The sequence below is a fragment of the Elusimicrobiaceae bacterium genome (assembly GCA_028700325.1).
Classification (GTDB): Bacteria; Elusimicrobiota; Elusimicrobia; order Elusimicrobiales; family Elusimicrobiaceae; genus JAQVSV01.
On sequence record JAQVSV010000010.1, the window covers coordinates 1 to 48,746 of the forward strand.

The following is a 48,746-nucleotide window of genomic DNA, read 5'->3' on the forward strand; positions in this document are numbered from 1 at the left end:
CCGCATCAGCGCGGCGACCCCGCCCGCGCCTGCGGCGAAAACAATAGCGAACACCGGATACAGGTACCGGGCGCGCACGGTGATAAGAGTGTACCCGGCGCAGTAAATGAACACGGCGAGCGCCAGATACAGATGCACCGGTTCGCTCCGCATTTGCCACTCCCTAATGCCCCGCGCCGCCAGCCAGCCGAGCGCGAGCAGCGAAAACAGCGACACCACTTCCAGAATCCAGACAGCGGACAGACTGTTATCCGCCACAAGTCTGAGCTGATGGGCCAGCCCTCCCGGCGAAAAAACCGACCAGCGGCGCACCGGGATGCGCGACGGATCTTCCCATACGCTTAACGCCTTCACGTCCTTCGGCGCGAACAGGCCCTCGTAATTCACCGGATGGCCCCGGTACCGCGGCCCCACAATCGCCGCGTTATACCCGCCCGTAGTGGAAAAGGTTACCGGCCCGTACTTGTAGCTTACCGCTATTATCCACGGCGCGGCCACAAAAAAGAACGTGAACAGGCCCGTCAGCCAGCGATTGAGCACCGTCGTCCGCATTTGCGGCAGCCGATAGTAACGGAGCGCGTTCACCACGGTGAAATGCGCCATAAAAAACGGCAGCGCATAGCTTTTTGAAAAAAACGCCAGCGCGCCGGCCAGTCCGCAGTAAACCGCGTAGCAGGGCCTGGCGATGTAATTGCGGTTCAGCGCCCACGCCAGATACCAGACCGTAAACACCGCCACCGCCAGATCGGGCGAAATAATATTGCAGAAATATGAATAAACAACTGGCATGAACGCATACAGGAACGTGGCGCGCGGCTTGCCGCCGCAGCCGGTCAGACCCAGCAGTCGGTGCAGCCCGGCCAGCAGCGCGCCGCCGCTTAACAGGCCGAACAGCTTGGCGGCGAGCAGCGGCTTTATGCCAGCCGCCATAAACGCCGCCAGCGCCCACGACAGCAGCGGCCCCCAGTACCCGTTCAGCGCGCCGCCGAAATCACCCTCCAGATAACGGCGGGCGATGCTGATATAAGAGATGCCGTCCGCGTCCACCTGCCACACGAACCACGGCAGCAGCGCCGCGCCCGCGGCGAAGTAAATGAACAGGATCCCCCGCAGCCGCCAGAACAGGCCCCGCCGTAACGCCGCCGCGCGCGCGGCGGGACCGGTTAAAATACCGGCTGTCAATTTTTTTTCTCCTCGTGGTATTCCTGTTCGGTGTTGACCGCCCAGATGTTTGACTTTCCGGCCACGCCCGCCATCATGTTTTCCGCGGCGGTCATGGCGGAAAGCATCGAGTGGTCCATATTATTGTAGCGGTGCATTCCGTTTCTGCCGATCAGGAAAAGATTGGCGATCCCGTCCGTGAACTCGCGGATCTCGCTGAACCGTTCGTAAGTGCCGTAGTATACCGGATAGGTTTTGCGCGACCGCACAATCGTGGAATCCAGAATATCGGCCCGGTCAGCCACGCCGATTTTTTCCAGTTCCCCGGCCGCGATCGCGCTTATTTCCCGGTCGGACAGCCGCCAGAAATCATCGCCCTCGTTGGCGAAAAACTCCGTGCCGAGCCACACATTGCCCGGCTCCGCCACGAGATAGGGGCTCCAGTTGTTGAAAATCTGGATGCGGCCCATAAGCACGTCGCGCTCCTGCACATAGATCCAGGTGTCGGGCAGAATGTCGTTCACCGTTTTTTCCGGCGACGTGTTTTTCATTTTCAGCCGCCTGAGCAGAAAACCCGCGGTCAGAAAATCCCGGTACTCAAGGCCGGCCGCCACTTCGCGCACGTTTTGCGGAACTCCGCTTTCGGGCATAGCCGCTATCAGCTCGCGCACCGGCATGGTTGAAACCACAAAATCGCCGCGCACTTCCGATTCCGTATTGGTTTCCAGATCCAGCACTTTAAGCCCCTCCGCCCGGCCGTTTTTCAGCAAAACTCCGGTAACGCGGCGGCGGTAGTGAAGCTCGCCGCCCTTTTCCAGCACCAGTTCGGCGGTGCGCTCCCACAGCTGGCCGGGCCCGTATTTGGGGTACAGATAGCGTTCGATAAGCGTGGTTTCCGTGTCTTTCTGGCGGATATCGCCGCCCGCCGCGCCGGCTGAAAATATTTTTTTCACCGCGTGCAGAAGCACCCCCATTATCGAAAGCCCTTTAACGCGCTGCGCGCCCCATTCGGGCTTTAGCTGGGAACAGGGCCGGCCCCATACTTTCCGGGTATAATCCTCGAAAAACGTGGCGTACAACTCGCGCCCGAACCGGTTGATGAAAAAATCCTCCAGCGAGTTCTCCGGCCTGATCGGGGCGGCCTTCGCGGCCATATAGCTGAGCCCGATTTTCACCATGCGGACCAGCCCCAGATTCCGCACCGTCTCCGCGCTCAGGGAAACCGGGTAGGTGTAAAATTTCCGCCCGAACAGTATATGCGAAACCCGGCGGCGGGCCAGCATGACGCCGTCGGTTTTTTCCGGATCCGCCGAACCGGCGGTTTTGCCCGCTGCGAACGATGTGAAAATATCACGCCCGAGCGCGAGGTCGTCGCACGCCGGAGCCGACTGCAACGGCAGGGTGTCGAGCCAGCGGTCCATCACCCGGTCGGACTTTGAAAAGAAACGATGCCCGCCTATATCTATGCGGTTGCCCTTGTAATTGACGGTTTTCGAGATCCCGCCGGGCTGGACGTCCGCTTCGAAAATCACGGGTTTTATATCGCTTCCGGCAAGCAGATCCAGCGCGCAGGTAAGCCCCGCGGGCCCCGCTCCGATGATAAGCGCAGTTTTTTTATTCATAAAACTCCTTTTTAAATCCCTCCGCAAAAGTATGCCGCGCCGCAATGAGCAGGCCGGCAAGCATGCCCGCCACCGCAACCGCGCGCAGCACGCGGATATAATCCAAAGCCCAGTCATACACTCCGCCGGAGAGGAAAACCGGTATATAAACCGGCGACAGCAACGCCAGTTCCGGCCGATGAAACCCGTAAGCCGGATTCAAAAACCAGTAATACGAAGTCGGCGCGAACAAAAGCGCGCCGCCCGCGCAGAAAACCGCCGGGCCGTACACCCCGAAAGCCGCGCGCCCGCGCCGGGAATAACCCAGGCCGAGCATAGCCGCCAGAACCGGCATAAGCGTGACGAAATGATATTCATATACCACGGCATAACTGGTGTAAAAACCCAGCAGCCCCAGCGCGCAGACTGTTATGACGCAGGCAAGCCGTTTTTCCGCGTTTTTAATAAAGTAACACCCGCCCGACAGAACCAGCATAAGATAAACCGGCAGCATATACACCCGCTGCGAAAGCGGCCGCCCGGCAAGATGCGCCAAAAACGCGGAGAGCGAAAAAAATTCCATATGTTCCGGTTCGAAAAAACCCGACCGCGACTTCATGTTCAGCCAGTGAATGGCGTTATCGCGCACGAACTCCATTTTGTAGGTATAGAAAACGATATCGCCGCTTTTTTCCGGCCGGAACAGGGTTTTGGGATCCAGCAGCGCGCTCACCAGCCCGTCAAACCCTATGCCCTGCGGATTCAGCCGCGGCAGCAGCACAAACAAAACCGACACCAGCGCATAAACCGCTCCTCCCCCAAGCAGCGTCGCGCGATAGCCGGGCACGGCAAACAGCGCGGGCAGGATCAGCAGCAGCACGGGCTTTGAAAACAGCGAAAGCAGTAACCCTGCCAGCAGAACTGGCCGCAGTTCATACCGCCCGATCCGCCAGTTCCAGCGCGCGGTTTTGACCAGCAGCAGATCCAGCAGGTCCGCCATGATCAGCGCGGCGGAAACGACGGTAAACACATGCATCTGCCCGCACCACAGCATCAGATAGGCCGCCGGAGAACACATCAGTATGAAATACCCGGCTTGCCGGGCGGCCGGATTATCCGTAAACCGCCCCAGCAGGCGGGCGCAGAAATAAAGCAGTGTCCCCGACAGCGCGACAAACGCCGCATAGCCTGTCCACGGCTTAAAAAGCGAAAGCGGCCCGCCCAGCCACACCGCTAGCGCCGGATGGTACGGATACCACGAGGCGTACGGCCCGTACTGCCCGTCCGGCGTGGCGAAAACACTGACGCCCCGGCAGAGATTGACGAACGCGCGCGGCACGGAAAAATAATCAAACGCCAGCCGCCCGTGCCATGTCGTAACAAAGAACCGGTCCAGAAACCCGAATTGCAGCGACAACAGCATCACGGCGAAACAAGCCGCCGTGACAAACGGCAGAACACGCGCCAGCCGGGCTTCAAAACGGTCAGGAGCCGGCATCAGCCCTCCGCGCAAGTCCGCGAAAAACACAGTCTGCGGCGCAGACCGCCGCCGCTCCGAACATCACGCACGCCGGCAGCACCCGGAACGCGCGGATCCAGCCCAAAGCCCAGCCATAAATATTTTCCGACAGGCCTATGCTGATAAACGGATCCTTAAACGCCGCCGCCGCGGCCGTATGATGCACCAGCCCCGTATGCCTGAACAGAAAATACGGGGTAGGCGCGTACAAAAGCGCGCCCGCGCAGCAAAACAACACAAGCGCACCGCGCTCCGCTCCACCGGCGGAGCGGTGTTTCAGCCACGCCGCCGCTATCAGCGGCAGCGCCACCGCGTAATGATATTCGTAAACCGCTTCATAAGACAGAAAGAACGCCAGCACAAACATCGCCGTACACCAAAACGCGCAGCGGGCCGCGTCGGCCCGGCCTTTGACAAAATAAACCGGCCCCGCCAGCGCCGCCGCCAGCAGCACCGGCGTTTTCGCCAGCCAGCCTTTGACTCCAACCCCCAGCGCGCCGATAAAAGCCGGCAGGGAAAAAACCTCGAAATTATACCGTTCGCTCACGCCTGACCGCATTTTCATGTTCAGCCAGTGGATGGCGTTGTCGTTGACAAATTCCGGTTTGTAGGAGGAGATAGTGATTCCCCTGTATAATTCGGTTCTGAATATATGGTCCGGGTTGAGCAGGACATCCACCAGCCGGTCCAGCCCCGCGCTTTGAGGATTGAGCCACGGCACCGCCAGAAACAGCGCCGAAACAAACGCATAGAGCCCGACGGCAAGTACAATTGTGCGGCGGCATTGCCGGACCGCAAAAAACGCCAGCAGCGCGGGCAAAAGCACCGGCTTGGAAAACAGGGAAATCAAAATCCCGGCCAGCAGTTTGCCGCGAAACCTGCGCTCCGCGGCGGGCGGACCGGCCTCGATTTCCGCCAGATCAGCCAGCGTAAGCGTGACTGCCAATACCGCCAGCACCTGCAGCTGCCCTGCCCACAGCATGAGATATACAGCCGGCGAACACAGCACTAGAACATAACACGCCGCCCGCCGGACAGGACTGCCCTCCCGCCGGCCCAGCAAATACCCGCAATAAACCAGCAGCCCGGCCGACAGCGCCACAAAAACCGCATAAGCAACCCACGGCGAAAACAGCGACAGCCAGCTCCCGGCCAGAAGCGATACCGCCGGATGGTACGGAAACCAGGAAGCATACGGCCCGTAATCACCCGCGCGGGTAAAGTAAATGCTTGCGCCGTGCGCGAGGTTTATAAACGAACGCGGGATTGAAAAAAAATCGAACCCCAGCCGGCCATGCCAGGTACCCGGCAGAAAAACATCGAGGAACCGCAATTTAAGCGACAACAGCATCACGACGGTATAAACCGCCGTGATCAGGCCGAGAAGATTTACTTTGGTAATATTTTTCATTGCGCGATAATGTTTATATTATAGTTATTTGACGCTTTCGCCGCTATCCGGGGATGCAGGGCCATTTGCACAAGGCAGCTCCGCTCTGCATATCCGGCGCTTTCGCCGCCGTCAAGAACGCGGAGCGGATCCGGCCGCCCGTCCCCTGCGGCAGAAATACTCCGCAGCGTGATGGACCGCTCCCCGCATAAGCCGGCCCCGCCGCCTCACGCCGCCGTTTACCCCGCCAGGCAAAGCTATGCTGTTCAAGCTCATGTGCCGCGCCGCCGGCCCGCCGGCAATACTTGCGGTTCTCCGGCCCGGAGCCTGTATGCTGACTGCGCAAACGACGTGCCCGCCGCAGACGGCGCGCATCGTGCGCGACCGGATTATGCTGATTGCAAAAAACGCCGGTTCTGCATCATGCAGAACCGGCGTTTGAAATTAAACTGCCCGGCTGGCCTCTGACCTGCCAGCAGTGATTACGGTTTGCCGGCGCACGGGACTGGATGTATAAAATCCGGCGGGCTAGAAGTTGATCCGCTCCTTGACCACCACCAGAGGACGGCGCAGCACCTGCGTGTGTATCTCGCCTATATACTCGCCGATTATGCCTATAAAAATCAGCTGCACCGACGAGAAAAAGAAAATGCCTATAATCATCGGCGCCATGCCTACGCTGAACGAATACCAGAACACCAGTTTATACAGCAGATAGACCGCCGCCATGAAAAGGCTCAGCCCCGCCGTGATAAACCCCACGAAAACCGCCAGCCGCAGCGGAATGCGGGAGTAATTGGTAATGCCCAGCATCGCCATGTCATAAAGCGTATAGAAATTATTTTTTGTGAGCCCGAACTTGCGCGCCGGCTGGCCGTATTCGATCAGCGCGGGCGGAAACCCGATCTCGGCTATCAGGCCCCGGAAATACGGGTAAGGGTCGTTAATATCGCGCAGGATTTTTATTACAGACCGGTCATACAGCCCGAACCCGGTGAAATTCTCGATCTGCGGCACATGCGACAGCGCGTTGATGATTTTGTAGTACATCCGCCGGACTAAAAACATCAGCCCGTTTTCCTCGCTGGATTTCTTCACGCCGCATACGATTTTGAAACCCTCTTCCCATTTCTTCAAAAACTCCACGATCAGTTCCGGCGGATCCTGCAGATCAGCCACCAGCGAAACAACCGCGTCGCCCTGAGCGTTTATGATCGCGTAGCTGGGCGAGCGGATATGCCCGAAGTTGCGCGCGTTGACGATTACCTTTACCCGCCTGTCGCCCGCGGCGAGTTCGCGCAGAACGGCCACCGTATTGTCTTCCGATGCGTTGTCTATGAAGATATGCTCGTACTCATATTGCGGCAGGCCGGCAAAAACCCGTTTCACCCGGCGGTACACCTCTCGCACGTTCTCTTCTTCGTTATATGTTGCGCAGACAATGCTTACAGTTTTCATAAACAAAAGTATACAAAATTGCAGGCCGCAGGACAGAACGGCCATCCTGATTACGCGGGATTGCATGCTCCATCCACCTGCTTGAGCTATGCCAGGCCGGCAAGCATCATGCCGTGCCGACCGGGCGCCGGACTTTTGTGCCCGGAATGTATAAAAAAAAGCCCCCTTTCTCAGGGGGCTTTTTATCAGGCCGGAACGGATTCAACCGGTTCGGCTTCAACTCTTGTATCTGCAGGTCAGTCCTATCTTGGCGCGCACTTCGGCGGAAAGCATTTTACAGGTCGTATTGAGTTTGCCGTTTAATCCGGTCGCCACCGATGTTTCGGCCTCGATTTTCTTGTTAAAAGCGCCGGACTCGATGCGCCGACCTTCCCTCACAAGCCCTTTCATAAACAGCAGCGTGGGCTCCTTGGTTTTATCCTGAATCTGCGTCAGCATCGTGGGATAATCGGCTTTCATCGGCAGAATATTGACCAGCCCGCCCTTGCCGAAAAGCACATTGTTGGCGGCCTGCTCGGTGCCATCCACATAATTGACGCAGCCGATAAGCGAGCTGCATTCCTTGGACGCAACATCCTCGGCCGTGAGAATATTAAACGCCGCTTCCATGGTTTCCGCGGTGGGATTGGCCTGCAGTTCGGTCAGCTTGGCTGAAACGTCGGCAAGCTTGGCGGAGAATTCCTCGTTACGCTGCTCTAGTTTCGTTTTCGAAGTGGTCACGTTATCAATCAGCAGCTGCTGCTCGTTGAGGATCCTGGCCTCCAGATCCTGCTGGGCCGCCGTCTTCGCCAGCTGGATCTGCCGGTTGATAGCGCCTACCTCGCCGGATAAGAAAGTATAGGCGTTGACCACATTATTGCCGCTGGTGGAAATGGAAATGGTTTCCAGGTAATCCTTGTTCCGATCAAGCGTGCCGGCGAAAGAATCGCCGTTGGCGTTAACTTTCTCGTATTTGGCGATCAGCTTGGTTTCCGACTCGGTCATCTTGGGAATAGCCGTATCCTGCCAGCCCTTTATGCCGGTCCCGACTTCTTCGATCTCTTTGGTAAGGCCCTTGCTGGCATTGGTGTATTTGTTCACAACCGACTTGGACTGCGACACAAACGGCCGCACCGCCGCAACTTTCTGTGACGGATCCGTCGCAGCCTGCATCCCCGTCAGCGCCGTCTGCTTGCTGGCCGACAAAGTGGTTCTGTCGCCCGGAGCATTTTCCCGCAGCTGTTTCACTATCTCCTGCGCCGCGCCGGTGTAGGTGCCGGTATCGGGCGTGATATCGTCATCGTCATTGTCATTATCATCATTGCCGCCCGGCGAAGGTTTGGGGTTAAGTTCGGACTCAGGAACAACCGAACCGCGGCGTTCCTTGCACGACTTCTTAAACTCGCCGATTTTTTTATCGTCGCTCATTTTGCGGATAGCGTCATCTATTGTTATAAGGTTGCCGTCCGGCCCTTTGCAGACCAGCCATTTCGGTTTATCATTGGCGTCTTCAGGATTGAGAATATCTTTGACAAAATCAGTGATTTTCTCCGCAACGGGGGTCGCCGCCGCGGTGATCATCATCTGTGGCAACTGGACAGACAGGAACTGTTCCATGGCGAGTTTGTTCTGCACTTTGGCCTGCTTGGCCATAAACTCCAGTTCCAGTTCCTTTTCAGCGCGTTTCTCGGCCATTTTCTGGGCCGTGGACTGCTGCCGGCTTACCGTGGTTTTGCTGCCGGAACCGCTTGCGCTGCCCGCCTTCTTTGCGGATTTGCCGCCGCCGCCCAGCGAACTGCCGGACAAACCGCCGGTGTAACTTGACGCCTTGGAAGCCTTGTCGGCCGCGGCCGTGGCAGATCCGGCGTTCATTATATCGGCGACGTCGTTTGACTGGGCTTTCAGCGCCTCATACGCGTCGGCGCTGCTTTTGTTGCTGCGGGAAGAAGTGCCGGAAAACCCTTTCATCGCGATCGGGTTGACCATATCCGACGACGCGATCTTCGACGGCGCGCTGCCGGCCGTGCCGGTTATTTTTCCGTTGTTGATCTGGCCGGTGATTCCACCGCTGCCGCCGGCGCTCACCGCGCCCAGCCCGCGCACCGCACCGTTAAGGCGCGGAATATTCGGCGCGGATATCACTTCCGAAACCGCCTGCGCCGCCATGGGGGCCGCCGCGGTTATGGTATCGCGGAAATCGCGAGTGTCCTGCGGAGGAGGCGTATACTCGGGCGCGCTCGCTTCGGGTTCCGGTTTCTTTTCCTCCTGTCCGAGAATCAGCGAAAGCGGATCCCGCACGCTTAACGGAGTGATCGTTTCGCCTCCGATTCCGGTGCCGCCCGGCGCAAATCCGTTCAAGCCCGGCTCAAACAGTTCCCCGCCTGCCTTTGACGCGTAAAACCCCGGCTTGCCCGCGCCGCCGCTGTCTTCCGCGCTGCCGGACGACATGTAATGCGCACTTATCGGCAAGACCGCCACCGTGGCCAGCCCCGCCAGCAGAAGACTCAGGTCTTTGGTTGAAAGTTTTTTAACCCGGCCCAGCATGCCCGCCAGATTGAACTTCCCCCCGAACTTGCTGCCGGTTGACGAAGACGTGCTTTTCAGTTTCGGTATCTTCGCAAGAATGGATTCCGTCCTGCGCGTTGATTTTTTCGCCTCGCTCTTCTTGCGGACATTGAGCATGCTGCCCTCTGTGTTTCCCACAAGGCTTATCGGCGGCAAACTTTGATCGGTGCTTTTTATCTTGCGCTTTAACATAACCCCTCCCGCGCCCTATCGCGTGCCCTTTCGCATCCGAACCACACTGCCACGCGTTTTCGATTAATTTATGCGCCGGCAAGACGGAAATATTTTTCCCTGACATTCCTGCCGGACGCGAAACCCTGACGCAACACGCTAAACCTATATATGACAGTCCTGCCCGCGAGCAGACCTCATATAACTGCAATAGTCATTCCCGTCACACTCTGTATTGCGCCCTACAGTGGAGTCTACAACTAATGGGGAAGGGCGGCAAGGGACAGTGGGCCTATGCCCTCATAGGCCCTAAGGCCTATATTCATCCGCGCAAATACCAGCAATCCCTGCCGTGCCTGCATCCGGCGCCGGCGGAGCTTCACGCGCTTTTGCCGGCGCACATGATGCGGACAGCCAGCACCCCGGCCAATAGCAAAGCGACACGGACAATTCCCGCCACGACTTTTTGTGCGGATGATGACTCTGCCCGGCTGCGATTCTCCCTCTTCATTATTCCAACGCACCGGCTGAAATCCGATCCGGCAAGCGCAGCAAGGCCAATACGCAATGCCGCTTTCATCACACCGACAAGCGCAACCAAACCACCGCGTTCCGCAAAAACAACGTGCAAAAACCCGGAACGGCATGCAGCAAGGCAGGATTGAAATTGCAGGTCAGGGTTCGGGGTCCGCGGTATAACCCCGTTCCGGTTGGGGAGAAGAGGCGAACCCCGACAGGATATCAGAAGACGCCGCGGGAGCCGGAAGCAGCGCAGTCCTGAGGCTTTCTTCCGCGATTGATTTAAGCGCTTCTATATAAGCCGGTTCCACTATCAGCTGCGGTTGCCGGACCAGCGCGACCGTGCCGCCGCTCAGAAAAATTCCGGCGCCCAAAAGCGCCGCGCCCGCTAGCGAAAAAAACGGCGCGGACAAACCGGACAGGCTTAACGCCAGCAACGCCGCGCCGACAGCAATAGCCAGCGCGCCGGCTGAAAATTTCATTCCGCACAACATCCTGCTCTCGGGTTTTTTTGACAGCATCGAATATGCCGAACAGGAAACCGACAGCCCGCCGGACAGGCACGCCCGCGCAACCTCCTGCGCATGCTCGTTGCGTTCGGCGCAAAGTTTATTGAGCCGGGCGATTCCGGCGTTCCACGACAGCAGGCTTTCTCCGCAGCAGGAAGGTTCCCTGCCGAGCATTTCCGCGATTATGGAAATTTCGGTATCAATGCCGGAAATCACGGCGTTATGTTTTACGGAAGCGGCATCACATGTTTTGCCAAGCTCGCCGCCATCCCCCCGGTCGGCAAAATACTGGCCGGAACCGGACGCAGCCAGCTGATTTTCAGTCATCAGAACCGGCACGGTATAGTTCATCTTGACATCCGGCGTTTTTTCGCCGTCAAATCCGGAAGACCGGGCTGTTGTTATAGCTCCGGCGCCTTTCTTGGGCGCGGCGGAGGTGGCGGCATAGCTTTTGGTCAGCTGCCGCAGGTTGTCAAGCCTCAGCTTGCTGTTTCTGAGAACGGCGCGCTGATACATGAAAGTCTGCTGCATGTTCGGCGAAACGGGCACTTTGGTCACCGGGCCTTTCCGGCCGGCCTCTTTAACCTCCGGCATTTCGTAAGCCGTCTGCCGGAGAACCCGGTCGGCCGTGCCGCCGGAAGCGCGGGCCCGGCCGTCCGCGGGCAAAATCACTGTCGTCCCTTTCCTTCGCAAAAACGACACGGCGGGACTTGGCGGGCCTTTGCTTTTCTGAAACCCTGCCAGCGGCAGCCCCGAAACACGATCCTTGAGCGCCTCCCGCAACATCCGCGCGCCGCCAACCACAGGCAGATTGGCGCGCTGAACCGCGCCCATGGTTGATTCCGTCTGACGGAGCTGCCGTTTAGGAATATCGGTCATCATCGCGCGGCTCTGGTCAGGCGCAAAAAACCGCTGCGTCACGCCGGAAAACGCGAGTCCGGCAAATATCGCCGCGCCCAGCGCGAAAAACGTCGCCAGCTGCCTTTTTTGCGTGCCGAACAGAATCAGAAAAAAATTCCGGTGTTTCCACCCGCCACGGCCAGAAAATTCGTTTGCCATATCCGCTCCGCCATCGTCGCCGGGACTACCCCCGTTTTTCACATATCAGGCGCGAGTCAGGCGTTACCTGATTCCACCGCCCGCAAAGATCAACCGCGCGCTCCCCGGCCCGCCACAAGACAATTTTACATTATTTAAAGTGCGCGAAATGCGCTTTCCGGTTTTTCAGGCCGCAGGACTCCACTCCGGCGGCATGAACTTCCCCCGGCTGTGCCATTGGCCTGCCGGCTGTTATTACGCTTTACCGGCAAGCCGGGGGGGTTCTTTTGCTCCAGACTTCATTTGCCCCGCTTGCGCAGGGTTACACACTCCAGCCCCTGCTTGAGTTATGCCATATTGGCAGTCATTATGCCGTGCCGGCCAGCGCCGGGTTTTTGTGTGCGGAATTTATAAACAGCAACCGCCATTGCCGTCAGAAAAAAACCTGGCGATAAAAAAAGCTTGTCCGGAGCGGACATTCTTATCCGCCCCGGACAAACCGACCTCCCGTCCCTATCCAGCCAACCCGTTACCGCCCGGCGCCGCAGGGACCTTCCCCCGGAAACCGATCAGGAAAGAAAGAGCAATAACAAATTCCAGGCTATCCGCAGCGCATCCATAACAAGGCCCAAGAAACTGTCTCCGTCGGAAGCCGCCTGCACGGCCGCGGCAATCTTTGACACCATGGTGCTTTCCGTCAGCTGGCCCTGCTGATACTTTAACTGCCCGGCTATCGTATACAGCTGGCGCGCTATATCCCTGAGATCACGCCTCAACTCGGCAATCCGCCTGATTATCGGAGTCGGATCAACATCATCCGGAAGAGCCGCTAAAATAGCTTCCAATATAACAATCTGGACGATGTCGCTTAACGCACGCCAGGCAAGACTGTTAGCCAACCGCAATGATTCTATCCACGGCGCAGATATATGCGCCCCGTCATTGCCCGGAGGCACTCCGCCCACCACCGCTGATTTGTCGAAGTCATCATCAAGCTCGAACGGCGTATCGCCAATAACGTCGCCGGAGGTTTCCTGCCCGGCAAAACAATCTTCGGCACCCTGCCTGACAGATTCAAGACTGCTGGTATCAATATTCGCGCATTTGTCCGCAACACATGCCGCCTGAGCCAGCGCGCCTTCCCCCTCGCATGTCGTATCGGTTTGCTGAACGGGCACCGGTGTCGGATCCTTCTCCTTTGGAACTTCAGGCATGATAATCGGAACTATCTCGGAATCGGTTCCGGTTCCGGTGTTGGTGTCGGTCCAGGTATTGGTCAAAGTATCAGTCCAAGTATTGGTATTGGTGCCGGTGTTGGTATCCGTACCGGTATCCGTACCGGTATTCGTGCCGGTATTCGTGCCGGTGTTGGTATTGGTGCCGGTATCCGTGCCGGTATTGGTATCAGTTCCACCGCCACCTCCGCCGCCACCACCTCCGCCACCGTCGTCACCACCTCCGCCGCCGCCACCTCCGCCATTGTCACCGCCGCCGCTTCCGCCGCCATTGCCGCCACCGCTGCCATCGTCATCGCCATCTGACCCGCCGGATCCGCCATTTGCTCCATCGGAACCGTCGGAACCGTTCGATCCGTCAGAACCACTCCCTGAAGAACTGCCGCCCGAGATACCGCTATGGCCGCCGCCACCCACTCTCCCGCTCACCGCACCCGACCCGCCTGACCCGCCGGGGCCTACGCGTCTGGAAGCGCCCCCGCCGCCTGGAATAGGCATGATAATGGAGTCCGGATTTACCACTATGGGCCCCACCGATGCGTCTTGTGAAGGATTCCCGCTGATATCGTTGCTAAGATTGACGCTGCCGCCGCTTCCCCCGCCGCCCGTAAATCTGCCGGAAGTGCTGTTGCCCGAACCCAGCACATCGCTGTTCATCCGGGCCAGCATGCCGAGCGAATTGGCTCCGGTTCCTGTACGGCCATTGCTTTGCTGTGCGATATCGTCCAGCAGTTTGTCCCGGCCGCCAGTTTCGGATAAACCGCCTTTGCCATCCCTGCCGGAACCATCGCCGTTGTTATAACCGCGCCCGCTTCGGCGCGACAGCCAGTTCTCATCTTCAATTTCGCCATTGCCGTTAAGCCGGGCGGTGAACCGCGTTTTCTTCAATTCGTTCGCCCAATAGCCCATATTGCCGGGTATTCTGAGCGCCGCCAGCCCGCCCGGAGAATTGGGATCGGTCCCGGTCAGCACAGCCCCTATCACCGCCAATACTACCGCCGCCATCAGTAATCCCAGCAGCGCGCCCAGTTTCCGCCCCAAAAGAGAGCCGAGCCGGACTCCGAGCATCCGCTCAAGCCCGCCAAAACCGAATAGCGAAGACAGCATTTCACCCAGAAACTTCGCCGGCGCCGAGAACAGCCGGCTCAGCCAGCCGCCCGCTGACCCCAGCCCTGACCCCGCAAAGGAACCACCCGTTCCGCCGCTGCCAAACAGCACAGGCGGAAGCTTTTTCTTTTCTTTGTCTTCCTCTTTTTTATCCGGCACACGCGAGGTATAAAGATGCGAAGTATCGTTATCTCTTTCCATATGGCCGCCCGCCTTAAATAGCATATCCGTCCCGCCGGAGAGAGCTGCCATGCAAACCTGCCACGCGGCAACTTCCCTCTCCGGCGGAACCGGACTAAAACAACTTACCTGCCTGCATCACCTAATCAAAGCAAATATCCGCTTTCCCGTAAGATCTTCAAATCCTCTTCACTTTGTTCAAAGTACTTGCTCGCATTTGCATCAACCTTGGTATCAGTGCTGGTAGCAATACTGGTTGGAGCGACGGTATCAACAGCGGTATTCACGTCAGAGGCTGTGCCTGTGTCGGCAATAATACCGAGCGATTCAAGCTTTTCCGAGAATGAAGAGCTCCCGGTGCCCGAACTCATGAACAGGCCGGCCGCACCCACGGCAAGCGCCAAAAACCCTATAATCATACCTGCTGCGACAGCACCACCAGTCCCGAAAAACGCAAGGCCCGTGCCAATGGCAAGTATGGCACCGCACCCTATGACTAACGAACCCAGCAATGCCTGACCCTGTTCCGCTATAATCAACGCCCCTGTAACCGCCAGAATACCGATACAAACAGCCAGGCCGGCCAAAATAGCAAGAACAGCCGCCGCGGCCGCGGGAGCTAACGGACCCGCCGGCAACAGCAACGCCGCAGCCGACAAAGCTATCAGCAATGCCGAACCGATGGCAAGCGTCGTCGCCGCTGTTTTCAGATAACTGTCAAGCGGGCTGGCGACTTCTTCGGTAGTGGTGACATTCGGAGTCTGCGTACTTGTCGTGGTGCCATCCGAGGTCGTAGCAGCGGTAGGCGTGACGGTATTGATAGTAGTATCGGCTTTGGTAGACTCGGGTATATTCCCGGTTCCGCCGGAATTTCCATCGCTGTTGTTTGCGCCGGGAATCACAGGATCGTTGCTGTCAATCGAACCGCTGGGCGCATTGCCCCCGTCCCAGGCAACATCCCCCGTACCTTTTTTGGCCATTGCGTCACTGCTGACTTTTGCCGCGCCCATATGCTCCTGCACCGCATTGGCCTGAGAAATCGCGCCGCGCGAATTGCGGGTGGGAGTTTTTACGCCGCCGCGCGAAGTCGCTTTCCGTCCGCCGATGCCGGTCGCTTTGCCGAACGTCGGCTTCTGGAATGAAGCCATCAGGTTGGACATGCCGCTGTCAGCGCCGCCGGAGCCGGGCTTGGCCGTGCCAAGCGAGCCGGAGGAGGAACTGCCTCCGCCGGACGCGCTTCCCAGTCCGCTGAGCGCACCCATGCCGCTGCCGCCCGCGCCAGCGCCGCCGCCCGCGCCATTAAGCAGGTTTCCCAGCCCGTCCGCGGCCGCATTCGCGCCCGCAACTTTAGGATCAGCCGCTCCGGCATCCGCGTCCGAAGTTTCAGCTTCGGAAAGGGTTTCAGCGTCAGCGTCCTCATCAAGGTTGCTTTCTTCGCCGTTGCCGGATTTCCGGGCGTTGGCGTCAGAAAACATCGCAAGGGAACTCTGCCCCGCGCCGGACCGTTTCTCGCGCGAGCCGGACGAATAGTCGTCGCCCCTGGCGAAATTGACAAGCGAGGGTGACCTGAGCGCGCTGTTGCCTTTGCTGTCTTTCACCATATAGGCTCCGCCGAGCGCAAGCAGACCCGCCGAAAGAGCCAGCGCGGCGCCAATGGCAAGTTTGGAGCCGAACAGCGAGGCCATGAACCCGCCGGAGCCGCCAAAACCGCTGCCGAACAGGCCGGTTACAGCCCGGCCGAACAGCCCGCCGCTGCCGCCCATGCCGCCGCCGAGCAGCCCGCCTCCGCCCGAGCCTTCAAGCGCGGTGCCCGTAAGCGACGCGCCGTTTTTGCCGCCCATAAGCCAGGGAGGCAACAGTTTTTTCTTCTTCTCCTCCTGCTGATCGGGAGAAGTGACTTTCAGTTCAACCGTCGCGCGCTTGATTTGCGGCCCGGTGATTTTGCTGGTATCATTATCTTTCATAACATTCCCCTATTACGGCTCGGCGACACAGAATAAATACTGAAAAACAGCATCCCGTCATCCCAACAATTTATAAGTGGTATTGCCAATGATATTCCCGCTTGAGTCCAGCACGTCGGCAACCATTTCGCCGGTATTGGAAGCCGAAGCCGCCGCTTCGCCGGCGGCCGGGCCGGGAGGCAGCGCAAGCTGCGCGCTCCTGCCGCCGTCAGTCAGCGCAAGCTGACCGCTCGTCGTGTTTGCCGCGGGAGCCGCGGTTTGCGCGACAGCCTGCCCGGAACCGGCGTTTTCAAGAGCCGTCATCGTTTTGGCGGCTGCTGCGGTTTCCGCCTCTATCTTCTGCTGGTCCAGCTGGGTTTCATAACCGACCATGGCCTTATAGGCGGAGAAAGTCGTTATACCGCCTATTGCCGTGAGCATAAGGCCCTGCACAAGCTGGCCCTGCGTAGTCATGATCAGAATACCTAAAAGGGTCATCACCGCGGCGCAGGCAAGCGCTATTTTCGCCAGTATGATCGCGGTGGGAAGCGAAGCCGGAGTTTTGGCCAGCTTGCTCGCGATAAAAAGCAGCAGCATGGAAGCCACCATCAGCGCGTAGGAAGCGATTTCTATCCATTTCCAGGGGGAATCATTCTCTTCGGCTTCCGTTGTTTCGGGCGTGGCGGTGGAACCGGCAGGATTGCCGAGATTGATGGAATCCTTCGGATTAAGAGCGGGGTCGGATGACCCGGACCCGCTGGACATGCCCGCCCCGTTGGGATTTACTTCGCCGCTTTTTCCGCTGTTTTCATAGGCGTCCACCAGCGCGCCGCGCCGGGAATCAGCCGAGGGCCCGCCGCCGCTTAAAGTAGCGTTCACCGCCGCCGCCTGATTGCGCGCGCCGGACAGCGAACTGGTTTTCCGGCTGGAACCTGACAGTCCGGCACGGGCCGCGCTCTTCAGCCCGTTCGCGGAGCCGGTTCTCACGGCTCCCTCGGACAAACCGCCGGCCGCGCCGGACCGCTGCCCCAAAGCCGAAGACGAACCGCCGCCGCTCGTGCTGCTTCCGCCGGAACCGCTCCCTACCCCCGCAACGGCGGACAGCCGCGGAATAACAGCCGCGGGCGCTTCAGCCGCCGCGTCGGCTTTCATCTCCTCGCTTTCGGCGGAAGAAGCCTGCTCTTCCGCTCCGGCCGCCCCGGCCGGAGCGTCTTCGGAAAAAACTTCGTCGCCCTGCTGTCCTTCTTTAAGATAATCAAGCGAGGACCGGCTGTCCACCACATTCGACTTTGCGGCACGGTTGCTCTCCGCGTCGCTTACCAGCGCGTCATAATAAGGATCGCTGAAAAGGCTGTGCGCCTCCGCGCCGGGAGAATTGTTGCTCATCACGTTATACACCAGACCCGCTCCGGCAACCAGCGTCATCCCGCCTACCGCCAGCCCCGCAATACCGGCCTTTGTCCCCAGCAAAGCGGACAGAACTCCCCCTGAAGAGCTTCCTCCGAACAAGCTTCCGGCCGACGCCGGCACGGCTTCCCCGCCCGCCCCCACCGCGCCGTTTCCGCGCAGCAGGCGGGAAAGGTAAGGGATCAGCCCTTTTCTTTCTTTCTTGTCCTGCGCCTGTTCTATATTCGGCATCATCATAACCTTGCTCCGGACACTTCAAAATTTAAGGCTGGACGACAAATTTGAAAATATTATGGAAGCCACCGTCACTCCCATCGAACCGAAAAGCGCGCCCATAGCCACTGTCAGGCCGATCTGCAAAAGCATCTTCATCATCTGGGTTTTCGTATCCTCTTCGGAAGTGGATTCCTCGGTGGCCTCGGGAACGGTTGGATAGGTGATAGTCCTCACATTGCCCGTGGTGTCGTGATTGGTATTCAAACGGTCAGCACCCAGATCAGGCAGACGACTGATCCCGGATTTTACAACCTCCACCCCGTCCATTGACACTTTAAGTTTGGGCGAACTGTCGCCAAACGCCGCGCCGGCGGCGGCAGCCATGGAAGCGACATTGCCGCTCTGGGCGGCGGCCGCGCTTAGCTGCACGGTCTTTTCAAGAGAGGACAGCGAGCGGTTGCCCGTGCCGGAACCGGCCGGCCCGCCCATTGAACCCGACCCGACGGTCCCGCCGGGCGAAAACGCGCTTTTCTGGCTGGCCGAGGCGGTAACGCCTTTTGAGGCGCCCGCGCTGCCACTGCTGCTGCCGCCTCCGCCACCGCTCAAACCGCTGGACATGGCCTGCAGCTTGGCCTGCAATGCGGCCGCCAGGCCGCCCGCGCTGTAGTCAGCCGAAGCGCTTTTGCTGCTGCGCGGCGCGGACACTCCGCGCCCGCCCGAAGAAGCCGCCGCACCGGCTGACGCGCTGGCCGAGCTTGCTCCGACCCCGTTATATTGGAACATCAGCCCTTCGTCGCCGGTGGGCATATACAGGCGCGAGGAAGCCGAGTCGCCGTTCTCGCCGTCAATCGCTCCGCCCGGCGCAAGGCCTTCATACACGCTGTCCCACGATTTCATGCTGGCGACCGCGCCTTTCGACTTCCCGCCATTATAATAATCGCTGGTGGCGGTATTTGTAAGCATCGGATAAGAGATCCACAGCCCTGACAGGAACAGCAATATGCCGCCGATAACGGCATATTGTTTAGCCTGATTCCTTGTCTGGGTTGCGAAATTCATAACTCCCCCGCTGACATAAAAAACCAATCCGCGCTCAGGGACCCAGCCGCTGCCTGCTCCCTGAAGAGCTTTGATGCCTGTTCCGGTTTTCAAAAAACAAACGGCGCATCCTTTCTCGCCGGGCGAATAAATGCTTCCGTATTGCTATTCGCCCCCGCAGGATACACGCCTAGTCTAACCCGGCGACCGCGGTTTGTCAAGACCCAAAAGCCCTCAAAACGCCTTCTCAAACCCGTCGGGCCGAACACTGTTCCCGGTCAACGAAATCCGGCCCGGCAACATTTGACACAAACTTCCCGGATAATGCGCTTTGAGCGGGCCGGCCCGGTTCTACCGGGCCGGCCCGCCATGCACATCAGAAACCAATACCGGTAAACCCTTTATCCAGCCAGGCTTCCACACCGGAAAGCGCTCCTCCGGAATGCAGCCCGCCGGCCATGAACAGCGACATCCCTGAAAAAACCATGGAAACAACCGAACAAATCGCAATAAGCGTTTTGCTCCCCTTGGAAAAAGCGTCAAGATCTTTCAACCCGGTCATGGCCTTGAACCCGGCAACGGCGGTAAGCAAACCGGACGCGGCCATAGCCAGACCTTCCAGCCGCTGACCCTGCGCAAACATCAGGTAAAGCCCGTATGCCATCACGGCCAGACCGATAACCATGACAACTTTCGCGATAATCTGCGAAACAGCCAGACTAAGCAGTTTCGGAGCGAATGTGATCAGCAGCAGCAAAGCATTGGCCGCAATCAGCGCGATTTTCGCTATCTGGCTTATCTTGGCCCACGGAGTAGTGCTTTCTTCCGATTCGGTAGTATCGGCCGTTGAACCGCTGCCGCCGGTGGGATTGCCAAGATTGGTGGAATCCTTCGGCATGGCGGCCGGATCCGAAGCGCCTGACCCGCTGGAAAGGCCCGCGCCGCCCGATGCCACTTCACCGCTCTTGTCATTATTTTCATAAGCGTCCACCAGCGCGCCGCGCCGCGAATCGGCGGAAGAACCGGCGCCGCCCAAAGTCGTCCCTACCGCACGCGCCTGATTGCGCGCGCCGGAAAGTGCGCCGGCTTTTCTGGTACCCGCTGTCCGGCCCGCCCGCACCGAACTTGAAAACGCGCCGGATTGTCCCGTCCGCACCGCGCCGGCGGAAGTCGAGCCGCCGCGGGCGGTCGCGCCGGAGCCGATCGCTCCGCTGGAACTGCTGCCCCCTGATCCGCCAGAACTGCCGCCAAGCCCCATGCCGGACGTAGCCGCCAGGCGCGGGATTGAAGCCGCCGGCGATGCCGCGGAGGCGTCAGCTTTCGTTTCCTCGGTATCGGAAGCGGGCGCGGCGCCCGCGTCATCAACAGCGGCTTCGTCAGCCACATCGTCCGACGCGTTCGCCTCGTTGAAATAGTCAAGCGAGGATTTGCTGTCCACCACATTCGATTTGGCCATGCGGTTGCTTTGCGCGTCGCTCACCAGCGCGTCATAATAAGGATCGCTGAAAAGACCGCGCGCGGCATCGCCGGAAGAATTGTTGCGCATCACGTTATAGGCAAGACCAAGCCCGGCGAGCAATGTCATCGCCCCGATAGTCAGCCCCGCTATGCCCGCCTTGGTTCCCAGCAGCGTAGCCAGAAACCCGCCGCCGAACGGCGAACCGCCGCCGAGCAGCCCGCCGAAAAGGCCCCGTCCGGCCGCACCGGTGACACCGGTCGCGGCTTCGCCCGAGCCCACAGCCCCGCTCCCTTTGAACAAGCGGGACAGATAAGGAATAAGACCTTTCCTTTCTTTTTTATCTTTCTGCTGAACTGTCACATGATGCACATTCATAACCTTCCTCCCTAAGCAGTATCAGGCGGGGCGCCGGACACAAGAACAAAAAAACCTGTCCATACCGCTTTTTTTAGTCCCTATTGCCGACATCGCAACGTCATCACAAAATACACTATTTGCTCTCAGAGACCCACTCGCAACTTGCTCTCTGAAGGGCCGAACCGCAACAGACTGTTCAAACATACTCTTCTCATCTATACAAAACTATCATCCGGTAGTACTGTCACTGCCATCCGTTTTCATCACTGACATCACGGATGAATTGGAAGTAAAATCTACAGGAGTGGTTGACGCAGGCGTGGCATTTCCGTTAATACCCAGGGAATCCAGCTTTTCCGTGCAGGTGGATCCGCCTGCACCGGAAGTGAGAAGGAAACCGGTGGCTCCCAGAATAGCTCCGCCGATAGCAAGCGCGACAACCGGCCAGGCTATGGGACAAAGCGCCGCCAGGCTCAGTCCAATCGCGCCGTCCCTTATAAAGGTGCCGACAACAAGCTGGCCCTGTTCATTTATGATCTGGTTGCCGATATAAGCCGCTCCCATGCATAACGCAAAAGCCGCCGCGCGCAAAGCTATAACCAGCCAGGGAATGACACAGACAAGCGCAGCGAGCAGCAGGGCGCAGGCAAGAATCATAAACCCGCATGCCCAGTTTATAAGCCGTTCCAGCTGCACGTTTGCCTGAACCGCAGCCTCTTTTTCTTCCGGAATAATATTGGTCGAGCAATCCTCTTTCGCCTTACCATACTCGTCAATACATGTGGTGGTGTCGGTATTAAGATCGGTCGTCCTGCTGGTGACATTGCTGGTTACAACGCTGGTCAGAATGCTTGTGGTATTGACGGTTACGACACTTGTAGTATTGACGGTCGTAACGCTCGTAGTGTTGCCGGTCGCGCCGCTGCCGCCTGAAGTTGTCCCGCCCGACGGCGTGACTATCGGCGTTTCGGAGCCGGGTTTTTGAGGATCGCCGGACCAGGCGGAATCGGAACCCGAACGCCGGTCCTGCTCATTCTCGGAATCCAGCACCGCGGCTGTCATGCCTTTATTAATCGCCGCGGCCTGCGAATGCGCCTTGCCCGAACTGCCGCGGCTGTCGCCTGAAAGCGCCGCTGCCGAAAAACGCGAGGCTTTTCTGAGCCCGGACACCTTGCCAAGACTCAGGCCGCCGGTGGACAGACCTGCGGAACCGGGCAAAGCCGCCGAACCGGAATCCCCGCTCCAGCCGGCTCCCCGTGAACTGTTCCCGATGCTTCCCGTCCCGCCGCCCATGCCGCCGGTACTGCCGCCGCTGCCGCTGCCCCCGAGATAACTGTATTTGGAGCCGCTAAGCACATCGTTAAGGCGCGGCAGGGAAGCCGGGCCGGCATCGCCTGCGCTGCCGGCCGGTTTGCCGGCCGCTTTGGCTTCATCGGCGATTTCGGGCATTTCCTCATCATCAAGATTGGATTCTTTTCTCTCATCCCCGTCAACAGCGAAATTTCTGTCCGACAGCATCTGCAGGGAGGACTTGTTATTGGCCATACGGTCAACTTCAGGTATATAGGGCTGGCTGGTGTTCATGCTCACAAGCCCTGACCGGCCGACAGCTTCCTCGTTTTTCCCGAACCAGCCGGACTTGGCCAGCAGCAGACCCGCTCCCGCCACACCGGCGGCAAGCAGAGCCATCGCGGCAAGCGCCCCGATTTTTCCGCCGAGCAGCCCGCCGCCCGCGCCGAACGCGCCGAACAGTCCGCTTCCGCGCGAACCGGCTCCGGCCAGACCCCGCACCCCTGCCGCGCCGCGCCCGCCTCCGAACAGCGATGAAAACAGGCGGCTGAAAAACCCGCCTCCTTCACCCGCCGCGCCGCCAAGACCGCGGGCGCCGGTTGCAAGCCGCGAACCGGCCGCCAGATCCTCGGCACCGGCCGCTCCGCCAGACAACCCCCGTCCGCCTTTGCCAAAAGAAGAAAAAAGCCGGCTGAAAAATCCGCCTTCCTGAGCCGCGCCGCCGCGCACTCCCACGCCAGCCGCAGAAGAAGCGTTTTCGCCTCCCAAAAGCCACGGCGGCAGCCCCTTTTTTTCCTTTTTCTTCTTGTCTTCGGCGTTTTCGAAAACGGGTACCGTTATTTTGATTACCGAATCGGTCTGTTTGTTATTGTCGTTCATACTGACCACCGCCTGAAGTTCCGCGCGAATTTCCAAATGAATGCCGGCCCTTTCGCCCGGAAAATATTAAATGAACCCGAAAACCGCCTGCAACGATTTGCCGCCTTATACCGGATCAAACAAAAATATTTGAGCACCCAATCCGCCGGACCGGCGGGCAAACTGCGCGCCCGACTACCGATCCCCGCAGGGTACTATCCTTAGTCTACAGCCACCTGCCCGTTTTTTCAAGGCCCAAGTTGTGAAATTTCAGCCGGGCCGGACTAAGCGACTCCTTCAGCGGAGCGCTCCGCTTTAAACAGCCTGCGCCTGCAATCGCCATTCCATAACGCCCGCCACTTCCGTAACTTCACAAAAACCAGCCGTAACTGCAATCCGGACTTGCGAAAAAATCCCGCGCAAAGCCTTGGGAACACACTCAGTTGCTCAGGCCCGGCAAACTGAATTCAAGATACCGGTCGCGCGGAGCGACATATTTGGTCGTGTTAAGAATCGCGCCATTGCCGCACATCGTGTCATAACCGCGCCCGCAGGTGACGGAATCGTAATGCGAGCAGACGGTGTTTTCGCCGCCCCTGCACAGCATGGTCTGCAGCGCGCCGGAAAGCACGGTAATATGCGCGTTTATATCGATCTGGCACCACACCTGGGACTGCGTGAACTCGACATCCACACTCGACAGCCCGGGATAACTGCCCACACCAAGGTACTCGCGCACATATTCGCTGATCCTGAACTCGAGATTATCGTTGTATCCTTGATATGTCACCGAGCGGTGCGATTGCAGCTGATACCGCCGCGCGGCATAAAAAGCCGCGATCTCCATTTTCTGAACCAGTACAAGCAGAAAGAAAATACGCACCATGAAAAGCATGAAAATGAAAAGCAGCGGCAGCATCAGCACCACTTCAGTGATGGCCTGGCCTTTCCGGTTTGATTTGCGGAGAAAAAATTTCATAATGCTCACGGATCCAGCACTACAAGGTATTTCGGCGTGGGGTCCGGCCAGAGGGTGTTATTGTCCCCGCCGCCGCCCTGCGTGAAAATTGAAGAACGCACGGACACTTTATTGTGCACGCACAGGCCGCTTCCGCATTGCGCGTCGCCGGCGAGACTGTTCACATCCGTATTGAAGAAATTGTCCTCGGCCACCCAGTTCTGATAGACATCAATCCCGTTGCCGAGCGCCGTGAGCCTGCCTATCTCGGCGGGTGTAAACACCCGGAACTGGAACAGCTTGTCCTGCGCGCCGGGCGTAGCTGCGAACACCGAATCTACCGGCTGAAAATCCCGCGTGATGCTGGATAAATTCGTAAGGCTCATGACGGTCTGCTGGGTTGAATACCAATACCTTATTGATGTCAGAAACTTCGGGTCGGTTTCAAAATTGAAACTCCCGATTCCGGAATTGGGCGCATCGCCGGAAAGACCGGACTGGCCGCAGGAATTTTCATCGGTTATCGGAGAGCCGCGCGATTCGGTGCAGTCCCCCGCGTTCAGATGATAGGCCTTGCGGAAAAAAGCATGGTTTGCGATAAGCGTCTTAAACACCGCCGTCTGCGAATTGCTCACGTTGCCCAGCAGCGCGTACACCTGGAACCAGAATGAATACTGCGCGTAAGCCACGTCCTTGTTGATATACACGTCATACGCGGGATAACGGCAGGCAGATTCCCATACCTGCGGCGTCACGCATTGCAGGGGCCGCGCGGAGCCGGTAAAAGAGGCGCGGTCCCGGAACAGATAGTTATGCGGATCCCATGCGGGATTTTCAACATTCCAGTTCGTCACGTTGTTCGATCCGCTCGCGCCGTCGCCATGCGCGCCGAGAAACCTTATCGGCCACAGCTTTGAAGAATCAGCAATCCCCTCCACGGTATCAAGGCTCATGGGCCCGGCCAGGTTATAAAGGGTGGCCGGCGACTTGTTTGCGATAGCGGCCCGGCTGGTTTCGTTCCAGGTCGGGTAATTGCCGTTGGCCAGCATGATGTCCTGCATGTAGACCTTGACGCAGCTTGTCAGCGAATTGGCGGCAAGGCAGGAATAATTGCCGGCGGCATCGGTGTGGTCCTGATAATTTTCCGTGAAGATACGGTATGGAAACGCGCCGTTCACATAAGCGGTGCGGTTAAAGAAATCCGAATAGTTCTCCATCTCGATGGTGGAAGCGATGTCGGCGGCAAGCTGGTATTTGATTTTGGCGCGCGACAGTTTGGCCGTTTCCAGCAGCAGGATCACGAATATCCAGAGCGTCGGCAGCACGAATATGGCAGGCATGAGCAACTGGCCCTTTTTTGTAAGGGCCAGCCGGCGCAAAGACTTCATTGGTCCGTCGAAAATGCGCATATCGAATACCGCCGATTACCCGGCGCCGGATCCTAACTGCCTGCCGGCACTATCAGACCGACCAGCGTGAAAAACCCGCCCCGCAGAATATCGCTTGCCGAGGTGAAAATAGTAACCGCCAAAGCGACAACCATCGCTATCAAAAGCAGATACTCTATAGCCGTCTGCCCGCGCCGGCACACAGCCCGCCGGGCAAATAAGCCCGCGACACCCGCCAGACTCCGCGCCGTTCTTAAAAACGCCATATCCATGTTATAGCCCTAAACCGAACCGCCCGCAAGGCTTATTCATTCCCCCGGTGACTCAGGACTCGAATTTGCTGTCCTCGGCCGAAATAAGCCCCCGTTCGATCGCCTTGACAACCGCTTCGGTCCTGTTGGAAACGCCAAGCTTCTGGAATATGCTGTTAAGATGGTTTTTTATCGTCTTGACGCTGCAGTTCAGTTCGCTGGCGATTTCCTTGTTGCTTTTGCCGCGGCCCAGCAGATCCAGCACCCGCATTTCAGTTTTGGTCAGCGCCGCGGGCGACGACGCGGTGCCCGGCGCGCCGTTCATCTGGCGCAGGCCCTGTATCAGCTTGCCCATCAGCTGCTGCGGAATCATTACGCCTTCGCTGGCGAATGTTTTGAGCGCGTTCACCAGTTCGGACGCGGGCAGCATTTTCGACAGGTAACCGTTGGCGCCCGCCTGAATGGCTTCCATGACGTGCGCCTCGTCCTCAAAGCTCGACAGCACGACCACGTTCGTCTGCGGCACCTCTCCGCGTATTATCCGCGTGGCGGAAATACCGTCCATTTTAGGCAGTTTGATATCCATCAGGATAACGTCGGGTTTCAGCTTCCTGGCCATTCGCACGGCTTCCTCGCCGTCCGGCGCCTCGCCCACCACCTGGATCCATTTCTCGCCTTCCAGCAGGTCTTTTATGCCTTCCCGGAACAAAGTCTGGTCATCCGCAATCATGACGCTTATCGTTTTTTTGACCTTCGCCATTATATGGCCTCCCCTGTTACTGTGCCTTGCCTTGCTGCGCCTTCGGTCTGCACCGCTTCTTCAGCCGCCGGAGCGGCGGTAGGAATAACAAACTGGAACACCGACCCTTTGCCGTTGCCTTCGCTCTCCGCCCAGATCCTGCCGTTATGCGACTCTATAATCTCTTTCGCTATCGAAAGACCCAAGCCCAGCCGCCCGGCTTTTTTGCCTTTGCTGCTGCTTTGATAAAAACTCTGAAACAGTTTGCCGGCGTCTTCCGGGTCAAGACCCTGGCCGGTGTCTTTCACCGCGACGCGCACCCGCCCTTCCTCCACCGCTTCCACTATAACCTTTATGGACCCGCCGCGCAATGTGTGTCTTATCGCGTTTTCCAGCAGATTCTGCAAAACCTGCGTTATCCGCCTGCGGTCCGCGCAAACCATGAAACTGCCGCGCACGTCGCTGGCGACCGAAACCTCTTTCTGCGCCGCCCGGCTGCGGGGCCCTTCAATGAGATTTTCCACAAGTTTTTCAATCTCGAAATAGTTTTTCTCAAGCCTGAACTTGCCTTTCTCTATGGAGGCCCAGTCAATCAGGTCGCCTATCAGCTGGGAGATCTGCTCTATCCCGCTGGTAATATAGGCAATCTTCTGGGCCTGCTCCTCGTTGGGAGTCAACGAGGTCACCAGCATCTCGAAACTTATCTGCAGCATCATCAGCGTGTTCGACAGGTCATGCGAAGCCATTGAAAGAAACTTCGATTTCATGTCGCTCAGATTGGTCAGTTCGCCGTTTTTCTTTTTCAGTTCCGCGACCAGATTCTTTATATTCTGCTCAAGGTAATATTTTTCCAGCGCTTTCTGGATGATCCGCTTTAGATACGCGAAATCAACCGGCTTGATCAGGAAATCATACACCGACTCCTGGATCGCTTTCACCGCAGTATCCAGCGACGCGTGCGCCGTCATCATCAGGATCTGGCTTTCGGTGTTGAGCCCGCGGATATCGCGGATAACTTCTATGCCGGTTTTGTCCGACAGGTTGAAATCCATCAGAATCACATGAAAAAACTGCGAAGCCACCAGTTCCATCGCCTGCGCGCCGCTGGCCGCCTGAAACACCTCATACCCCTCCATCGCCAGCAGATCCGCCAGCGTGTCCCGGAGATTGTCGTCATCGTCCACAATAAGTATCTTGGCTGCGCCGTCCATAGTCAGTTCCTCACGCCCGGGAATCGCCCGGATATACGGGTATATACATTCTGAAAGCCGTGCCGTGTCCAACCGCGCTTTCTATTTCCACCCGGCCTTTGTGCCGGTCTATCGCCTTTTTTACCACCGCCAGCCCCAACCCGGTGCCGCGGGCCTTGGTGGTGAAGAAAGGGGTGAAAATCTTTTCAATCACATCCGGCGCGATCCCGGACCCGGTGTCCGACACGCTCACCCGCGCGTATCCGCCGGACAGCGCCGATTCCACGGTCAGTTCCCCGCCCTCCGGCATCACCTCCAGCGCGTTGCCCAGCAGATTTCGGATCGCCTGCTTCATTTCCTCCGCGTCAATGCTGACTTCCGGGTTTTCCTGCGCGTAATACGTGACCACTTTCACGGTCTCCGGAACCGGATACGCCGCCATGATATCTTCCAGATAGTCGTTTATCCTCACCGGTTTGAGGATCAGCTCCCGCGTCCGGGCAAAACCGAGTATCTCGTTTATGATGCCGTTCGCCTGCTGGATTTCGGACTCGATAATGGAAAGATGCTTGCTGATTTTCGCATCCACCTCGCCACGGGCGTTCAGCTTGGCTTTTATAAAATACGCAGAGTTGTTTATTACCGCCAGCGGATTGCGGATCTCGTGGCTCACCACCGACGACATCTGCCCGATCGCCGCCAGCCGCTCTTTTTTTATCAGCTCCTCATGGGCGGATTTCAGCTCCCGCGTCCGCGCCTCCACCCGGCTTTCAAGCGAGCGGTTCAGATTTTCAAGCTCGCTTTTTGCGCTGAGCAGTTCGATCCGCTTGCGGTGTATGCTCTCGCTCATCTGCAGAAACGACTGCGCCAGATCGCCGATCTCGTCGTCAGGCATCCGCAGCGTCGGCAGCGACTCGAATTCCCCGTCGCCCAGCATTATCGCCGCTTCGCGCAGGGTGCGGATCGGCCGCGTAAGTATCAGCGAAAAAACATAGCCCACCGCGAAAATCCCCAGCACGAGTCCCGCAAGCAGGTGCAGCGTCTTCTCCATCATTTCGTCGGCGGGCCGGTAAATGATCGCAACCGGCTTCTGGATATACACCGTCCAGCCCAGATCCTTCACTCCGGCAAACGCGCCCAGCACCTGGGTTCCGTCCGCCAGCCGGATCTCCTTTCCGCCGCTCTGCCCGGGATAGCGGATCAGCACATCCGACACCTCGCGCGGCATTTTCGATTCCGGCGCAAACACCTGGCTCATATCGGAATGGGCGACAAGAAATCCGTCCCGCGCCACGATCGCCGCCTCCACGCCCGAAGCCGCCGGAAAACCGGTTTTGAGAATGCTGCTCAGCCCGTTGAGACTGAGTTTAACCAGAATCGCGCCTTTGGCTTTGCCCGTAGCGTTGTCAATAACCTGCACGCCCAGCGTTATTGTCGGATACTGCCGCATGAAACGCTCAAGCGAACCCATATACTCGCCGTTTTTCATCGTTTCGGCAAAAGCCGGTTCCTGCGCGAAACTGCGCAGTTCCGGCTCCTGCACGAACCGGTCGGCCCGGGCGGTTTCGTTGCCGGCGGAATCCACCACCGACATCTCAAGAAAAGCCGCGTGTATCTGCATCAGCCGGTTAAGCCCGGCTTTCTTCTGCGCCAGCCCGTCGCCCTGGAAATCCGGCAGACGCACGGCATCGAACAAAACATTGCGGAACGAACTGACATAGGTATACGCCGTATCGCTCATCCCGGCGGCAAGCGACTGCTGGTCTCCGAGCGCGGCCTGCTTCAGTGTCCGCCTGCTCAGCGACAGCATGTAATAGCCCACCAGCATCAGCGGTATCAGCGATACCGCAAGCAGGATCAGCAACAGCTTCGTAAACAGCTTTCCGCGTTTTCTGTTCATATATACACGCCGCGCATCTCGCACAGACCCGCCGCGCCAACGAGGCCCGGCATACCCGTCTTAATTGCTACACGAGCCGTCCGCTTTTCCTGTCAGTTTTATTTTTTCAAAACCCGGCAGTTTTTTAAGCGAGTCAAGCCCGGGCAGAATCACCCTGCCTTCCCAAACCAGAGTCGGCGACGCGCCTATCCCAAGCCCGCCCACATAAGCCGCGTCGCGTTCCAGAAGCGTCTTGCCGTGCTCAAAACCAGCCTGTATATCCGCGACGGCGATGCCGGCTTTCTCGGCCGCGGCCTCCCACAGGCTGGAGCGGTAATCTTTATTGCGTTGCGTCAGATAATCCCAGAATTTCTCCGGGTATTTTTCGTTTATCAGCAGTTGCCGCACCGCCTCTTCCCATTCGGCGGTTCCGTGCAGACTGTCAAACGTCACGCCTTTCGGGCCTGTCGAGGCGGTCACAATGTAATGCACGCGGACAGGCACATCCTCCGGCCAGGTTTTGTCTTTCCTGTTCTCGATCACGGCGTCAAGCGCCTGCACCCCGAACGGACACTGCGCCATCACAAAAAGTTCCAGCTGTTTCTCCGCTTTCGGACGCGAAACAAAAACTCCCGCGCGGCTGGTATCGTTTACAACCAGCAGTTCGCCCCGCCGCACAAGCAACCCGTTCTTTATCGGATACGCGAGCGTTTTCGCGACAGCCGGATTGTACCTGATGGCGTAAAACGGCAGAAAATTCATGTCAACATCCTTGAATTGCGCCATGCCCGACGCTTTGGAATAAGGAATAGCGGAATATTCCGGCTTATGCGCTTTTAAAAGCCGCTTGAGCCCGCCAGACAGCTGCGGATCCTCCTTTCCGAACCCGTCCTCGTCGGAAACCACAACGTAAATGTACGCCCGGTCCTTTTCTGAAAACTCGATTTTCGGTATGGTGCAGCGCTTCGCTTTCGGCAGAATCTCGTTAAAAGCGGTAAGCAGAGGAATCAGCCCGTATTCGCCCGAATACGGCATGTCGTTGATGAACAGCATCGGAAATTTTATTCCGATCCGCTCCTGCTTCTCGTTCGCCTCGGCCAGCTCGGTTTTCGCGGTTCTGGCGACATCGGCTTCCAGTTTCACCGGGTCTATGCCCGCGAACTGGGCGGCGTCGCGCCAGCCGTCGGACCAGGGGCTCATGCTCCGCCCGACTATATAATTCCACATCCGCTCCGGATACAGTTTTTTCACCGTCAGCATGCGGCCCGCTTCCTCCAGCCCGTCAGGGCCGGTGCCGCCGGCCGAATAGACTCCGGCCGGATCCTTCAGAACCAGCGGCGCGACCGCAAATCTGAACCGGCCCGGCAGCCGCGTTTCAACCGCGTTCAAAATCAGCAGCATCTGCCAGCTGTTCTGGGACGTAGCCTCCACATAAAGATCAATCCGCGGTTTTTCCGCCGCCGTCGCGCCATACCCCGGCGAAACCGACGCCACAGCAAATATGCACACACAGGCAGCTAGCAGCTTTTTCATCTAGGAATTCCTCTCTTTAAAAAATCCGCCTATCCGGCGGCACAAAGCGGCGATATCAAAGGGCTTAAACAGGTATTCGTCCACGCCGGCGGCATCGCCGGCGGCGCGCTCCGCGTCCGAGAGCATGCGCCCGGTCATCACCATGACACGCACCGTTTCTCCAGGCATGGATTTCAAATCCCGGCACAGTTTGTATCCGTCCGTGTCCGGCAGCTGAAAATCAGCAAGCACCAGCGCAGGTTTGCGGGCCGCGGCCGCCAGCGCCTCGGCGCCGCTGGCCGCGCCGTACGCATCTATACCGGAAAGCTCCAGAATTTCGCACAGACTCTCCCGGAGGTTCTTGTCATCGTCCACCACAAGCACTCCGTATCCGTTCATTACTCCGGCCTCCGCTCGAATTTATACCCGAGGCAGGGCACGGTTCTTAAATTCCGCCCGAACCCGCCCAGCTTGTTGCGCAGCCGGCTGACATGCACGTCCACCGTGCGCGGCGAACCGAAATAATCCGGCCCCCAGACTTTCCTCAGCAGCCCGCGCCGGTCAATAACGCGGCCGGGATTTTTCAGCAGTTCAAAAAGCAGCTCGAATTCCTTATGCGTAAGGTCAACCGCCGCAGTGCCGAGCTTTACCGTCCTGCGCGTAATATTCAGCTCAAGCCCGTCAAACCCGATAGCGTCGTCATGCTCGTGAAAAAACATCCGCCTGAGTACCGCCCTGAACCTGGCCGCTATCAACCGGCTGCCCTGCCCGGGCGAGAAACACTCGTCCGCGCCCGCTTCAAAAAACGCCAGTTCAGAAGCGGCGTTTAAACCGCCGCTCCCGTCCAGCGCGCCAAATGCCGCCACACCCAGCAACAGGCCCCTTTTGCCCAACTCGCGCACGGCAACCGGTCCGAACTCCGGGCTTTGCCCGGCCACAACCGCATAACAATCGCCGCCGCCCAGCAAATTAACCGCCGTTTCCATATTATCGGCAAATACCGCCGCCACGCCCGCCGCCTGCAGCGGCGTGACGATAAAACTGGCCTGCTCGCAAAGAAAAACCGTCCTGACGCTTTTCACTGTTATCGCGGATGCGCTATTCGGCTGCGTCCTCGACTTCTTCCGCCTGCACAAGATCAATCTTTATGCCGCGCAACCCCAGAACCGAACAGAAAAGATTGTAAATGAACGCGCAAGCAAGCTGTATCCCCATTATAGCGACCATGTAAAGCACCGCGAAAATCAGCACCCCGGCAATCCGGGAGGTGGTGGTCATCGGTTCGATATACGGACTGGGCGCTATCACAAAGGTCATCAGCCCGGCAATAAGCCCTATTACTGAAACCACCAGCGGCACCGCCGAAAAAACCAGCGACATCAATGGAATTGCTTTTATTTCGTATTTCATCGGACAATCTCCTTAATTATAAAATTACCGCGTTTGAGGCTTGAACAACACCAGCGTGCGGCGTATGGTGCCGCCGGTCTGCACCTGCATGGCGCGCACATGGCAGGGCACGCCGTTCAACTGGACATCACCCTCCACCGTCTGACGTGGATTATCCATCGCCATGCCGATTATCCGCAGCACGTCCTGCTGCTGGCTGTCAATAATATCCAGCAGATGTTTCTTCTCGCCGGCATGGTTTAAATCCAGCTCGAAATTGGCGAACAGCACATAATTATCCTCATCAACCACAAACGCCCGCGAAGAAGTGTCAACCGCGGTGGACAGCACCGACAGCCACCACATGGACTCGTCCGACTGGCGCTGCCGCTCCCGCTCCGCGAACAGTTCGAACTCCTGCCGGATCTTTGCCAGAAGCCCCGCCAGCGCGTTCGCCAGTTCGCCCAGCTCGTCCCGGCGCGGCGCGTATTTTATTTCAAGGTTTTTCGTGGAAATGGCCTCCACGCTGTCACGCAGCAGCATGAGCGGCGCGAGTATGAAAAACCGCAGGTAAATCCACAGCGGCAGACCTATAAGTATCAGCACACCGACCGCGCCGAAAATGTACTTCGTCATCGCGGAACTGATAATCTGGTCCGAGCTTTCCTTTGAAACCTGCAGGTTGAGTATGCCGATTATCGTTTCGCCTTTGGCCTTGAGCGGAATGGCGATATCAAAAAACGGCTGGTTTTTAAATGAACGCACCTTCGGCTGGCCCGTATTGTAGGCCATCGCGATAGCCGGAGTTTCAACCCCGATCTCTTTTTCATACTGGTCAAACGGCATGCCGATCAGCCGGGCCTGCCGATGCCAGCGCACGATACCGTTCCCGTTAAGATACAACACATCCGCGATACGCTTGTCGCCGCCCAGCCAGCTCATCACATCCACTTCTTCCAGCGTGGGATAGAGTTTCTGGCGGATCAACCCCTTGATCAGGTCTGGAGTTTTGATGCGCACCGTCTCAATCATATCCTGTTTGAGTTTTTCCTCGAACGTCCACCGGAACAGGTTATAATAAAACAGCCCGCCCATCACCATCACATAAACGCCGACCACAAGAAAACATAAAGTCCATTTGATGGATATTTTCATATCATGCCCGTGCTGTCACACATTGTCCTTCGGCCCTACTGCGCATACATTTCCTCAATGCGCTTAAGCCCGGCGTCCGGTTCGGAATAGCCGGGATCAAGCTGCTTGGAAATGGTCCATTCCTCGCGCGCCTTGTCATAGTCGTTCTGCTGAAAGAAAATCAGGCCACGCAAATAATGCTGGCGAGCCGCTTTCTTGTTTTCCGCGCTCACATCCTGCGTCGCGCCCGGCAGAGAGCTTCCGTCGGGATTCGTGCCGCCGTTGCCCATTTCCTGCTGCATCCTGGCCTTGCGCGCCTCTTCAGCCTCCCTGCGTTCCCGCTCCGCGTCCTCCGCGGCCGCGCGCTGGGCTTCCTCCGCCTTGCGCAGCTTGGCTTCTTCGTCGCGGCGCATCTGTTCCTTGGCGCGCGCGATAAGCAGATTCACATACTTTTTGTCGTAGCCCCATTCCTTGGCCTTGTCCCACTGCTCGATCGCCTGGTTGTAGCGCCGCGCGGAATAAGCTTTCTTGCCGCTGGTTATAAAACTCCCGCCTATCTCGTTGCGCACTTCTTCCGCCAGTTTCTGGGCTTTGGAATCGCCCGGCTGGATGACAAGCACTTCTTTAAGAGCCTTGTACGCCTGCACGACTTTTCCCTGTCCGTAATAGTCAAGCGCAAGCTGCAGCTGCTTGTTGGCCCGGTCGGCCCGCAGTTCGTTCTCGACTTCCGCGATCTTGCCGATAATCTCCTGGTCGCCTTTTTTCAGCAGCAGCGCGTTATACCACTGCATAAGCGCTTCGTCCAGCCGATGCTCGCTGTACGCGATATTGCCGCGGCGCAGATGTTCCGCCGCTATCTCCCGGTTGGCTTTTTTCAGCCAGTAACTGGCTTTCAGGTTGCCGGGAGAGAGCTTGAGCACATCGTCCCACAGCCGCGCCGCCTCTACCAGCCGGCCTTCCTTATAAAGCCCCAGCCCCTGCGAAAACTTTTCGTCAATGAGCGCCGATTCCGATAAAACGCCCCTGCGGGCCCCGCCCAGCTCGCCGGACGCCTGCATCAGCAGCCGCGCATCCTGATAATTGGGATCTATGGAGAGAATTTTCCGGGCCAGTTCCTGACTCTGTTCGTAATCGCCCTCTTTGTACAGGCGATACGCATTGTCGTAAATACCGCCCAGCATGTGATGCTGCACCCGCTGTTTTTCCAGCTGGATGGTCATCAGATACTGCCGTTTCTCTTCCGCGCTGGAAATGGTGCCCACATCAACTTTCTTCAAATCCAGAAACAGGCTCTCCTCACTGCCGCGCGGAACAACCGGCTCCTCCGCCGCGAAAAGCTGCGGAACCGCGCCCGCCAGAAATAAAAAAAATGCGAGTTTCTTCATAATCGGACTATTTCACTCCCCCCCCCATCGAGCGGACCATATCCATCGCCATCGGAGCCAATACCAGCAGGAACACCGGCGGAAATATAAAAAAGAACAGCGGAAAAAGCATCTTGGTGGAAGCCTGGGCCGCCAGTTTCTCCGCTTTGTTCATGCGGCGAAACCGCATATCAGCCGCGAAACTGCGCAGCAAATCCACCAGACTTGTGCCCAGCTCGTCGGACTGCACGATAAGCCCCACAAACGAACGCAGATCCTGCAAGCCCGTGCGCGCGGCAAACCGGCCCAGAGCATCTCGCCGGGTATGGCCCAGCTGGATTTCCACAAGCATCTTGTCCACTTCCTGCTCAAGCGCGGTTTTGTTTTCCGTCAGCCTGATGATCCGGTCAAACGCAGTTATATAGTCAAGGCCGGATTCGATAATCAGGGCCGACAAATCCACAAATGTCGCGAAATTGCCCAGAATTTCCTCCTGCCGCGCCTTGATTTTCGCTTTCAGGATAACGCTCGGCAGAATAAACCCCGGCACAGCCATGATAATCCCCAGCAGACTGCCCGTCACATAAATGGAAAATCCGCCAAAACACAGGGCGCCAAGCTGCTGGAAATGCAGTATCTGAAGCGGATTGGGGCGGTCCGGCGAACCCAGCAGCATATGCATGTTTTCCAGTTTGCTTTTAAGCCCGAGCTTTTCCAGGCAGAACACATCCAGCTTGTCCAGAAAATTACGCTCCGGGTCCAGCCCGTCAAAAACGGAAATCTCCTTGCGTTTGTCTTTAACCAGGTCGGAAACGGCGTTTTCCTCTTTCTGAGTGGGCACCAGCAGCCGCTGCAGGAACACGAACAGGGCCATCGAACTCAGCATGAGCATCGCCAGCATCAATAATCTGCTTATGTCCATATCCGTTTTCTCCTCAAACCTTCACTACGCCCATTTTGGCGACAACTTTCATGCCTATGCCGATCCACAGCGCCGAAAAAATAAGCACGCCGACGCCGACGGGACTGCTGTAGAATTTAATCATCACTTTCGGCTGGAAAACGAACATCATAAGCAGTATTATCCACGGCATCAGACCCACCACGATTGACTGGATCTTCTGCTGCGCCGTAAGCGACTGGACTTTTTCCTCCAGCTTCGACTCCTCGCGGATATTGTCCACTATCCGGGAAAATATTTTCGTGAGGTTTCCGCCGACCTGCCGCTGCAGCACCACGGCCTTGATCATGTACGCCAGCATCCTGCTGGCGACGCGTTCCTGCATTCCGAACAGCGCCTGCTCAAAAGCCGTGCCGAGCTGGTAATTCTTTATGACCAGCCCGAACTCGTCGGAAATCGGCGGCTGCAAATCCTTCGCCACCAGTTCAAAGCCCTGCACGATATCAAGCCCCGATTTAAGCGAGTTGGAAAGCAGGATCAGCGCGTCCATAAGCTGCGCGTCCACCCTGTGGCCGCGCCGTTCTTTCATATGGGTGAGGATCGTAGCGGGCATCCTGAGCCCGAGATACGCCCCGAACAGCGTCAGCATTATGAAAACCAGAAAGTTGAAGGTCAGAAGTCCCAGTATCATGCCGATCGCCACGGGAGCAAGCACCATATACTCCACCTTCACCTGCATGAACTGCCGGTTGAAATCTTCCGTCCATTTTTTGCTCTTTACTATGTAATCCGCGATATACTCGTCCATGGCGCCGCGCCGGTTGACAATCATCACCACAACCGCTATGAACACCAGCAGCATGCCCGCCAGCTTATACAGCAGCGCCGCCATTCCGCTGCTTTTGCTGGCTTCTTTTTTCTCGTCTATAACCTGCCGGGGTTCGGTGAAAAGCTGTCCGAACGCGGTCTGGCTCATGACGGAAATGGCGACAACCGCCTGCGCGTACCGCTCCACGTCCTGGCTGGACAGGGAATCGGCCACGCTCTCCATTTCCTTCGCCATCAGATCCAGCGAGGACAAAAGCGCGCGCCCGCGCCCGTTGAACGAATCGTACAGCCGTGCGCGGTACACCCGGTCCAGCGAAAGCTGATACCTCAAACGGATATCGGAATATTCCTTGATCAGCTTGTTGGGCGGAATACCGTCGCCGCCCACATCGCGCGGAAAAGTCTTTCTGGTCAGGTCGAAAAAACTGTAGAGCAGGGAAATCGTGGTCTGCCACAGCGCGGCCTCGCTCAGGTCGCCTTCGGACGGATCGCGCCACACCATGTTCTGCGACATGGAGTTGACGTCTTCCTCCAGCCATTTCGGATAGGCGATGGCCACATTGTCTTTCTTGTCTTTGTCCCGCTCCGCTCCGCAGTTGATGACCGCGTTGGTAACATCCGCCGGACGTTCCTTGTCCAGATAAAAATAGAAAAGACGCATCTTCTGGTTCGCGCACTGCACCTGCGCCATTTCCTGCGGCAGCAGCGCATTCGCCGCCGCGGCGGGGACAAACACCCCAACCAGAAACAACACCAGCCCGCATTCCAGAATGGCGCGCCTGAACAATCCGGTTTTCGCTGTCATTGTGCATTGCCTCATGGTTAATCTCCAACTGCATCCGCTCCAGCAGTTTCCCCGGCGGGCCGGCTCCGGCCCGCCAGACCTAAGCCTTCGCCGCGCCGCCGCGCTGCTGTTTCTGCTCGTCGGTCCAGAAACTTTCGATCGGCAGGTTAATGCCTCGGGACTTGAATTCCGGGTAAAATTTCGGCGGCTCGCCCGTAGGATAGAACTTGCCGACCACCTTGCCGCGGTCGTCCACGCCGGTCTGCTTGTACCGGTAGATATCGTGCGTAAGGATCTGGTTTTCCTCGCGCCCGGTGATCTCCGTAACCGCGGTGACCTTGCGGCTCCCGTCCGAAAACCGGGTAAGCTGCACGACCACATGCACGGCGGAGTTGATCATTTCCCGCAACGCCCAGATCGGAAGTTCCGCGCTCGCCATCATGCACATTGCTTCAAGTCTGGTCAGCGCGTCGCGCGGAGTGTTGGCGTGAATGGTGGCGAGCGAGCCTTCGTGCCCGGTATTCATGGCCTGCAGCATGTCCAGCGCTTCCGAGCCGCGGCACTCGCCGACCACAATCCGGTCCGGGCGCATCCGCAGGCAGTTCTTCACCAGGTCCCGGATGGACACTTCACCCTTGCCTTCCACGTTCGGCGGCCGGCTTTCCAGCCGGATCCAGTGCACCTGCTGCAGTTTAAGTTCGGCCGTGTCTTCCACCGTGATGATGCGCTCGTCTTCTGGAATATAGCTAGAGAGCGCGTTTAAAAATGTTGTTTTGCCGGTGCCGGTGCCGCCGGAAACAATTATGTTTTTCCGGAGTTTCACGCACGCGGCAAGAAACTCCATGCAATCGCGTGAAATTGTGCCGAACCGGAAATAGTCTTCCGGCCCGTACGGCTTCTGCGAAAAACGCCGGATGGTCAGCGTCGGCCCGGAAACAGCCAGCGGCGGAATGATGGCGTTCACCCGCGACCCGTCTTTCGTGCGCGCATCCACCAGCGGAGTTGATTCGTCAATGCGCCGGCCCAGCGGCGCCACGATCCTTTTTATAACCTGGATAATCTGCTCGTCGTCCCGGAATGTATGCTTGGTCAAAACCAGCTTGCCGGATTTTTCAATAAATACCCGGTCTGCCGCGTTTACCATTATTTCCGAAATGGAAGGGTCGCGCATCAGCTCCTGCAGCGGACCCAGCCCCAGGATTTCGTCCAGCAACTCGGTTATGAAACGCAGCCGCTGTTCGCGGCCCAACTGCAGGTTCGGCTCCTTCTGCAGGATCTGGTCCACGATATTGGAAACTTTCTGGCGCACTTCCGGATCCAGCGCGGACTCGTCCGTAATACGGATGCGCTCCAGTTCCAGCCCTTTTACCACATCTTTGTGGATTTTCCGTTTCAGTTCATCCCAAAAAGGCGGCAAGTCGGCAGCGTTAAGCGCTTCCGGCTCGTTGGCTTTCGCCGCCGGCGCCGCGCCCGCGTGACCGCTCCCCGCCGGAGTTTCCCAAACCGCGCCGGACGCGCGCCGGAAATCCTCGTCCGACACGGAAGTGGTCCACGACTTGTCCAGCGGCTGCAGATTCATCACCTTGCCAAGGATCATTCTCAGACCCTTGACCCACAGCGTCTGCGGATTGTCCACCACCTCTATGCGCAGCTGGTTGGCCAGCGCGGGAATGCTGTCTTCCCACGGCAGAAAAGCCAGTATCCGTTTGTTGAGCTGGTTATAAAACTTTTCCATCTCCTCGGGCGGAATGGAACCAGGAAGATCATAGCAGTTGCAGACGATGTCAAACCGGTCCAGCGGAAAATGCATATCCCGGTATTCCTGGAACAGCTGTACCGTGGCGTTGAGGTTCTCCCGGCTGGCATGGGTGATCCAGAACACCATGTCCGCGACGTCAAACGCGAAAGTCTGCATCGGAAAACTTGATTCCACGTCAATAAAAATATCAAAAGCGCCGGACAGCTTGCCTATTATCGGCATCAGCACGCCCGGCGAAATGGTTTCCACCTCCGCCCGGCGGTTGCCGAGCGGGAGCACTCCCACGCCCCACTGCGAAATAGGCAGTTTCCCTTTTAACAGGCCGCCCGCCACGCTAAGCGACTGCACCCCGATGCTTTTCACCAGATCAGCCACTGTCGGGGGCGTCAGCTTAAGGAATTCCGCGTGCTCGTTGCGGGCCAGCGGATCAAGCGGAAGTATCAGCACATTGCGCCGCTGAATCCCCGCCCAGGCCAGCGCGAGGTTCATCACCATAGTGGTTTTGCCGACGCCTTCTTTCGGCCCGGCAACAGCTATAATTCGGGGCACATTGTCTGACATTGTTGATTCTCCGCCGGCAGCTTGACAGCCCGCTTATTTCACGATTTCCACGGTCACGAACAGAAACAGCGACCGTTGCTCTTCCGTTATATCCGTCTGCCGGAACAACATTCCGATCAGCGGTATCCGGCCCAGGAACGGAACCCGGCTCTTGCTTATGTTGCGCGAACTGGATTTAAGCCCGCCGATAACCAGCGTCTCTCCGCTGCGCAGCTCCACTTCCGTTTTGATCTGCCGCGTAAGCATGCTCGGAATCGTTGTGCCGGACACGATGACCGGATTCGAATAATCCGGCCGCGACACCTCCAGCTGCAGCTGCACATCCACCGTTTCGCGCTTGGGATTGACCACGAACGGCAGAATGTTCAGCACCACGCCGAATTTTTTCATGTCCGCGCCGACTCCGCCGCTTGAGTTGGTGTAGGGAACGGGTATTTCTCCGCCCACCACAAACATCGCGTCGGAGCCGCTTTTCGTGATCACTTTCGGGTTTGAGATGATCTGCGCCTTGCCTTCCTGCTCCAGCAGTTTCAGCGTAGTGCTCAGCAGGGTCTGGCGTTCAAACTCGCCGACCGTGAAAATCCCCGGAATGGTGGCCTCGTTAAACGTAAGCGTGGTGTTCCAGGAGAACCCTATATTCTTGCTGATCGAACCGCTGATCTCAACCACATCCGCACTGACCGCGATCAGCGTCGCCGCCGGCGGTCCGTTCTGCTGCGAGGAGGATTGCTGCGCCCATGCCGCCGGCCCGCCCGCCTGCGCAAGCGTCAGGCAGGCGAATAAAGTGCGTGTAACTCTAGCTAGTCTGCTCATTAATTTGTCCCTGCCCGGTTAATTCTGGCGGAATAGTTTGCGGAAACTGGCCATTTCCATGGGATGCTTTTCCATATCGCCCATGCCGCGCACGACTATCGAAACATCGCCCTGTTTCTCCGAAAGCGCCAGGAACTGCGCCTCGATCGGAGAAAGCGACAGGCTCAGCACGCTCTTGTCCGAAAACGCCTGCGCGCTCTTTTCCGCTTTCTTCTTCGCCTCGGCGGTGCGCTCGCTCATGCCCTGTCCGAGATTGCCGCCCACTCCCAAAACCAGAATATTCTGCAGGATGGTGGCCGTCACCTTCTCTTTGCGCCCGTCCAGCATCACCGCTTCGAACGTGACCATGATGTCAATCCTGTCGCCGGGCTTGACCAGCCCCATGATCGCCGCGTCAACCCCGAGCACCGCGCCGCGCTCGCCGGGCGGAACTTTTACGCTCAGGCCGGCTTCCGGGCTGAGCGACATCAGCGTTGACTGGGTCAGCTGGTTGCCGCGCGGAATACGCACGGTCGTCACCAGATTGGCGACCATCTTAATGTCGGAGGGAGTTCTTACCTCAAAAGCGTCCTGCTGCACGAAACGCCGCGGGATCGGAATCGCTTCCACCAGATCGTCCGTTATGACCGTGCGCGCCGGCAGATCCGTCCGCGCGACTATTATATTGGCGGTTTCGTAAGCCTTGTTCAAGGCGGTTTCCTTGCTGCTTAACGCAAGCCAGTAAATCATGGCGGCGACAAACGCCACCACAAGCGGCATCATCAGTCCCTTTTTTTCCATTTAACTCCTCCTAAAAAGCAATGCCCGTAGAAAATTCTTTCAGCAATAAAACCGATCCGGCGCCAAACCCGCACGGCACAGAAATCTTCCTAAATGAAAAACCATCAGACGCAGGTCCCGTTTTTGCACCAGACCGGGTATTCCACCGGCATCTTCAGCCTGGCGTCAAAATCCTTTGTCATGTGCCCGCAGTCGCCCAGCGCGTGGCAAGTCAGCGGAAAAAACAGTTTAAGCTTGAACTTCGCCTCAACCACCATATCCTGATACTCCACATCATTCTGCCCGTCCTGCTGCCCGTCCGGCTCGCAGATCGCGGTCACCTGCTGGAACTGGATTATCCCGTCCGCGCTTGTGCCGAACATCTGCCCGAACAACTGGTTAGCCTTGCCGGTTTTCTCATCACATCTTCTGCCGTTGCGGGCATCTTTGGGGCCCGCCGAAAGCGCGCAGATCCGGGCAACTTCATACATCGCATGGTTCACCAGCAGCATCTGATAGCACAGCATCCCCAATTCCATTATGAGGAATATTACCATCAGGAATACCGGCAGAACCAGCAGCAACTCAACCGTTGCCTGGCCTTTCGGACCCGGACCCCCGCGACACGCATTGCTGCGCATAACGCCAGACCGCCTTAGCACTTTCGGCCCGGAACTAATTGGTGCTCAGCGTACCGATCGCGCCGGTAATTTTGGTCATTACCTCATTTGCGGCGGCCGGCAACTTGTTCTTAAGCGCGATGCCGACTACCAGCGCAACACCGACGATAGCCGCCAGAATCAGCAAATACTCGACCGTATTCTGACCGCGTTTTCCTTTGATTAACGATTTAAGCTTTTTCATAAGTCACTTCCTCCGTAGCCTGCATATCTTCCTTATAGTCTTGCTATATATACATACTACGCCGGTTTGCGCCGCTACACCGGCTCCGAATACTGCCGTACAATCAATCTGGCACCAGCCGGAAATACCGAATTCTTCAGGCCGCTGCCGACAATTCTGTAAATAAGCGCAAAAATCACTACAAGCGTCACCATGGCTAATAGATATTCTACGATAGCCTGGCCTTTTCTGCCTACTGCGAATCTTCTAAAAAATCTAATCATATTACATTAGAACACAAACCTTAACCCCAACTGGTTCACCGTACCCAGCGCCCCGAACGGAGTGAACGCATAATCAATCCCCACGCCGTAGCCAAGCAGCTGGCTGGTATAAACACCTACACCGAACGACAGTTTCGAAGTTTTCGACAGGTTAAACCGATCCAGAAAACTGCTGTCGTAATTCTTGCCGTGGTCATCCGAGTCATAATAGCCGAAGCGAAAACTCAGCCGGCCGACTTCGGTAGTTTCTTCCGGGATCAGTATTTCGACACCCAGCCCCGGCCGCACACGGTTGTCGGACGGGTTTTCCAGCTCGCCGGAAACCGTCAGATAAGAACCCAGGCTCAAAGCCGCGCCGACGCGGGAAACCTGCACGACCTCGTCCTTATTGCCCATATTCATCATCGCGCCGCCCAAGTGCAGCAGATTGCCGAAATGCAGCTGCGCGCCGACATCAAAAACCATATTGGCGTATTCGGTGCCGGCATTATCCTCCGACACGCGCTTTAAGGACGCGCCCACCGAAAAAGATTCCACGAAAAACGACCGCGCCAGCGTCAGCGTAATGAAATCATTGCGGACGGTAACCTCATCGTTCGGCTGGGGGATATTGTTCACGTCGCGCGCGTCGAACCCGTCCACCGTCATATATGCGGCGTTGACCCCGATCACCGTCTGCCCGACAGGGTGCACATAGCCGAAATAATAGCCGCCATAATCCTGCACCCATTTAAGGTATGTGAAATACATTTCCCGCTGCTTGGTCATCCCCACGCCCGCGGGGTTCCACACCAGCGCGTCCGGCCCTTCGGCCAGCGCCGCATATGCGTGGCCAAGAGCCTGAGCCTTCGGCGACCCGATCCCCAGTTTCATAAACGAACCCGCCTGCGTGCCGGCGCTGCTGCTTATCGCAAACACCGCTTGAGCCGGATACAGGCCCGCGCCTATTATAAGGATTGCAGCTGTCTTTAAAATGGATCTTTTCATTATGGCACCAGTATTTTCTTCACAGTCTGGCATACCTGCCTGTTGCCCTGTGCGCTCTTGAGTTCCATCACCGCAAAATACACGCCGCGCGCCACTGTCCTGCCGCTTGAATTCTCGCGCCTCCACACGGCTTCCAGATTGGGATAATTGGAACCCGGCACCTGATAACCCCAGTCATATTCGTAAATCAGATCGCCCGGCAGATTATATATCTTGTACGAAAAGTATCCCGGCGTAGGAACTTTCGTTATTCTGAAAGTGCCTGAGCTTTGCCGCAGCGGATTAGGATAAAAACTGGTCGTGTTGGCGAATGAAGTGCAGGGATCGGGATCCTCGCCTTCCGAAACCGCGATCACGTTCGGCGTGATATATGCGTTGAGGTCGGCCAGCGCCGATTTGTTGCTGATTTCGCCGGTGACGGAATCTATAAGCGCGGTGTCGGTGGAAGACACTATGCGGAATACATACAGTCCGTCGGGAACGGGGGTGAGCGTGCGGTCCGTACCGTCCCATAATTCAGTTATGGAAGTAAAGGGCGGACGCACTCCAACCACCGCTTTGACCAGCGATTTCGCCAGCACCGGGCTCGGATTGCCGTTATAGTCCAGCGTGGTGCCGGGCTTGAAAATCTGAACCGCGACTTTCATGGGAACCGATATCTGGTAACTGACGATGCCGTACCCCTGCGCCTCGCTGATGTCGCTTATTGCCAGATCGTATATCTTGAACGGATCCATATCTATCGTTTCATACCAGGTGGTGGGAGTCTGCAAAGACGGATCCGGATAATTGTACGCAATCAGCTGGATCGTGTAGGCGTCGGCGTACAGATAATTGCCGTAATCGTCGCGCCCGTCCCAATAGACGGTATTGACTATGTCCGGCGAATAAACCGCGCCGGACTGGATATTGCGGCACACGTTGTTTTTGTAAACCGGAGCCTGGCACAGCGTGGGATTGATCGCCTGAATAGTCACCGAAGCAAGACGCGGAACCGTGAAATTTATCTCGTAAGGCGGCAAAGTCACCGTTTCGCTGGAAGACGCCATTGAGGGAATCGTGGGGATTATTTCAACGGCGTTAAAGTAAACCGGCCCGCGCGAAACGGTAAGCGTGCCCACGATGCGATCCGTCGGATATATCAGCGACTCAACCTGCCCAGTCGAATAGTTTTTCATCGTGGAGGAGCTGTAGCCGACAATCGTGTAGACATATTCTCCGTCGGCCGCCATGGTATCGTTGTAAATGCCGTCCCATGACACCACGGTCTGCACCCGGCCGGGCCGCACCCCGGTAAACGTGATTATCGGGCTGGAACTCACCGCAGGCGGCCACACACTGGTGCCGATTACCGTGCCCGGCTCGTAGATGGACACGGTCACATACATGCTCTGCGACGGCGAATACGCGATCTGCGCGTAATCGCTGGAGCCGTTGGGCAGGGATGTCACGGCCACATCCGTTATTCGGAACAGGTCCACCGCAAACATCGTCATCTTGCGCGTGACGCGCGACGGAAACAGGTGATCCTGCGCCGACACTTCCATCATATACACCCCGGACGACACATAATAGCCGTTGTCGTCACGCCCGTCCCAGACTTCGGTATTGGTGCCCTCGGAAGAGGCCGCCCGCGCTTCGCTGCTGATGATCGTGCGGACCTGGGTGTTGCCGTCGGCCGTCATTACCCGCACGGAAACCAGCGCGGAGCGCGACAGCAGATAGGTGATGAAAAACGGATTCAAGCCGCTGACCGTGGGACTGGAACCGATCGAGGTGTTGTCAACCGACGGGCCGGTGATGCCCACATAGCCTCTGGAAATAGTGATGACCCGCTGGTAAAATTTCTGGGTATACACTTTCCCGCCGGACCCGTCCGGTATCTCCGCCCATTGCACGACAAGATAATTGCCGTCGTCAACGGCGTTGCCTGCGTCGTCACGCCCGTCCCAGTAGGTATATGAATAGGTTCTTCCGGTCTGCACTTCGGAAAAACTGCGGATCGGAGAGGCCGCGGTTCCTGAAGCGACCAGAACGGTGGGCCCGCCGGTGCCGGTGTTGTTTACGTTGGTAAGCTGGCAGTCGGGGTTATAAATCCTCGTATAAACCGTGGCGGATTCGGTGAGCACGTATTTGATGTATGCCTGTGAAGTGGAAAGCGATTCCAGCGCAGAAACCGCAAAATCCGTCATCTGCAGGGGATCAATGGAAATCTGGCGGTGGGCGCGATACGCGTCGTCCCGGCCCCATTCGTCGTTGGCGTGCGCGTCTATCTGCAGGATGTAGTTGCCCGCCGGGAGCAGCTTGCCTTCGTAATCGCGGCCGTCCCACGCGTCGCCGTTCTGAAGCGTGCCGTCGGGCGTGCCCTCGCCGATTTTCGCCTGTTCGTAAGCGACAACGCGCTTGAGCGTCATCGTGCCCGACTCGGACGGTTCAAAAACGCCGATATTGACATACCCGTCCTTGCTCAGCCGGTAGACTATGTTATATGGCGCGGCTGCGACGGGCGTGGTGGAACCTACAACCGTCGGGGTCGTCTGCACGCAGTGGATGTCCATCACGTCAACCTGAATCGGAATCTGATCCTTGCCGGGATACGCGCTCGTCTGCTCGATCGCGATATTGGCGTCGTCCGTGACATAGTTGGTTTTAACCGTGGCGCGAAAACCGTAAAGCCCGTTAGTGCGGCCGAACTCGCCGTCAATGTTATAACTGGCGTCCCACGAAGTGCAGTAAGTCCCTATTGGATGGTCGGAAGAACTGGAGGGACAGACGCCAATGTCATAATTGAAATAGGTCCGCAATGACGGCGCGGAACCGCTGTCGAGCGGATTTATTCCGTCGGCGTACTTGAATACCTCGAAATACATTTCGTCAATGCCGAACTCCAGCTCGCTGGTGCATTTGATGGACGCGCACAGAGTCAAACAAGAGCCGGGATAATCTCTGTGCGCCACTGCGGTTTCATAGACCGAGTTCCCCGTGGCATCATAGTGAGTATACGAACCCTGCATCTGGTTATATTCGATAAGCGCCGACCAGGTCCAGGGGTTGTCGTTTCCGTTCGGCACCATCATCGAACGCGAAGTCGAGGCCAATGTCGTTGTACTGTCAGGACATTTAAAGTCACCCGCAACAAGTTGGCCGTCATTGGGATAATAGACATCCATCCAACTCACATAAACCTGCTGCGCGAAAATATTGGGCCCGGCAAAAAGCAAAAACGCGACGACAGCCGCGCGTAATATATTAATATAAAATATCTCGCTACTCATTTTTTTTATCATAAGCTTATAGTGATATATCCAAAACGCTTTCTCAATTCTATATGATATGACCCGGGCAGTCAATACCAAAAAGCGCGGAAAAGCACCCGCCCGGAAAACCCGGACAAAGCGCCCGGAACCCGGCTCAAAGCTCGTCTTTCACATCGCTGTACAGAACGTAGCCTCCGCGCCCGTGGCTTTTCACCCAGTAAAGCGCGTCATCCGCTTTTTTCAGCAGTTCGTCACCTGAAGCCGCGTCGCCCGGATAGGTGCTGATCCCCTGGCTGATGGTGACGCCGATATCGCCTTCCTTCGAAAACGGCACGGGTATGCGGATTTCGCGCACTTCCTCATCCAGCCGGCGGGCGATGGCTTTGGCCTCCGTAGCCGTGGCCTGCGGCAGCATGATCTGGATTTCATCGCCCCCGTAACGGCCGGGAAAGTCAATTTTGCGCAGGTTCGACAGGATCACCCGGCTCACCTCCTTCAGAACCTTGTCGCCGACCTGATGGCCGTAGGTGTCGTTCACGTCCTTGAAAAAATCTATGTCAATCCAGATGATCGCCATCGGCTGGCTGAACCGTTCCGCGCGATACATTTCATCCTGAAACCGCTGGTTGAAATAACGGCGCAGGGGCAGGCCGGTCAAATCATCGTACTGCGACAGGTCCTGCACTTCCTCAAACAGCATGGCGTTGTCAATAGCCAGCCCGATCTGTCCGGCGAACGAACTGAGCGACACGATATCGTCTGGCTCGATGCGCTGCTGCGAAACCAGATTGTCCACCACCAGCAGCCCCACCCGTTTGCCCTGAACCGTGAGCGGCAGGTGCAGCACGGTGTCGCGGTATTTGTCCACCACGGTCGAATCGGGCCCCAGCACGATGTCCGCGAAGCGGTGCGTGCCCGGCAGCAGCGGAATTTCCTCGTGCGAAAGGCTGCGCACCTGCCCGTGTATGTCGGTGCTGAGTTCCCCTTTGAGCTTCTGGTCCTTGCTGTTCACCAGATACAGCCGTACCCGGTCAAACCCGAAATATTTCTGGATGCCCTGCAGAATGAACTTCATGTTCTCGCCCGACCGCATCGTCGAGGCGAACACCGCGTTGAGATTGGTCAGAGCCGTCAGCCGCCGCACCTGGCTGCGGTGCATATAATCAAGCTCCGCGAGCATAAGGCTGTGCGCCAGCTCCTCGGCCAGCCCGCGCGCCAGTTCCTTCTCGCGCGTGGAAAACGCCCACGACTTTTTCAGCCGCTCCAGCCGCAGCGCCGCGTAACGCATCGTGCGCTGTTTGCCGCCGGCGGCGTACTGATCGGCCTGCTGCCAGCGCAGCGGCACATACATCGCCGGATAATTCAGGTCCTGCGACACATGCACTCCGCCCAGCGTCAGCACCGAAAGCAGCGGCGCGTTGTCGGGCACATAAATGTCTTCCTCCAGCTCCATGCTGTGCCCGTCGCGCCAGACCATGCCGAGCGACAGCACCGAGCTTTTCGGTTCCCATTCGAAATAAAAAACCTGGTCGAGCTTCATGTACCGCGCTATTATGTCCAGCCCCAGAGACAGCAGCTCGCCCGGGCTGTCAACCGGATGGTTCAGCTCTTTGTAAAACTCGTAAAGCACCTGGGTGGACTGTTCAAGCATGGCTACCCGCCGTAAAGCGAAATGAGATAATCCATCTCCTTGGAAACGCGCTCCATCTTCTCCTGCATCATTTTATGGGAGTAGCGCCCCTGCGCTATCTTGTGGCACAGCGAATTCAGCGCGCCGTCCACGATTTCAAGGTAAGTGCCCGTAACGCTGAACGCCGGCACGGTGCCCGCGTCGCCCACGATAGCCGAGTAGGTCCGGATACGCTCGGGCGAGGAAAAGATAAACTGCTCGAACGCAGTCATGCTGCAGGGAAACGCGCTGACCATGCGGGAATAATCCATCGCGGCCTCGTTTTCGCAAAGCAGGCTGATGATCTCGGCGCTCCGGCGAACCTGCGGCGAGCGGCTGAGCACCGCAAGGTTATAGCTGGACAGAAAACTGTGCGATCCGAAAATACCGCCCGGAATGGACACCGTTTTGAGCGGAAACGGCTCCGTTCCGTCGGCCATGAAAACCGCGTCGCCCTTGCGCCGCGAAATGCACAGGCTGGCGCGCCCGTCAAGCAT

36 protein-coding genes are annotated in these 48,746 nt (G+C 57.6%); all 36 read right to left on the bottom strand.

Going from position 1 to position 48,746, the window contains the following annotated elements:
* Positions 1–1,182: hypothetical protein (locus tag PHW69_02435; GenBank protein MDD4004043.1), on the bottom strand; the 1,182-nt coding region annotated here is incomplete at its 3' end.
* Positions 1,179–2,783: an NAD(P)/FAD-dependent oxidoreductase gene (locus PHW69_02440; protein MDD4004044.1), complete on the bottom strand. Its 1,605-nt coding sequence runs from the start codon at positions 2,781–2,783 to the stop codon at positions 1,179–1,181. The genes PHW69_02435 and PHW69_02440, both read right to left, overlap by 4 nt.
* Positions 2,776–4,260 carry a hypothetical protein gene (locus tag PHW69_02445; GenBank protein MDD4004045.1) on the bottom strand — a complete coding sequence of 495 codons (1,485 nt, stop codon included), beginning with the start codon at positions 4,258–4,260 and terminating at the stop codon, positions 2,776–2,778. Before PHW69_02445 ends, PHW69_02440 begins: the two co-directional genes overlap by 8 nt.
* Positions 4,247–5,692, bottom strand: coding sequence for a hypothetical protein (locus PHW69_02450; protein MDD4004046.1), 1,446 nt, complete (start codon positions 5,690–5,692; stop codon positions 4,247–4,249). Before PHW69_02450 ends, PHW69_02445 begins: the two co-directional genes overlap by 14 nt.
* Positions 5,693–6,199: 507 nt before the next feature.
* The gene (locus PHW69_02455; GenBank protein ID MDD4004047.1) at positions 6,200–7,129 is read right to left on the bottom strand and encodes a glycosyltransferase family 2 protein; all 930 of its coding nucleotides are present in this window, start codon (positions 7,127–7,129) and stop codon (positions 6,200–6,202) included.
* 216 nt (positions 7,130–7,345) lie between these two features.
* On the bottom strand, positions 7,346–9,811 hold the full coding sequence (locus tag PHW69_02460) for a hypothetical protein (GenBank protein MDD4004048.1): 2,466 nt from the start codon (positions 9,809–9,811) through the stop codon (positions 7,346–7,348).
* Positions 9,812–10,518: 707 nt separating this feature from the next.
* The gene (locus PHW69_02465) at positions 10,519–11,931 is read right to left on the bottom strand and encodes a hypothetical protein (protein ID MDD4004049.1); all 1,413 of its coding nucleotides are present in this window, start codon (positions 11,929–11,931) and stop codon (positions 10,519–10,521) included.
* Between the two features lie 548 nt (positions 11,932–12,479).
* Positions 12,480–14,453 (bottom strand): hypothetical protein, encoded by a 1,974-nt coding sequence (locus PHW69_02470; GenBank protein MDD4004050.1) that lies wholly within the window; start codon positions 14,451–14,453, stop codon positions 12,480–12,482.
* A gap of 125 nt (positions 14,454–14,578) precedes the next feature.
* Entirely contained in the window at positions 14,579–16,396 is a 1,818-nt protein-coding gene (locus PHW69_02475) for a hypothetical protein (GenBank protein MDD4004051.1), read from the bottom strand.
* A gap of 57 nt (positions 16,397–16,453) precedes the next feature.
* Positions 16,454–18,019, bottom strand: coding sequence for a hypothetical protein (locus PHW69_02480; GenBank protein ID MDD4004052.1), 1,566 nt, complete (start codon positions 18,017–18,019; stop codon positions 16,454–16,456).
* Between the two features lie 18 nt (positions 18,020–18,037).
* Positions 18,038–19,057: a hypothetical protein gene (locus PHW69_02485; protein ID MDD4004053.1), complete on the bottom strand. Its 1,020-nt coding sequence runs from the start codon at positions 19,055–19,057 to the stop codon at positions 18,038–18,040.
* A 355-nt stretch (positions 19,058–19,412) separates the two neighbouring features.
* Positions 19,413–20,870 (bottom strand): hypothetical protein, encoded by a 1,458-nt coding sequence (locus tag PHW69_02490; protein MDD4004054.1) that lies wholly within the window; start codon positions 20,868–20,870, stop codon positions 19,413–19,415.
* A gap of 210 nt (positions 20,871–21,080) precedes the next feature.
* On the bottom strand, positions 21,081–23,021 hold the full coding sequence (locus PHW69_02495; protein MDD4004055.1) for a hypothetical protein: 1,941 nt from the start codon (positions 23,019–23,021) through the stop codon (positions 21,081–21,083).
* Positions 23,022–23,439: 418 nt separating this feature from the next.
* Positions 23,440–23,979, bottom strand: coding sequence for a pilus assembly protein (locus tag PHW69_02500; protein MDD4004056.1), 540 nt, complete (start codon positions 23,977–23,979; stop codon positions 23,440–23,442).
* Between the two features lie 5 nt (positions 23,980–23,984).
* Positions 23,985–25,367 carry a hypothetical protein gene (locus tag PHW69_02505; GenBank protein ID MDD4004057.1) on the bottom strand — a complete coding sequence of 461 codons (1,383 nt, stop codon included), beginning with the start codon at positions 25,365–25,367 and terminating at the stop codon, positions 23,985–23,987.
* 32 nt (positions 25,368–25,399) lie between these two features.
* Positions 25,400–25,612: a class III signal peptide-containing protein gene (locus PHW69_02510; protein ID MDD4004058.1), complete on the bottom strand. Its 213-nt coding sequence runs from the start codon at positions 25,610–25,612 to the stop codon at positions 25,400–25,402.
* 58 nt (positions 25,613–25,670) lie between these two features.
* Positions 25,671–26,357, bottom strand: coding sequence for a response regulator transcription factor (locus tag PHW69_02515; GenBank protein ID MDD4004059.1), 687 nt, complete (start codon positions 26,355–26,357; stop codon positions 25,671–25,673).
* Positions 26,357–27,547 (bottom strand): hybrid sensor histidine kinase/response regulator, encoded by a 1,191-nt coding sequence (locus PHW69_02520; protein MDD4004060.1) that lies wholly within the window; start codon positions 27,545–27,547, stop codon positions 26,357–26,359. Before PHW69_02520 ends, PHW69_02515 begins: the two co-directional genes overlap by 1 nt.
* A gap of 10 nt (positions 27,548–27,557) precedes the next feature.
* Positions 27,558–29,426 carry an ATP-binding protein gene (locus tag PHW69_02525; GenBank protein MDD4004061.1) on the bottom strand — a complete coding sequence of 623 codons (1,869 nt, stop codon included), beginning with the start codon at positions 29,424–29,426 and terminating at the stop codon, positions 27,558–27,560.
* Between the two features lie 60 nt (positions 29,427–29,486).
* Positions 29,487–30,938: a hypothetical protein gene (locus PHW69_02530; protein ID MDD4004062.1), complete on the bottom strand. Its 1,452-nt coding sequence runs from the start codon at positions 30,936–30,938 to the stop codon at positions 29,487–29,489.
* Positions 30,939–31,316: a response regulator gene (locus PHW69_02535; GenBank protein ID MDD4004063.1), complete on the bottom strand. Its 378-nt coding sequence runs from the start codon at positions 31,314–31,316 to the stop codon at positions 30,939–30,941.
* A complete protein-coding gene (locus PHW69_02540) occupies positions 31,316–31,999 on the bottom strand; it encodes a response regulator transcription factor (protein ID MDD4004064.1) in 684 nt (227 codons plus the stop codon). Before PHW69_02540 ends, PHW69_02535 begins: the two co-directional genes overlap by 1 nt.
* Before the next feature lie 16 nt (positions 32,000–32,015).
* Entirely contained in the window at positions 32,016–32,327 is a 312-nt protein-coding gene (locus PHW69_02545; GenBank protein MDD4004065.1) for a hypothetical protein, read from the bottom strand.
* Between the two features lie 24 nt (positions 32,328–32,351).
* A complete protein-coding gene (locus PHW69_02550; GenBank protein MDD4004066.1) occupies positions 32,352–33,461 on the bottom strand; it encodes a hypothetical protein in 1,110 nt (369 codons plus the stop codon).
* Between the two features lie 35 nt (positions 33,462–33,496).
* A complete protein-coding gene (locus PHW69_02555) occupies positions 33,497–34,825 on the bottom strand; it encodes a tetratricopeptide repeat protein (GenBank protein ID MDD4004067.1) in 1,329 nt (442 codons plus the stop codon).
* Between the two features lie 7 nt (positions 34,826–34,832).
* On the bottom strand, positions 34,833–35,726 hold the full coding sequence (locus PHW69_02560) for a type II secretion system F family protein (GenBank protein MDD4004068.1): 894 nt from the start codon (positions 35,724–35,726) through the stop codon (positions 34,833–34,835).
* Positions 35,727–35,739: 13 nt separating this feature from the next.
* The gene (locus PHW69_02565) at positions 35,740–37,338 is read right to left on the bottom strand and encodes a type II secretion system F family protein (protein MDD4004069.1); all 1,599 of its coding nucleotides are present in this window, start codon (positions 37,336–37,338) and stop codon (positions 35,740–35,742) included.
* A gap of 79 nt (positions 37,339–37,417) precedes the next feature.
* Entirely contained in the window at positions 37,418–39,637 is a 2,220-nt protein-coding gene (locus tag PHW69_02570; protein MDD4004070.1) for an ATPase, T2SS/T4P/T4SS family, read from the bottom strand.
* Positions 39,638–39,670: 33 nt separating this feature from the next.
* Complete coding sequence (locus PHW69_02575) at positions 39,671–40,450, bottom strand: type II and III secretion system protein (protein ID MDD4004071.1); 780 nt, start codon at positions 40,448–40,450, stop codon at positions 39,671–39,673.
* Positions 40,451–40,468: 18 nt separating this feature from the next.
* Positions 40,469–41,230 carry a Flp pilus assembly protein CpaB gene (gene cpaB, locus PHW69_02580; GenBank protein ID MDD4004072.1) on the bottom strand — a complete coding sequence of 254 codons (762 nt, stop codon included), beginning with the start codon at positions 41,228–41,230 and terminating at the stop codon, positions 40,469–40,471.
* Positions 41,231–41,334: 104 nt separating this feature from the next.
* A complete protein-coding gene (locus tag PHW69_02585; GenBank protein MDD4004073.1) occupies positions 41,335–41,850 on the bottom strand; it encodes a pilus assembly protein in 516 nt (171 codons plus the stop codon).
* A 34-nt stretch (positions 41,851–41,884) separates the two neighbouring features.
* Complete coding sequence (locus PHW69_02590; protein ID MDD4004074.1) at positions 41,885–42,073, bottom strand: class III signal peptide-containing protein; 189 nt, start codon at positions 42,071–42,073, stop codon at positions 41,885–41,887.
* Positions 42,074–42,342: 269 nt separating this feature from the next.
* Positions 42,343–43,323 carry a hypothetical protein gene (locus PHW69_02595; GenBank protein ID MDD4004075.1) on the bottom strand — a complete coding sequence of 327 codons (981 nt, stop codon included), beginning with the start codon at positions 43,321–43,323 and terminating at the stop codon, positions 42,343–42,345.
* Complete coding sequence (locus tag PHW69_02600) at positions 43,323–46,598, bottom strand: hypothetical protein (GenBank protein ID MDD4004076.1); 3,276 nt, start codon at positions 46,596–46,598, stop codon at positions 43,323–43,325. The genes PHW69_02595 and PHW69_02600 overlap by 1 nt, the downstream gene beginning before the upstream one ends.
* Before the next feature lie 136 nt (positions 46,599–46,734).
* Complete coding sequence (locus tag PHW69_02605) at positions 46,735–48,231, bottom strand: sensor domain-containing diguanylate cyclase (GenBank protein ID MDD4004077.1); 1,497 nt, start codon at positions 48,229–48,231, stop codon at positions 46,735–46,737.
* Between the two features lie 2 nt (positions 48,232–48,233).
* Positions 48,234–48,746, bottom strand: a 513-nt coding sequence (locus PHW69_02610) for a hypothetical protein (protein ID MDD4004078.1), incomplete at its 5' end; no start/stop codon positions are given.

What these genes read in the sequence shown, in the direction of transcription:
- PHW69_02475 (MDD4004051.1), bottom strand. Translation starts at nt 16,396, where the DNA reads ATGAAAGATAATGATACCAGCAAAATCACCGGGCCGCAAATCAAGCGC.
- PHW69_02520 (MDD4004060.1), bottom strand. Translation starts at nt 27,547, where the DNA reads ATGGACGGCGCAGCCAAGATACTTATTGTGGACGATGACGACAATCTC.
- PHW69_02510 (MDD4004058.1), bottom strand. Translation starts at nt 25,612, where the DNA reads ATGGCGTTTTTAAGAACGGCGCGGAGTCTGGCGGGTGTCGCGGGCTTA.
- PHW69_02550 (MDD4004066.1), bottom strand. Translation starts at nt 33,461, where the DNA reads ATGAAAATATCCATCAAATGGACTTTATGTTTTCTTGTGGTCGGCGTT.
- PHW69_02600 (MDD4004076.1), bottom strand. Translation starts at nt 46,598, where the DNA reads ATGAGTAGCGAGATATTTTATATTAATATATTACGCGCGGCTGTCGTC.
- PHW69_02500 (MDD4004056.1), bottom strand. Translation starts at nt 23,979, where the DNA reads ATGAAATTTTTTCTCCGCAAATCAAACCGGAAAGGCCAGGCCATCACT.
- PHW69_02515 (MDD4004059.1), bottom strand. Translation starts at nt 26,357, where the DNA reads ATGGCGAAGGTCAAAAAAACGATAAGCGTCATGATTGCGGATGACCAG.
- PHW69_02525 (MDD4004061.1), bottom strand. Translation starts at nt 29,426, where the DNA reads ATGAACAGAAAACGCGGAAAGCTGTTTACGAAGCTGTTGCTGATCCTG.
- PHW69_02605 (MDD4004077.1), bottom strand. Translation starts at nt 48,231, where the DNA reads ATGCTTGAACAGTCCACCCAGGTGCTTTACGAGTTTTACAAAGAGCTG.
- PHW69_02570 (MDD4004070.1), bottom strand. Translation starts at nt 39,637, where the DNA reads ATGTCAGACAATGTGCCCCGAATTATAGCTGTTGCCGGGCCGAAAGAA.
- PHW69_02470 (MDD4004050.1), bottom strand. Translation starts at nt 14,453, where the DNA reads ATGGAAAGAGATAACGATACTTCGCATCTTTATACCTCGCGTGTGCCG.
- cpaB (MDD4004072.1), bottom strand. Translation starts at nt 41,230, where the DNA reads ATGGAAAAAAAGGGACTGATGATGCCGCTTGTGGTGGCGTTTGTCGCC.
- PHW69_02585 (MDD4004073.1), bottom strand. Translation starts at nt 41,850, where the DNA reads ATGCGCAGCAATGCGTGTCGCGGGGGTCCGGGTCCGAAAGGCCAGGCA.
- PHW69_02565 (MDD4004069.1), bottom strand. Translation starts at nt 37,338, where the DNA reads ATGACAGCGAAAACCGGATTGTTCAGGCGCGCCATTCTGGAATGCGGG.
- PHW69_02465 (MDD4004049.1), bottom strand. Translation starts at nt 11,931, where the DNA reads ATGGCAAACGAATTTTCTGGCCGTGGCGGGTGGAAACACCGGAATTTT.
- PHW69_02575 (MDD4004071.1), bottom strand. Translation starts at nt 40,450, where the DNA reads ATGAGCAGACTAGCTAGAGTTACACGCACTTTATTCGCCTGCCTGACG.
- PHW69_02440 (MDD4004044.1), bottom strand. Translation starts at nt 2,783, where the DNA reads ATGAATAAAAAAACTGCGCTTATCATCGGAGCGGGGCCCGCGGGGCTT.
- PHW69_02480 (MDD4004052.1), bottom strand. Translation starts at nt 18,019, where the DNA reads ATGATGATGCCGAATATAGAACAGGCGCAGGACAAGAAAGAAAGAAAA.
- PHW69_02505 (MDD4004057.1), bottom strand. Translation starts at nt 25,367, where the DNA reads ATGCGCATTTTCGACGGACCAATGAAGTCTTTGCGCCGGCTGGCCCTT.
- PHW69_02455 (MDD4004047.1), bottom strand. Translation starts at nt 7,129, where the DNA reads ATGAAAACTGTAAGCATTGTCTGCGCAACATATAACGAAGAAGAGAAC.
- PHW69_02545 (MDD4004065.1), bottom strand. Translation starts at nt 32,327, where the DNA reads ATGAAATACGAAATAAAAGCAATTCCATTGATGTCGCTGGTTTTTTCG.
- PHW69_02450 (MDD4004046.1), bottom strand. Translation starts at nt 5,692, where the DNA reads ATGAAAAATATTACCAAAGTAAATCTTCTCGGCCTGATCACGGCGGTT.
- PHW69_02530 (MDD4004062.1), bottom strand. Translation starts at nt 30,938, where the DNA reads ATGAAAAAGCTGCTAGCTGCCTGTGTGTGCATATTTGCTGTGGCGTCG.
- PHW69_02595 (MDD4004075.1), bottom strand. Translation starts at nt 43,323, where the DNA reads ATGAAAAGATCCATTTTAAAGACAGCTGCAATCCTTATAATAGGCGCG.
- PHW69_02485 (MDD4004053.1), bottom strand. Translation starts at nt 19,057, where the DNA reads ATGAATTTCGCAACCCAGACAAGGAATCAGGCTAAACAATATGCCGTT.
- PHW69_02560 (MDD4004068.1), bottom strand. Translation starts at nt 35,726, where the DNA reads ATGGACATAAGCAGATTATTGATGCTGGCGATGCTCATGCTGAGTTCG.
- PHW69_02590 (MDD4004074.1), bottom strand. Translation starts at nt 42,073, where the DNA reads ATGAAAAAGCTTAAATCGTTAATCAAAGGAAAACGCGGTCAGAATACG.
- PHW69_02495 (MDD4004055.1), bottom strand. Translation starts at nt 23,021, where the DNA reads ATGAACGACAATAACAAACAGACCGATTCGGTAATCAAAATAACGGTA.
- PHW69_02445 (MDD4004045.1), bottom strand. Translation starts at nt 4,260, where the DNA reads ATGCCGGCTCCTGACCGTTTTGAAGCCCGGCTGGCGCGTGTTCTGCCG.
- PHW69_02555 (MDD4004067.1), bottom strand. Translation starts at nt 34,825, where the DNA reads ATGAAGAAACTCGCATTTTTTTTATTTCTGGCGGGCGCGGTTCCGCAG.
- PHW69_02490 (MDD4004054.1), bottom strand. Translation starts at nt 20,870, where the DNA reads ATGAATGTGCATCATGTGACAGTTCAGCAGAAAGATAAAAAAGAAAGG.
- PHW69_02535 (MDD4004063.1), bottom strand. Translation starts at nt 31,316, where the DNA reads ATGAACGGATACGGAGTGCTTGTGGTGGACGATGACAAGAACCTCCGG.